This is a genomic window from Psychrobacter sp. TB20-MNA-CIBAN-0197 (genome assembly GCF_040309765.1).
Taxonomy (GTDB): Bacteria; Pseudomonadota; Gammaproteobacteria; order Pseudomonadales; family Moraxellaceae; genus Psychrobacter; species Psychrobacter submarinus.
This window is the reverse complement of the sequence record NZ_JBEOPC010000008.1, coordinates 1-57,671: the sequence shown is the minus strand read 5'-3', so window position 1 is coordinate 57,671 and position 57,671 is coordinate 1. Positions and strand designations below refer to the sequence as shown.

Genomic DNA, 57,671 nt, shown 5'->3' with positions numbered 1-57,671 from the left:
ATGAGCTTCCTCCAAAGGATAATTTAAGTGGATAAAACAAGTCATACCACTTCCTAAGATATGTTAACTACACACCTATCACGAATGTGTCATTATACAACAAAAGTAATTAGGAAGTAGCTTAGCGATTATTAATTCAGTTTACAACTTTTTTTATCAGGCAGCTACACATTATTACACGATAATAGGGTAACTAAAACAAACTTGAGATACATTCCTGATATCAACTGACATAACCACAATCTTTTTGTTTTTGACCTTAGACTTATGGTTACTAAACCTACCTAAATAATATCAACTTCTTTATTTGTTGTATCTAAGTATTCTAATACATCCTTGTAGCTTTCTCTATTCATAAAACGCTCAATTCACTAATTGAAACATTTTTTGACAGTTGGGCTATATTCTGCTTATATATACTAGTAAACATTATTTCACTTGCTAGCACTAACAATCCTATTAGAATTGGACTTATTATTTATCCAATAACAGATAGTGCTATCACTGAAGATAAATACAGCGCGCAAATACAATTTATGTCAGTAGTGCGCTGTAGGCTTTACTCATTTATTTAAGATTTACTTTAGACCGCATTCCCCTATTAATTAGCAATTAGCTCAGGGCGGTAAGAAATCATGTACTCTTTAAATCATCCATTACACATATATTCGTTTATATTAATATTATTATTTATATACTTTATTTTCAGTTATACTATCGAGCGACGCTCATGCCAGATTCAAAGGAATCAGGGTTTTACCTTAGTAGAGCTTATCGTAACTGTCTGTGTTTTAGCGATAATAGCTATTATTGCTGCGCCATCTATATTAACTCAGTTAGCCAATATGGAGTCTAAGCGCATCAGATACGACATAAGCTCTATGTTAGCTACTGCAAAAGCGGAGAGCTATTTAAGACGTCAAAATCTAATTGTTTGTTTATCAGATTCAGCAGGACGTTGTCATAAAAATAGCAATAAAGCGATGTTACTATTCTTTGATCACAACGATAATCAGCACTTCGATATTTCTACAGATGAGTTATTAGAGCAACAGCGCTTGTCTCCTAGGTATGCTCAGCTACATCTGCGAGCAGGTAATCGGCATTATATTAAGTTTTGGGGCGATAGCGGTAGGCCTCGAGGATTTTTTGGTCATATCAAATACTGTCCTACCTCCAGCTACAATCAAAGTAAGTATCAAATATCTTTTAACCAAGGCGGTATTGTGAAATACAAACCTGACGCCGCTCATCCGACTGGCTGTTAATCATTTTTTAAGTTTCTAAACAGAAGAGAAGTTATTGATAACGCTGTTGCTGTTGCCATAACAGACGGCTTTGTAGCGGCTGATAATCGAGTAGCTGATCGATAAGCTGACGATGTATGCGCGACCATGAGTTCAAAGTTGAGCTTTCAATACCGAGCTGAGTCATTGACAGTATTTCTTGACCACGAAACAAAGTTGCTGCTGAGGAAGAAAGGTCTGCTGACTCCTCTGCTACCACTGGTACAAAGCCAGTATCAGCTAAGAATCGATAAGTAGTCTCTGCCTCGATAGCTTCTAAGTTACTATCCTGCGTTAAGCTCAGTGCAAAGCCTAACTCTTTAAACAAGTGCTGCTCGAATTGACGTAGACACAAGCGCAGCTCATCGGCTGTTAATGGCTGTTTGAGTAAATTTAAACTATCTTGATAATGTTGCCATAGCACTGGCATAGGATCTTCGCTAGGAAGTAGCTTCCATAGTATCTCGTTGAGATATAAAGCCGCGTATTGCTGTTGACCGCGGATCTGACCATAGCGTGGGTTATGAGCGGCTGGCGATGTTACTGCTGATGACTGGTTTGTTGCAGGGGTAGGCTCATCGTTTAATAGGCGATCGAGCTGACTGATGGTAATTTGGGTAAAAGTTTTAAGATCACGCTTACCGGTAGCAAACAGCTGTAATGGTGCAAATAGCGGCGCGCCTTTTTTGCCAATACCATGTACGACGCCATGCTGCTGAGAAAAAAGGTAGTAGATCGCACGTTTTTCTTGGTAGGAGCGCTGATGTAATAAATAACCTACTAATGCTTCATTGCGCATCTATTATTACCTCAGCGTTTATTGATATCTAGTTAGAGTATTTGGTTCTACTAGTAGTACCTTAATACCCTAAGCTATTTAGAGCACGTTCATCATCTGACCAACCGCGTTTGACTTTAACCCAAAGCGTGAGCATGACTTTTTTGTCAAACAGCAGCTCCATATCTTTGCGAGCGACTATACCCACTTGTTTAATACGCTGACCTTTCTCGCCAATGACAATGGCTTTTTGACCACTACGCTCGACAAAGATAGTTGCATCAATAAAAGTCATAGCTTTGCGAGGACGCCCGGTTTTAGGGTCTTTATGCGCCGCTTCATCTTTAAAGCCATCAATTTGTACCGTCAGATCATAGGGTACTTCATCTCCGGCGCTACGCATAATTTTTTCGCGGATAATTTCACTGGCTAAGAAACGCTCTGAGCGATCGGTGATTTGCTCTAGATCGTAAATAGGATCTGCAACAGGCAAATGCGAAGCAATAACTTCTTGCAAGCGGTCCAAGTTTTGGCTCTTCAAAGCAGAAACCGGTACGATATCGGCAAAATCGAAGCTTTCATTGAACGTTTCGATTAATGGTAATATCACGCCCTTATCTTTTAGCGTGTCGGCCTTATTGATAATCAAAACAACCTTTAGGTCAGTCTCACCCAGCTTTTGTAGAGTCAATAAATCATCTTCACGCCATTGATCTGAGTCTACTACAAACAGTACCAAATCCACATCGACTAAGGCTGATAATGCCGCTTTATTCATGCGCTCATTGATCGCGCGCACTTCATTGTGATGAATGCCTGGGGTATCCACGAACACCGCCTGCATCTCATTGGTACTCAAAATACCATGAATACGGTGGCGCGTCGTCTGCGGTTTACGTGAGGTAATAGAGAGCTTTTGACCCAAAAGATGGTTCATCAGCGTCGACTTACCTACATTTGGACGTCCGACAATGGCCACATAACCGGCTTTGAAATTCTCTGCAATGTCGTTGTGACTATTCGCTGAAAAGAAACTATCGATTGCGTCGTCATTATCAGTAGTGTTTGGTGTCTCGGCACTGTTGTCAGCAACATTAGCTGTTTGTGATTGCACAGTCGCTAACGACTCGCCTATCTTTCTACTGTTTTTAGGCGTGTTAATTTCGGTGTTTGGCTCAGTTTCGTTATTTTGGCTCATATTATTGGCTTTGTCTTTAAGGTTAAAGTAATGACTTTTATAGTAAAAGAATTGATACTTTAAGGATAGTTATAAAAGGATAAGAGTAAAGAGTAAGGCTTATCTTAAGGGCGTTTTTTTATCGCTTTGGGGAGTTTGTGCAACTGATTGATCATCAGCTCAGCTGCTTTTTGTTCGGCGATACGGCGACTCTCGCCAGACTCAGTCACATCAGGGCACTGACTGATATTTACCTGACAGCGAACAACAAAAATCTGATGCGGAGCGTTACCGCGAGTTTCTATTAATTCATAAACCGGAAGCTCGAACTGCTTAGATTGTAGCCATTCTTGCAGGCGGCTTTTGGCGTCTTTTAGCACTTTTTTTTCATTGACGTTTTCTATCAACTCCCCATACCAATCTAGCACGCAATTACGGGTAATATTAATATCTTGACTATCGAGATATATCGCGCCGATTAACGACTCTACCGCGTCGGCTAAAATAGAAGCACGGTTACGACCGCCGCCCTTACGCTCACCAACACCGAGTATGAGATGATTCGACAGCTCTAGGTTTTGCGCTATGATGACCAGCGACTCTTGGCGAACCAAAGTCGCGCGCATACGTGTCAGGCGTCCTTCGTTTTGCGTAGGATAACGATGGTATAGAGCTTCACCTACGATCATTCCGAGCAGCGCATCCCCTAAGAACTCTAAGCGCTCGTAGTTTGTTTTACTATCAAAAGAGCGATGAGTCAAAGCCAGCTTAGGTAAGCTTGGATCATTAAAAACATATCCAAGCTTGCGCATCAGCACTTCTAAGCCCTGAATAAAACTTGGGGTTAATGTTAGCGCGTCAGTAACGGTGCTTGTTTTATGACTAGCAGGCACGGGCTTTGCTTTATGCTGCGGCGGATTTGATTTCATGCGTGGCTTTTGGCTATCCTTTTATCGTATTAATATAGCAGCTTAATGAGTGCTTATTCTGCTGACGTCCCATCGATATCGCCTTCAAAGCGATTGACGATATCAACGTTTGCAAAAAAGTTATTGGTTTCTTGGTAATTTTTATAAATCGCCAATTGTCCTGCTTTTTTATTCGTAAAGGTAAAAATATCTTGGGCTACAGTATCGTAGTAAGCGTTGATATTCAGTTGTCTATTGACGCGTTCAATATACTGAGTCGATGTCTCGTTATTAGCATTCGCTTCTTTTAACTGAGCCGCTAATAGCTTCGTCAATTGATAATCGCCCACTTGCGCAGGCGCAATAGCTAAGGTTAGCTTACCTGCTATGACGATAATGATTAATAATAAAATTATACTAGTCACACTGCCGCGCTGTGCAGATAAACTGTTTTGCTTCATCCTTACGCTTCCTATATAAAATGGGTAAGCTGAGTAAGCTGGTATCGTTAGTCGATGGAGCCATTGCGATCAAAAGTTGGCATACTTAGACCGGGCGGCTTATGCATCCAAATATAAACAGCTTTTCCGGCTAAGTTCTCATCAGGAACAAACCCCCAAAAACGGCCATCTAAGCTGCGGTCACGATTATCACCCATGACAAAATATTCATTTTCAGGAACCGTGATACGCCACTGATTCCCAGCCGAGCTCACTACCTCTGACGCTTGCTGCTGTAAAAAAGGCGCATATTGTGAGCTGTTCATGCCTTTTAGATAGCGAACCAGATGCTCATGCTCGCCTTGCGTCTCTTTAAAATACTGCGCTTGCTCTTCTTCTAACTGCCCCATTCTCGTCGCTTCGGCGTCAGTTAGCACTTCACCTGGCGCAATCTGACCTGCTGGATACAGCTGTGAGGTCAATTCCGGATTGGCAGCAAAGTCGACGGACTCTGTTTTTACCTCTGTACCATTGATAGCAAGAGTACCATTGTCATAACTGACTGTATCACCCGGCAGGCCAATAACGCGCTTGATATAATGCACACTTGGATTTTCAGGATAACGAAATACAGCGACATCGCCGTGCTCAGGATCACCTGTATCAATAACTTTACTATAAGTTAAAGGCAAGCGCACGCCATAAGCAAACTTATTTACCGCAATAAAATCGCCAGTATATAGCGTCGGCACCATAGAAGAGGATGGAATATTAAAAGGCTCAATCAAAAAAGAGCGTACAATTAAGACCACTGCCAGTACTGGAAAAAAGTCATAAGCCCAGCGCACTAGTAGGTTTTCTTCGCCGGGACCACGCGTTTTTCGTTGCTTCAAAGCCAGTTTATCTAATAGCCAAATCAGCCCTAAACCTAGCGTTAGTGGCACTAAAATTAAGTTAAAATCAAAATCCATCAAAGTGCCCTTCAGCTATCAAAAAATGACTCATTTTGCCACATTCACTTTATCGCTTCGTTTAAAACCGTAACTATTCTGATATCAAACCATCGGTAGTCGTAATGATTTATTAACTATCGACCTGCAATACTGCTAAGAAGGCTTCTTGTGGTATCTCCACACTACCTACTTGCTTCATTCGTTTTTTACCTGCTTTTTGCTTAGATAACAGCTTTTTCTTACGCGAAACATCACCGCCGTAACACTTAGCCAAGACGTCTTTACGCATCGCTTTAACCGTGCTACGACCAATAATCTGACTGCCAATCGCTGCCTGAATTGCGACATCGAACATCTGGCGCGGGATCAGCTCTTTCATCTTACCCACTAGCTGATTACCACGGAAACGCGCTTGATCTTGATGCACAATCATCGCTAGGGCGTCGACTTTATCGCCGTTAATCAGTACATCAACCTTGACCAGTTTATCGACTTGATAGCGCTCAAAGTTATAATCTAAGGATGCAAAGCCGCGTGAGACTGACTTGAGTCGATCAAAGAAATCCATGACCACCTCGGCCATTGGAATATCAAAAATAAGCTGTACTTGCTTACCCATAAAGCGCATATCGACCTGTACACCGCGGCGCTCAATACATAGGGTCATAACGTTACCCAGATAGTCTTGTGGTACTAGTATCTGACAGCGCGCTATCGGTTCACGAAACTCTTCGATATTGTTAGGCTCAGGAAGTTTTGATGGGTTATCAACGTAGATCACCTCGCCATCTTTCTTTTCTATCTCATAGATAACCGAAGGCGCAGTGGTGATTAGATCCAAGTCATATTCGCGCTCAAGACGCTCTTGGATAATCTCCATGTGCAGCATACCCAAAAAGCCACAACGAAAGCCAAACCCTAGCGCATCAGAAGTGTCTGGCTCAAAAAACAGTGACGCATCATTGATTTGCAATTTTTTCAGCGCTTCGCGGAACTTTTCAAAATCGTTAGAATCTACCGGAAACATCCCTGAATAGACCTGCGGAGTGATTTGCTTAAACCCTGGAATACGATCGACGTCAGGCGTTTTTTCGTGAGTGATAGTATCCCCTACTGGCGCGCCAGCGATATCTTTGATCCCAGCGATGATAAAGCCAACTTCACCCGCCTCTAAAATACCAGTATCTAAAGGCTTAGGTGTAAAGACACCAATTGAGCTGACCGGATGCGATTCTTGGGTCGATTTGATATAAATCTTATCGCCCTTACGCACGGTACCTTCACGGACTCTCACTAAAGACACAACACCCAAATAGCTATCAAACCAAGAGTCAATAATGAGCGCTTGTAGCGGGGCGTCGCGATCGCCTGTCGGTGCTGGGATACGCTCAACTAGCGCCTCTAATAACGCCTCCACGCCCAAGCCTGACTTGGCAGAAACGCGAGGGGCATCGATTGCCTCTATGCCGATGATATCTTCAATCTCTTGAATGACGCGCTCAGGCTCCACTTGCGGTAGATCAATCTTGTTAAGGACAGCCATGACTTCTAGGCCCTGATCGACTGCGGTATAACAGTTGGCAACCGACTGCGCCTCAACACCTTGCGCCGCGTCAACGACTAACAGCGCGCCTTCACAAGCCGCTAGTGAGCGCGATACTTCATAAGAAAAATCAACGTGACCTGGCGTATCGATAAAGTTTAGCTGATAACGCTCACCATTAGGATGGTCATAATATAGCGTGACCGACTGCGCTTTAATGGTGATACCGCGCTCACGCTCGATGTCCATAGAGTCAAGCACTTGCGCCTGCATCTCACGATCTTGCAGCGCGCCGCACATCTGAATAAAACGGTCAGCAAGGGTCGACTTGCCATGATCAATGTGGGCAATGATAGAAAAATTACGAATATTGGCTAATGCAGTCACAAAGCGCCTACTAAATAAAGGATGATTGGATCGTAGTTGTTAGTTGCAAAATCGCGTCTCTAGCATTTATTACAACGTACTTATACGTGCAGGTATTCTAGCAGTTTTTAGCTCTAAAGTAAGGCGATTTTATTTGACAAGATTGGTGCATAACAAAAAACGAGCGTTTTTGATGGAGTCATTCTCGATTGAGTATAAACATTGATTATAAATAAAGAAAGGCCTGATACCATTAACAAACGGCGCAACACGATTTGTCGACTCTACGCTTGAGGTAAAACTTCAGGCAAAAAAAAACCAACCGCTAAGGATTGGCTTTTTTGAATATGGTGGCGATGAAGAGACTTGAACTCTTGACCTCACGATTATGAGTCGTGCGCTCTAACCAGCTGAGCTACATCGCCATTTAAGGCTCGGTATAATACCGATAGCATCGACTTGCGTCAACCCCAATCTGACATTTTTTGCAAAAAAACTGCTTTAACTGCTGAAATAAAATAGCAAACCGAATAAGCAAAATAGGTTTGGCAGACCGATAAGCCGGGTTCTGTCGTGGACAATCATTCCTCTAGGCGTATCATCGCTAATACGCTCAAGCAACCTACCCGCATCGAACGCGGGCCGCGCCATACCGATGCCTATTTGGTCTTGCTACGCGTGGAGTTTACCTTGCCGTGAGATGTTGCCATTCACGCGGTGCGCTCTTACCGCACCCTTTCACCCTTACCTCACATGCTGATGCGAGGCGGTCTACTCTCTGCTGCACTGGTCGTCAGATTACTCTGCCCAGCCGTTAGCTGGCACGCTGCCCTATGTAGCCCGGACTTTCCTCCCCTGCAATTCTATCTATTAAAAATAACAAACAGTATGCAGCGGCGATTGCCTAGTCTACCAAGCGCGCTAGTATAGCAAAACTAACGCCTGTATGGGAATGTCTTTTCAGCTTATTTTTAGAATGACTTTAATGACCTTAAAAGCATTTTAAACACTTAGATAAACGCTGTTGGCAAGGCTATGTCAGCATCATCTGAATGTTCATTTGCTTGTTTGGCTAAAACCAGCCAGTGCGCTTTGGGGTAATAGCGCGCCAAATAGGTTTGCAAAAAATCAATGGTACTGTTTGCAATCTCAGCATCCGTTTGCTCAGCATCATCATGGATATGATTGTAAATCACACTATGGATCATTAAGCCGCGCGATTTTATGGCTTCTAAGCTTAGTAACGTATGATTGATGCTGCCCAGTCGGCCAGAGGTGACCAAGACGATAGGATAGCCTTGCTTGGCAATATAATCCAAGGTTAATAGTTGCTCATTTATCGGTACCAGTAGCCCGCCTGCCCCTTCAAGCAACACCATCTCATAATCAGCTTGCAATGCTTTGGTGGCATCAGTAATCACATTGATGTTAAGAGGCTGATTGGCCAATGCTGCGGACAGATGCGGTGACGCAGGCTTCTCATAGCGATAAGGACAGGTGGTAAAGTCCAGATCACATGGCTGTAATGGCATCTGCATCAATTGACGGTGACTTAAAATATCATCCGCAATGCCTAGTTCGCCATCTGCTTGTTTACTGATGCCTGTTTGCACCAATTTTTGCGTGATAACGTTCACACCCTGCTGCATCAACGCTTTGGCAAGTAGACCCGTGGCATAGGTTTTGCCGATATCGGTATCGATGCCGGATACAAATAGCACGCTCATGGTTAACCTCGATGTTCTAAATATTTACGTACTACTTTTAGCAGCGCTTGGCATAAGGTGGTCAGCTCATCATCAGTAATAATGTAAGGCGGCATAATGTACACCAACTTACCAAAGGGTCTGACCCAGATACCATTATCAATTAATAAGGATTGAAAAATGGGCATATCAACAGCGTCTTCTAACTCAATCACTGCCACTGCCCCCAAACAACGCACCTCGGCAACACCTGCCAGCTGCGCAGCTGGCGTCAGGGCTTGCTCCATCGTACGTTGCATATTGGCAGTACACGTTTCGATATCATAAGACAGGATCAAATCAATCGACGCACAGGCGACCGCACATGCGAGCGGATTACCCATAAAAGTCGGGCCATGCATCAGCGCTGGACAGTCACTATTATGAATGGTATCGGCAATATGACGAGTACAGAGCGTTGCGGCAAAAGTCATGTAGCCGCCAGTCAGCGCCTTGCCAATGGTCATGATGTCAGGGGTAATGCTGGCATGCTCACAGGCAAATAACTTTCCACTACGCCCAAACCCAGTAGCAATCTCATCCGCTATCAAGAGTACATCGTACTTATCACAAAGTGTGCGTAATAGCCGCAAATATTCAGGGCTATAAAAACGCATACCACCTGCGCCCTGAATAATTGGCTCAATGATAAAACCTGCCAGCTGCTCACCATACTCTACAAAAAACTGAGCTAATGACTCACGATCATCTGCCGTCAATGCGCGATCAAAGCCAAGTGGCGGTGCTGAGACAAAATGCTGCATCGGTAGCTGCTTGCCATACAGACTGTGCATCCCATTGACAGGATCACAGACACTCATGGCGTGCCACGTATCACCGTAATAGCCTGAATGGGTCGAGGCAAACTGTTGCTTGTTTGGGCGCTTAGCAGCTACTTGATATTGCAGCGCCATTTTTAGTGCCACTTCTACGGCGATACTGCCACTGTCAGCATAAAAAATCGCATCGAGACCAGAGGGCACAATATCGAGTAGCTTTTTGCCCAGATCGATCGCTGGCTGATGGGTTAACCCACCAAACATCACATGCGCCATTTTGCTCAACTGCTGGGTCAGCGCTTCGTTTAGCTTGGGGTGATTGTAGCCATGGACGCTCGCCCACCATGACGACATACCATCGATCAGGCGCTTGCCGTCTTCAGTGATGATATAAATACCTTCAGCGCGATCGATTACGATATTAGAATAAGTGGGTGGTAGGCTGGCATACGGGTGCCATAAGTGCCGTTGATCAAACTCATTCGTTGCTTGGATGGCTGTGGCGGTCGTGTTTTTTTTGGTCATCGTATCATCCCTAAAGCGTTGTAAACCCAAACGTCATCAATCGCTTATCAATATTTATTGACCCGTAATACGCTTGTATTTGGCCAATAAATCGCTTTCGCTCTCGATATGATCGGGGTCTTTTGGAATACAGTCGACAGGACAGATGACCACGCACTGCGGCTCATCAAAGTGACCGACGCATTCGGTGCATAGATCAGGATCAATGACATAAATGTCTTCGCCCTCAGAGATGGCTTCGTTAGGGCAAGCCGGCTCGCAGACATCACAGTTGATGCATTCATCAGTGATTAATAACGCCATGACCTACCCCTTTATGATTTTGTGGTTACCGTTTTAAAAATACGCTTCATTAGTGATAAAAGCCAATACTTGCTGATCTATTTAGTCTGAATCGCCAGCTTATCGATAAAGGCCTGCGAGACGCATTCTGGTACAAACTTTCTGACATCGCCGCCAAGCTTAGCGATTTCGCGAATCATAGTCGATGAGATAAAAGAGTAATTCTGTGACGGCGTCAAAAACACTGCCTCAAAATTTTCATCGAGCTCGCGGTTCATATTGGCCAGTTGAAACTCATATTCAAAATCTGACATCGCGCGCAAGCCGCGCAAAACAGCAGTTGCTCCCTTTTCGCGCATAAAGTCCACCAGCAGACCCTCAAACCCAACGACAGAGACTTGCGGCAGATCCGCAAATACCGTTTCTACTAAGCTGACCCGCTCCTCAAAACTAAATAGCGGCTTTTTGTGGTGGCCTGAAGCCACGGCAATGACCACTTCATCAAATAATTTAGTCGCGCGTTTGACCAAATCGACGTGACCGGTGGTAATGGGATCAAAGGTGCCAGGATAGAGGATTTTGGTATGTAGCTTAGAAGCTTTAGGTGTAGATGATGGGTTCATAGCAAGGCTAATATAATCGTTGATAGTATGCGTATCCTAGCAAATTTAGCAGTGATTGAACACTCAGTTTATTCGCTTTTGCGAGCTTAGACTACAGAGCTTAGACTACAATAGTAACGACTACATTTGTCCTAAGCTCGCTTTACCCTTTTCAACTATCGATTTGTTACAATACTCGCTCGACTCATCCGTTTTATAACCACAAGCTAATGATGACATTAGTGGGTTAGGATGAGGAACAGTAAGACTAAAGCGTTAAGTTCAAGTCAGCACGTTTAAAACAGCAACTTAACGTTTTGAAGGAGAAATTATGTCAAAAAAATCTAAAAAACCGGACAACCAAATTGCCAGTAATAAAAAAGCGCGGCACGAGTATTTTATTGAAGAGACTTTTGAGGCAGGATTGTCACTGCAAGGCTGGGAGGTCAAGTCCATTCGCGCCGGCAAAATGACCATTACCGAAGCTTATATTATCTTTCGTAATAATGAGGCTTTTTTGTTTGGTGCCCATATTCAGCCGTTAATCTCCAGCTCTACGCACGTCAACCCTGACACTACGCGCACGCGTAAGCTACTACTTAATCGCCGCGAGATCGATAAGCTTTACGGCGCAGTTAATCAAAAAGGCTATGCTTGCGTGCCCTTATCCTGCTACTGGAAGCGCTCAATGGTGAAGTGTCAGATCGGACTTGCCGTTGGTAAAAAGCAGCATGATAAACGTAAAACCTTAAAAGATCGCGACTGGGAGCGTGATAAGCAGCGCGGCTTTAAACAGCATTTGGGTTAAAGTTGTTATCTAAATGTATTATAAAAGAGCAGATGTAGGTTGGTGTCGAGCTTGCGACACCCAACGATTAAATCTATGATAAAAAGTTCTATTTAAAGAACTTTTCTTGCGAGCCTAATGAAGCAATGCTTCTTTTTTTCGGCTCTCAGGGTCTCGTACCTCGACACCAACCTACACTGACGATTAAAAGAATTCGTTTTTATATCTACTTTTTCTGAATAGCAATTAATTGTTGCTTACGCGCACCACGCAACTGACGAAAACCATGCATAATTAAAAACGCAATGCCTAACCAGATCAGCCCATAACTATAGAGCATCGCTGACTCAAACGGATTACCCAGCACCGTAATCGCTAAGATAAATAGCAGTGCCGGCTCTAGGTAGCTCATCATGCCGTACACATTGACTGGCAGCATTTGACTGGCATCGACGTTGGTTTTCATCGCCAGCACGCTTAAGATACCTAGTCCTATTAGCATCATAATAAAGAAGCTAGAGCCGCCAACTAAGCTCAAACTACTTGGCGCTATAAAGCATAAATACCCTAAAGCAAACGGTGCAAAAATAGTCAAATCAACCAGTAAGCCCGTTATCGCACCAATGCCTTGCAGACGGCGAATAATATAATACAGCGGATAAGTACCGCACACCCAAAGTGTTGCCCAAGACACGCTTTGGGTCCGTACAATCTCACTGCCAACGCCAAGCGCAGCAAAGCCTACCGCCAACCATTGTAAGCGGCTAAGCTTTTCACCGAATAGTACACAACCGAACACCACCATCATCAATGGAAACAGGAAATAACCCATCGCCGTTTGTACGCCTTGGCCATTGATGGGTGCCCACATAAATAGCCAAAACTGGCTCAAAAATATTGGCGTTGGTAGTAGCAGCCATGCCCACTGCTTGGCTGATCTTAGCTGTTTTAACTTACCGATATGCAAGCTTAGACGCCCGCTAACCACTAAGTAGCCTACGAGTGCCGCCCACATTGCTAGCATGCGCCAGATAAAAACCTGCGTACCCGATAACGGCGCTAAAAAGTGACTATAAGCATAAAGTACACCAAATAATACATTAGACATTACCGCTAATGCCGCGCCTATAATTAACGTGCGGTGCTTAGCGCTACCTGAAGCCCAAATCGCAGGTACAGGCAAGCGTGAGATAGTGCTTGTGAATACCGATGATAAAGTAGTGGTTGACATAGACGCTCCAAAATTGAACTAAATTTTATGACTCAGCATCTTGTTGTTATTAAACTGAGGGAAGCTAGTTTACGCGAGCGCTTTGATATATTATTTCTATATTTAGCTGTTTCTGAATTTATTTATCATAATATCGCAGTATTATTCATTATTTATCACAATTTAGGTTTATTACTGATTATCCTTATTGACTAATGAACCCTGCCTAATTAAGCAGACTACTATTATGACGCACACTCTTGATCAAACCGACAAAGCCATACTAAATCTACTACAAGACGATGCGACTTTACCGCTAAAAACCATTGCCGAAAAAGTACACGTGTCTACTGCAACCGCACAGCGACGCGTACAGGCGCTAATAGATAATGAGGTGATTAGCAAACAGGTTGCTATCGTCAATCCAAACAAGGTGGGATATGGCCTGACAGCAATAGTGATGATCCAGATGCTACGCTCGAATAACTCGATGCAGCACCGATTTGAGCGCCTAATGAGCAGCCAGCCCCGGGTGATGAGCTGTTATGAAGTATCAGGGGATGCGGATTTTATGCTGATGGTCAATGCCAAAAATATGCAAGATTACCATCAATTTACCCGTAATTTGCTGACGCATGATAATAATGTGCGTAGTTTTAGCAGTCAGTTTGTGATGAACTTCACCAAAAGTGGTACGAAGATATTATTGGATTAATCTTACACTATCAATCACTTATCGGTGATTGAATATCACATCCTGAGTACGATTCATGTTAAGATGAGCGCCTTTAAATGAGCGGCTCACTAAAACTGATAGTAGCGGCTACATGCAAAACACATTTTTTTGATTAAGGTCTGTCCATGTCTGCCGATACCATTGCCCATACCGCCTTTAAACAAGGCACTAAACCGTTATATGACTACGATAAGCACTGGGCGAGCTGCTATGAGCCGGCGCCTTATCTGCCGATGAGCCGAGCCGAGATGGACGAGCTAGGCTGGGATGCTTGCGATATTATCATCGTATCGGGCGATGCGTATGTCGATCATCCAAGCTTCGGTATGGCAATTATCGGGCGTTTGCTTGAGTCGCAAGGCTTTCGCGTCGGTATCATCGCCCAGCCTGATTGGAAGAGCAAAGACGCCTTTATGGAGCTTGGCAAACCTGTCTACGCTTATGGTGTCACCGCCGGCAATATGGATAGCATGATCAACCGCTACACTGCTGATCGCAAGATACGTAGCGATGACGCTTACTCGCCGGGCAACGTGGCGAATAAACGCCCGGACCGCGCCGCTATCGTCTATAGTCAGCGCTGCCGTGAAGCTTATCCTGATGTGCCCATTATCTTAGGCGGTATCGAAGGCAGCCTACGCCGTATCGCCCATTATGATTATTGGTCGGATAAAGTACGTCGTAGTATTTTGCTCGATAGCCGCGCTGATGTCTTACTCTACGGGAACGCTGAGCGCGCTATCGTCGACGTGGTGCATGGTTTATCCAAAGGCTATACCTTTGAGCAAATGAGCAGCCTTCGCGGTACAGCTTATCTATTGACTCCAAGCCGTCGCCACTGGCAAGCGCATATGACAGAGGTCGCCAGTAACGATGTCGATACCATCGGCCGTGTCGATCCAATTATCAACCCTTATGTGATGACTGAAGACGTTGATAGCTGCAAAATTGAGCAAGAAAAGCCTAGCGATTCGCCCGTTGGCCAAGCGATGACTGGTATGTCTGCCCAATACGCAGGATTTGTCGCAGAGCCTGTCACTAATAAAGTTCTGAACGCTGAGCAAGTCGATACGGATACGCAAGTGGTGCAAATGCGCGGTATGGAGGCTGAAGATAATAAAGAATATAAGCCAAAAACTGCTCTTAAACATAAGCTAAAAATGCCGCCACGTGAGCAAACTGTCATTCGCTTACCCGACTACGATCATGTCAAATCAGATCCGGTGCTCTACGCGCATGCCAGCCGTATTCTACATCTCGAGACTAACCCGGGTAACGCGCGGGCGCTAGTGCAGCGTCATAGTAGCGGCGCGGGCAATTCCTTCACCTCTATCGATGTCTGGCTCAATCCACCGCCAGTTCCGCTATCGACCGAAGAGATGGACTACGTCTTTGACTTGCCTTATGCACGTTTGCCACATCCAAGCTACGGCGATGCGCGTATCCCTGCTTATGACATGATTAAGTTTTCGGTCAATATCATGCGCGGCTGTTTCGGCGGTTGTACTTTTTGCTCAATCACCGAGCACGAAGGGCGCATTATCCAAAACCGTTCAGAAGACTCAATCTTGCGCGAAGTCGAAGCCATTCGTGATACCGCGCCAAACTTCACAGGCGTCATCTCCGACCTTGGCGGCCCGACGGCCAATATGTATCGCCTTAACTGTAAAGATGAAACCATCGAAAAGCACTGCCGTAAGCCCTCTTGTGTCTATCCAGACGTCTGCGAAAACCTGCTTACTGATCATAGTAATTTGACTCAGCTATACCGTAAAGCGCGTGATATCAAAGGCGTGAAGAAGATCCTGATTGCATCCGGTCTACGTTATGATCTGGCGGTAAAAGATCCAGAATACGTCAAAGAGCTGGTCAGCCATCACGTTGGTGGTTATCTAAAAATTGCCCCAGAGCATTCAGAAGAAGGCGTACTGTCCAAGATGATGAAACCTGGCATGGGTAGCTACGATAAGTTCAAAGCGATGTTTGAGCAATACAGTCAAGAGGCCGGTAAAGAGCAGTATCTAATACCTTATTTTATCGCGGCGCACCCCGGTACTAAAGACGAAGACATGATGAATCTGGCGCTGTGGCTAAAAAGTCATGGCTACCGCGCCGATCAAGTGCAAGCCTTTTATCCAAGCCCTATGGCAACAGCGACGACGATGTATCACACTCACAAAGACCCGCTACACAAAGTCAGCCGCGCGGGCGGTGATATGGATATCGTCAAATCAGGTAAGCAGCGTAAATTGCATAAAGCCTTTTTGCGTTACCATGATCCTAAAAACTGGGCAATACTGCGTAAAGCGCTGCAAGATATGGGCCGTAGCGATCTTATCGGTAAAAACCGTGGCTGCCTTATCCCGCCATATAATGCGCATCTAGAAGGCCGCGATGCGGCGCAGGACAGCTATCAATCGGCGCGTAAGAAAAATAGCCGCGTTGGTAATGACTCAGCTAAGCGTCAGAACCGTAATAAAAATAGTACTAATAAAGCTCAAGCCAACAACCGCTCCAAAAAAAGAGTCAGCAAAGGTAACTTTCAGACTCAGCATACGGGCTTACCGCCGCGTAAGACTAAATAACGTGAGATAGAAAAGTGTAAATAGTACGAAGCACTATAAAAAGGCGCTTGTTGGCTTAAGTCAGCAAGCGCTTTTTTTAGTTAAATTTCATAATTACATTAGTCAATATTTAAGAAATGAAGTTATAAGGTAGTGAACAATTCCTAACACTCTAGAGTAGATGCATTGGTTACCATAAATGTTATGCACCTACAGTGCTAGAACCCCTAATAATAAAGTAATATATTTTGGAGATGTTTATGAATACTATGATGAAACTCACCGCTACCCTACCTGCCGTTGCTCTACTAGCAGCCTGCTCTACCACTACCCCTACCGCTCCTACTACTCCAGCCACTCCGACAAATGGTACGAGTGATATGGCTTACGATCGTATGGCGCCTGCCCCTTATACTTGTACTGATGATAGCCAAATCCTAGCAAAGCAGTCCATTAATAAAAATCAAGCGACTATCAGCGCCACTGTTCCTAAACTGAACTGGTCACAACAAGAAGTGATTTTAGTTGGCGGTGTTGATGGCGACACGGCAAGCTATATTAATGACTCTAACCCAGATATCATCTATGCTTGGCACATGAAAGGTGATGAAGCTATATTGGCTACGAAATGGGCAAATGGTAAAGAGTACCAAGTCAACTGTAAGATGGGTCGTTAATAGTATTGCGTCAATCAAGCAGTGATAGTGATTGAGCTTTAACTAAAACTATATTTGTATTGATTAGCTATACGTTAAACAGTCATCGAGTGATGGCTGTTTTTTTATAGCCGATTAAGTGGTGAACGCTCATAAAAGCTGTCAAAATATTAGCAATGCTAATTGCCTATAATTCATGCTCAAATAAGCTGTTTATAAAAAAGGAAGAGTGATGAGAGTTCATCTATTACGTCTAACGCTAGTCTCTACGCTTAGCATAGCCGCATTAACGGGTTGTGATACTAGTAACCAAGATAGCGTCGCTACTTCTGCTAATACTGAGGGAAATGTCTCTGTAGAGGTCGATAATGCGACTACTGCAAATAAAACCTCGTCAGTAGTTACCGATATTGACTGGTCAAAAGTAGCTAGCGGTGAGCCTGTCGCAGATCTTAGCGACTACGACTACCCTTTCGCTATCGATAGTCAAAACGTCAAAGACTACGCGGACTACTTCAACGTCGATAAGGCGACAGCGCAGCACAGTCTCACCGTCGGCATGGCAAGTAATGAGGCCGTATCAAAAGTCCTTAACCAACTAGAAAGCACATACACCTCGCACGAGCTTACCGATGGCGAAACGGTTGAGCTTATCGTTCATACGACTCCTGAGGTCACTGCTAGCCAATACGAGTATGTGTTCGCCGATGACTTTGCTAAAGGTTTGATATTGCCGATTAGGATTGTTCCGGATGGTAAAAAGAATGAGGCTATGGTTAATCCGCATAAGGAATTGGTGGAGTAGCGATATATATTGGTTATTCATCATCAAACCATTTGATTATAGTAAAGCGCGAATCAGCATATAACCACCCATACCGAACATCATGACGTTTTCGGTTAAAGAGATCGCGCCCAGTGGTACATTGCTATCGCCGCCCACGCAGGCGCATTTTAGCTCGCGCTTATCGATATAGACCGCTTTAATAACCGACACCCCGCCGATCAAACCGATGATAAAGGCGACCAGACCCGCAATCGGATTGAGCCAAGGCTGATCGGCAAGCATAGCGATACCGGCAAACGCTTCTAAAAACGGATACACATAGGCGTAGCGTACCACGCGGCGCGCGAGTAAATCATAGCCCAAAAACCCAGTGGTAAACCCTTCTAAATCCTCAAGCTTTTTAATCGCCAATACACACATGGAGAGCGCGACAAACCACATAAGCGCTTGTATCGAAAAGACACTAACGGCAAATGCCCAGCATAATGCCAGTGTCATGAGTGCGGTAACAGCAAATATCGCAATAATGGGCGTATATGTGGTGTCGTCGTCTGTCTCGGGTTCGTGATTACCCAAAAATACTTGCAGATCATCATTGCCGCCAATGCGCTTGCCATCGATAAAGGTCTGCGGCGTGGTCTTGACCCCAAGCGTGTCTTTGACCAGTGTATTCTCATCTTGGGTCGTGATATGACGATCAATGATGTCATAGCCTGCGTGCTTGAGCGCATCGATTGATTTGAGGCCAAACGGACATAGGTGATCTGGCATCACCATGCGAAAGATGATGGCAGACTGCCCGCCTTCTTTGCCGATATGCTCGCCTTGTAGAGTGTCGATGAGATGCTGTACTTGCGGGCTGTGACTGTCGTCTATAGTGTCGGACTCAGACTGATGAGTGGTATTGTCTGCCATAACGCGCTCCTTACGTTTTGCTTATTCACTGCTTGATCATAGTTTTTTTATATTTGTGACTATTATCTTATAAGCATCGGTAAGGGCGATCTGAATCAGTCTTGTTAACTTTGTTAGGTTTAATGATAAGTGGTAGCGTGTGTTTTGTAGGGGTGGACTGTTGCTGTGTATTGATAAGGAATGTAAGATTTAGGTAAAATAAAAAAGTGCGCTGGCATAGCGCACGTTTTTTTAATGGCTAGTAGGTAAGCGATAAGGATTATTTGAGAGTTCAATTTTGATTTTTTTTCCTAAACTATTCGTACCACATAATAGCTTTGCCAAGTAAGGCTGATATTGCGTTGCGGCTGGTGCGATGTAGACTTTGTCTAAGTTTGCCTTTACCTCTGGCTCGTACTCTACGTATAGAAACTTGCCAAAATCCATTTTAACTTTAGGGTCATCAAGTGAAGTGATATAAATCATTCGACACTCTTGTTCCTCTTGAAAAGCTATATGCTTAATTAGATATTTTATTGGTAGTAAAATTCTATCTAGTAAAATTTTTATTTCTGAAGCTTTCGATTTATCTAGCTCACTTACAATCTTAATAGCTTTTTGATATACACCTTTCAAACACTCAAAGCATACTAAAAACTCATTTGTTTTTTTATCGATATACTTTTTATACTTCATCCATTTTATATCAGCTTCAACACGGTCGCTAAATTCTCTATAAAAAGTAATCTGATTGCGTTGTGCCAAATGTATAAATTGAGAACTAGGATCTATATAAACACAACGTATTACTGGCTGTCGACTAATTTTCTCCTTGGATACTTTTTCATCTAAGATTCTTTCAGTTGCAATAAATGATATTTGATCAGGGTGATCGTTTTCTTTGAAAAAACCTTTATTGAATATCAAGCTAATACCAGAAGCTTCCTTGTAGTCTTGCTTACCGTAAAGTCTGAACTGGTTTAAACTGTCATGATTGAAAGTAAAGCATCCAATAAATGTTTGATATTTACTATCAGACATTACTTCACTATTTATTCTTTTACTATCATTCTTTAAACAACCTTCAAGTAGCTTACCTTCACTAGGGTCATTAACATTATGAATAGTATTTAGTCGAAAAGAGCTAGTACTCGGATTATTTAGTAGAATGTTGGTTACTTCAGTTGAGGTGTAATGTGCAAGTTTACGTTCTGCATGCAACTGTTTCTTTCCTATACTATTGATATCAATCTTTAATATGGATAATATTTTATATACAATATTAGATATTTCAAAAACCTTTCTACCTAACTCTTCAAAACCTCCATCTAAAATTAAATCGCATACATCTATCTTATTTCTTGCTTCGTAAGGAAACTTATTCTTTACAAAAACAAAGCTCCTCTTAGCCTTTTCTATATCTGACAAGTTATTACTTTCCAAAAGAATATCTCCTATAAAGAATTGAGCATTCTCGTAAATACTTTTATTCTCTTCAAGTCTGATACTGTTAAACAACTCTAGTGCTTCTTCCTTATAATCTTTATTCAATAAAATAGTAGCTATGAGAAATTTTGTATTTGCTACACTTATTTTATTTCCGTCACTATTTATTACTATTTTTGCTAATTTATTAGTTATTCCGCGAGTGTATTCATCTGGAATTTCTTTTAACTTCTCAAAAATTTTTCTATCACTTTCTATCATAACCTACTCCCCAACCATCGCCAAAAACTCATCTTCACTCACCACTTTCACACCCAATTTTTCTGCTTTGGTGAGTTTTGAGCCTGCTTTTTCGCCTGCCAGCAGGGCGCTGGTTTTGGCGGAGATGCTGCCTGAGACTTTGGCACCTAGCGCTTGTAGTTTGGCCTTGGCTTCATCACGTGCCATGCTATCGAGCGCTCCGGTGATGACCCACGTTTGCCCATCGAGCGGTAGCCCTTCGGATGCGACCTGCTCGACCTTATCCCAATGCACGCCTGCCTCGCGTAGCGCCGTGATGACTTCGATATTGTGCGGCGCACGGAAGAACTCATAGGTCAGCTCAGCGGTGATTTCGCCAACATCGGGCGTTTTTATCAAGGTCTCAATACTGGCTGCCATGAGATTGTCTAAATCACCAAATTGCTGAGCAAAGTTCTGTGCGGTGCCTTCGCCAACACCGCGAATACCAAGCGCGTAGATAAAGCGCGCAAGCGTGGTGTGTTTGCTCGCTTCAATGGCGGCAAGGATGTTATTAACTGACTTTTCGCCCAGCTTTTCAAAAGTGATCAGCTCGTCGGTATGGTTATGTAAGTCATAGATATCAGCGACGGTTTTGATAAGGCCATGCTCAAAAAAACTCATCAGCCAGCGCTCGCCCAGCCCATCGATATCCATCGCCCGCCGTGAGACAAAGTGGATAAGCGCCTCGACTTGCTGCGCCGGACAAAACAAACCGCCGCTACAGCGCGCCAAGGCTTCGCCCTCGGGTAGCACTACGGGTGAGTCACACACGGGGCAAGCCGATGGTAGCTCGACAGGTTTAGAATCATCTGGGCGTTGCTCGTGCCAAACGCGGGTGACTTTGGGGATGACGTCGCCGGCGCGGTGTACGCTGACCATATCGCCCGCTCGCACATCTAAGCGCTGAATCTCGCCGAAGTTATGCAAAGTGACGTTACTGACGGTGACGCCGCCGACTTTGACCGGCTCTAGTTTGCCGACTGGGGTAATCTGTCCGGTACGCCCGACTTGCCATTCGATAGTATGCAGGCGGGTCATCACGGTTTCAGCAGGGAATTTATAAGCGGTCGCCCAGCGTGGTTCTCTAGATAAAAAGCCTAATTGCTGCTGCAGAGCAAGGCTGTTGACTTTAATCACTGTTCCGTCAATCTCAAACGGTAGTTTTTTGCGTTTTTCAATCACTGACTCATAGTACGCTTGCGCCTCGCGCGGGTTCGCAACCACGCGCACTGCGCTGACGGTAAAGCCAATATCACCAAGCCAAGCCAGTGCACCCGATTGCGTGTCGATACGCTCAGGCAAGCCTTGATTGACCGAATAGCCATAGAACGCTAACGGGCGACTGGCCGCTACCGCAGGGTCGAGCTGACGCAAACTTCCTGCTGCGGCATTGCGTGGATTGGCGAAGGTTTTTTCACCATTTTCCTCTGCTAGACGATTGAGGCGCTCGAAACCGGCTTTTGGCATTAACACCTCACCGCGTACTTCTAGCAATTCGATATCTTTGGCATCTGCCAACCACAGTGGCAGATTGCGAATAGTTTTGACATTTTGGGTGATATCCTCGCCCGTTTGCCCATCGCCGCGAGTGACCGCTTGTACATACTGGCCATACTCGTATTTTAGCGACACGGCCAAGCCATCGAGCTTCATCTCCATCTCATACTCAGGGTTTTGCTGTGCCACGCTTAGACGATCATTGACGCGGCGCATAAAGTCGCTGAGATCATCATAATCAAAGACATTGCCAAGCGATAACATAGCAATGTCATGGGTGACTTGGGTAAAGGCCGATAGCGGCACATCACCGACTTGATTGATCGGGCTATCAGGCTGCACCAAATCTGGATACTCTTCTTCAAGCTCGATAAGGGACAGACGCAGCTGATCGTACTCGCTATCCTCAATCATAGGATTATCAAGGACGTAATAGGCATTATTATGCGTTTTTAGCGCTGCAATCAAGGTGCGCATTTTGCTAATGACATCGCTATCATGGGTCGCATGGGTCGCATGGTTTTTAGAGTTATGAATGTTATTAGAGTTGCCAGAGTCAGTCATAGTCGGTATCTATAGTGGTTATTGAGCGATTGATAATAGCAACTATCATAACAATTTAGGGGGCGCTTTACAGTAAAGACTGGCATAAAAAAACGCCACTTTTACTTAATAAAAATGACGTTAAATGAGAGGTTATTTGGCTATTTTAGCTGTCGTAATCGCGGACTTGATTGCGTAGCTGCTGCTTATAATCTGGCGTAATCGGTTCGTTATTTTCGTCTAGCATTATCGCATCAAGATCGCTTGCCATCATATAGGCAATACTCATCATGCTATCAAAACTACGCACCGCTTGCGGATGTGGCAGCGATAAAAACAACACCACGCCGCTATAGACATTGGTGGCCACGCTATGCGGATCAAAAGGTGCGATACCATTATCAGTGATACCCATCATGCTAAACCAAAGCATACCGGTGCCGTCTTTTTGCTCATAACGATGGAACATATTCATCGCGCCAAAGCGCAAGCCGTACTTATCCACTAAGGTTAATAAATCACTGCCGCGAATAATCGCACTCGGGCGCTCACGGCTTTGCTGCGGCAAAATAGTAATATTGATGTTGTCTTTGGCATTTATCAGCGGTCCGTTTTGCGCCTCATCAATAGGCGTCAATAAGTGCTGGTCGAGCACAGGGCTGTTGTCCGTGAAGCTCGGCTCCTCGGCAGTATCAATCACGGGCATCAGGCTATCGGTCGCTGACATCAGGCTTGAAAAAGCATCCGGCTCGCTTTGAATGTCAGAGTTATTGTCTTGGGCGAATTGCGCAAACTCTTCGTCATCTGCGCGCTGCTGTTCTGCTTGCCAGCGGGCATACTCAGGATTGGTTTCATTATCATTAATATCAGCCGTCGTACCACGATTTTGTGTCAGCTGCGCATCAACCTCAGTATGGTTTTGTGTCAACGGCTCTTCTTCAACCACAGCACTCAGATACTCTCTATTAGGAGCAATCGTTGTCTCACCGGCGATAGTATCATCGAAGTCTGGCTCATCAACGACATTGCGCTCATGACGCGGAATGATAGGGATACCGTTTTTATCATAATTAACGGCGGCCGCATCAGTATCTTGTCGGCGCTTGAAACTACGAATGACCATAAACAGTCCTGCTAGCACAATCAAAGCGGCAATGGCGATCAACACAAACTGGATAGCGGTCATAAGAGAATACATCCTAATAATAATATAGCTAACAATATAGGTAATGATAAAAGTAATCAGAGCATATACAGCAGTTTAAACGCTATCAGTCTAGCACGGCTACATAAAAGCGTCATCACCTTGTAACGGTTTGACACTTGATACTCATCATTGCACGTGCCGTTCAGTAGATGATAGCGGGTAAAAAGCGTGTAGAAAGCGAATAGAAACTTGCCATAAATATAACGGCTTTGATTTTACCCTAAATTATAAAGTTTGTTTATCAAAACTTAACTCGTGATATAGTAAATCCTAAATAAAAAGAGTAAAAGAGTACAGGCATTGTAATGTGCTACTGGTATAAATTTTCCTTGCGTGCTGCGTTCCCAGAGGCTGCGCAAAATTCATTCCAGTAGCACTGCATTTCTTTTATAGTGGATCGACTATAGTTAACTTTCGATGTACTTTTCGGCTTCATCAAGTGAGACGCTCACTAAAGTAGAAACACCTGCGCTAGGCATAGTGATACCTTTTAGCTCGTCGGCAATCTGCATCGAGAGCTTATTATGGCTAATGAAGATAAACTGTAAATCATCCGCCAACTCATGAATCAAGCTAGTAAAACGAGCAACATTAGCATCGTCAAGCGGCGCATCGACTTCATCGAGCACGCAAAACGGCGCCGGATGCTGTTTAAATATGGCAAAAATTAGGCTCAGCGCAGTCAAGGTCTTTTCGCCGCCTGAGAGTACAGCGAGACGGCTATTACGCTTGCCTTTTGGCTGCGCCATTAACGTCAACCCTGCGCGCCAATGTTCAGATTTATCAGCGCTGATATCAGATTGGGTATCCGTAGGCATATCCTGCAAATCTAGCGTTAGACTGGCTTGCCCGCCGCCAAATACTTTGGCGAACAGTTTAGATAACTCACCATTGACCGACTCTAAGGTTTGCATAAATAGCGTCTTAGTCGTCTCATCAATCGAAGCAATAGCATCCGTCAAAGTCTGCATACTAGCGGCAATATCTTCGGTCTGCTGCGCAAGCGGCTCTAAGCGTTCATTAACCTCAGCCAGCTCTGCCACTGCTGCCAGATTGACCGCACCTATTTTACTGATTTGCTGCTCAAGACTGGCCTGCTCAGCTTGTAACTCAGCGATTTTCTCGGGACGGACGCGGCGTTTATGAGTAATAAAATCGGTTAATAAGCTTGAAACACTTATCTGCGGCGGCGCAGCCTTTAACGCCTGCTTACTACTTTTTGCCAAAATATAATGGTACTCATCCAATGCGCTCTGTACGCTATCCTTTGCATCGTTGAGTTTAGACTCGCTCAGCGCCAGCTCTGTCGCCTGTTTGGCATTGCTCTCTTGCTGATCCTGTAAGGTAGTCTGCAAAGTATCTAAGGCAGATTGCTGCTCGTTGTACTCCTCTTTAAGGATGCTCAGCGCGGCTTCACGCGTGGCTAATAAATCTTGCTGCTCATCGCGCTTAGCTTTTATAGTCTGTAATGTGGCCTGCAGCGTTGGCAGTTGTTGTTGGTAGCTGTCACGATTGGCGATCAGTGTCTGCCAGTTTTGTAAAGACTCATCAAGAAATTGCGTCGCCCGCTGTAGACTATTAGCACTATGCTCAAGGTGCATCTCAAGTTTTTGTTGGCGCATCTGCAGGGCTTGCCAATCGGCGTCAACTTTTTGACGATTGCGCTGCAGCTCGTGACGCTCCCCTTGTAGCTGCTGACGTCGATCCTGTGCGGCTTGGACTTTGGGCCTTATGAGTTGTAAGTCTGTTTCGATTTGCACGCGCTCATCATTAAGTGTTTGTTGCTCGGCGGCAAGCTCTTGTTGCTCGTGCTCCAGTGCCAATTTGTCGCTCTGCAAACGTTGGGCATCGGCCTGTCTTTGCTTGAGGGCAGCTTTCTCAGTTGCCAATTGCTGCTGATAATCATACACCTCACGGGTAAGCTGCTCGTTTTGAGCGCGGCTCTCATCTAAGCTGATTCTTAGCGCGTCATACTCGCTTTGGCTTCTCTTTATTTGCTTATGCAAGCAATCAATGTGCTCATCGCTAGTATCAAGCAGCTCTTCCAACTCTATTAAACGCTGCTGCTGTTGCATACGCTGCATCAAAAATTGACTGTTTTGCGCAGCGTCTTGTTGCTTGGCGAATTGATTAAAATTCATAGTGCCACTAGCGCTAATCAACCAACCTTCTGCAGTCACTAATAAAACCGATGACGGCAATACTTTTAGGATTTCGGTCAATTCTGCAGTGGTTTCGCGGTTAGGCTTATCTGCTATATATAAATAGCACTGCTGCCATATCGCTAAAGCAGGCTTAGTAATTAATGCAGATAAAGGCTGTACTTTAGCTTGCAAATTAGCAGGTAGCTTGGCTGTAAAATCCTGATCAGCGCTATCGGCCATCTGTGCAGGCAACCACAAACTATGGCGACTAGCTGACTGTTTATTAGCTTGGTTTTGGGAGTGTTGGCTATGCTGAAAGCTCAGTAAATTTGGCAAATATCTAGAAAGCTCTGGCTCTGAGATTAGACCCACTTGCTCATCAGTAAGCACTTGGCTATCTAGCCATAATGCTAGTACCTTATCAAGGGTTTGCGCATGCTCCTTGCCAAGTGGACTAAGCTTGATTTGCTCGCGCAAAGTAGAAACCGGCAGTAGATTGTCAGTATTAATAACAACGTCATTTGCCAAACCTTTATCCGACTTCTCTTTTTGTGCGGTCGGCTTCTGAGTCGTTTTGGCATGTACGATCTTATGTAGCGTATCGTACTCGCCTGCCAGTAGCGCGTGGCTTTTTTCTTGTGCTGTCACCTCGCGTAGCTGCTCGGTCAAACGCTGCTGCAACGTATGAGCTTGCGGTTGCAAATCCGCTAGCCGTTCAGCGACGCTATCTTGCTGACGCGCACGCTGCTGTAACTGAGCTTCTAGCTCATCGATAACGCTGATGGCGCTTTTGTCTTGCTCATCTATGCTCAAAGAGTCATCATGAGTAGAGCTTTGAGTCTGCGCCTGATCCCACAGCGTTTGCCAACTTTGCTGGCGAGCAGCGAGCTTCTCTTGACTCAGCTGATGACGCTTTTGCGCTTGGCTATTGATGGCTTGCTGCTGCTCGAGGGTACGCACGTTATCTTGCAGACGCGTTAACTGCGATTGTGACTCAGACCATGCGCGTTGTAGTGGCGGCTCTTCCGCTTGATACGTTTGGCGCTTCTTGGTTAGCTTAGTAAGCTCTGGCTGCAGGCGAGCAAGCTCGAGCTTTTGCTGATCCTGCTCATCCTTTATTCTATCAAGCTCGTCAGTCGACTGCTGACGCTGCCGCTCCAAAGCAACCAGCTGCTGCTCAATCACTGTCAGCTTCGCCGTAACATCGTCTAGCTGATGCTTTGCTTGTTGAAGCTCAAGCTGCTGATGATAATGCGCGCTTTGTGCTTCGTCTTTTAGCCATTGCTCTTGGTTAATCTGGGTGCTGAGCTTGTCTTGCTTATGCTTTAACTGCTCATAGTGCGCTTGCCGCTCTTTGAGTGCTAAATCACTACCTTCATACGCATTCTTATGTTGCAGTTGGGCTTGTTTGGCTTGATATAACTGCTGAATCGCCAGTTGTTGCTTAATATCCGCTAAGGTCTCGGCCAGCTTATTGTAGCGCTGAGCGCTGCTCGCTTGACGCGCTAAGCTTTTTTGTTGACGGACTAGCTCGCTTTGCATATCGTGCAGACGCGCTAAATTCTCCTGTGTCTTTTCAAGCTTCTTTTGCGTCTCTATCCGCCGAGCCTGATAACGCGATACACCCGCCGCCTCTTCGATAAACTCGCGCAGCTGCATGGGGCTTGAATCAACGATACGCCCGATCATACCTTGCTCAATCACGGCATAACTACGCGCGCCAAGCCCTGTACCCAAAAACACATCGACCACATCACGGCGACGACAGCGGGTACCATTGATAAAATAATCGGAGCGGCCCTCCATGTTGACTTGCCGACGTACTGATAGCTCCTGATAGAGGTTGAGCTCGTGGCGAATGCCCGTCTGCTCATCTTGAGTATGCTCAAAGGTCAGCTCAACGCTGGCCACGCTTTTGGCCGATTTATCTTGCGTACCGGCAAAGATTACATCACTCATCGCGCCGCCGCGCAACTGCTTGGCGGAGGTCTCGCCTAATACCCAACGGATTGCATCAATGACGTTTGATTTGCCGCAGCCGTTTGGCCCGACGATAGCAGTGATGCCGCGGGGGAAGCTAAAAGTAGTGACATTGGCAAAGGACTTAAAGCCTGCCAGTTTGAGAGATTTTAAACGCATAAACGGTGAGTTTTTCGATAATAAAACAGGCGGCTATTCTACCTGAAATTGGGATGGGTTTTTAGGATCTTTAAAGGTATTGCGTTTGCACGAGATCAGCTTGGCTACAAGTTTGCTTAGCCGCTTTGCTTTGAATATAAAGACTCTTACTACGCAAAAGACATTTAAAAAGAAGATAATTACAACACCCCAATCCCACTCAAAAACAGCTGCCCGCCTGCGAATATCAATAATACTCCAAAAGCTCGTTTCAGCATCAGTGCTGGCAGTTGGTGCGCAAGTCTTGCACCGATTTTAGCCGTAATAAAGCTAGCCACCGATATACAGATAAAGCCAATAATATGCACAAAACCTATCGTGCCTGCGGGTAGAGTAGCCACATCTTGCCCAAACCAAGCAAACCCGAGTGCTCCCGCCACTGCAATAGGCAAACCACAAGCGGCTGAAGTACCAACCGCTTGCTTCATCGGAAGCCCTGCCCAATTCAAAAATGGCACGGTCAGACTACCGCCGCCAATGCCAAATATGGAGGATGCCATACCGATACCTGTCCCTGCTCCGACTTGTATGCCTTTAGAAGGTAGCGGTTTGCCTAACCGTTCTTTATTAGAAAAAAACAGCATCTTCAGCGCGACCAATAAAGCACCGATACCGATGATCGCTTGTAGTGCTTGTCCATTTATCATGTCAGCAATACCTGCGCCAACGACACTACCCACGACAAGGCCGATAGCCATACCGCGCCAAATCTCCCAGCGCACGCCGCCGCGTTTATTGTGTGCGGTCAATGAACTGATAGACGTGACGATAATAGTCGCCAAAGAGGTGCCAACCGCTAAGTGAGTGACGACCTCTGGCGAAAAATTATACGCGGTAAAAATCCAAACGAGAGCTGGCACGATTATCATGCCGCCACCGATGCCGAATAAACCCGCGCAAACGCCAGCAAACGCGCCGGCAATCACAAACCATACATATAGCATTAACGAAATCCTTTATTTGCGCTCTGATTATTCTGCTGTTTTGTTTAGCTATTATGGGTCTGCTATTTAATAAGATAACCTTTTAGCTCATAATAACTTGCCTGACTTGCGCAGTAGCAGGCGCTTAGTATAGCAAACATCTCAGTAATTATTGTCTTACAAGTCATCTGACGTCAGCTCAAACCACTCTATTTTTAGCGAACTCCTTATGCCTTTATCCATTCAAAACAATAGCTTATCCGCGCTCAACCATCGGCACCTCTCTAGTAGCAAATCAACCAATAGCGAGCTGCTAGAGACATTACAAGCAGGTAAGCTTGATAGTAATGATAAACAGCTACTGACCGCTGAGACGCAAACAGCAGGTCGTGGGCAACATACCCGCTCTTGGCAATCGCCGCCGGGCAATGTCTATCTCTCCCTTTATCATCCGATTAACACCCCTATCAGTGGTCTGCTATCGTTAATGATTGGTTTAGAATTAGCAAAAATGCCGATTATCCAAGCGCTGAACACGCAGCTAAAAGCGCAAAACAAAACGCCTATCGGGGTAAAATGGGCCAATGATTTAGGCTTTTATCCACTGCACAAGCAAGATTTAGGTTTTGATTTAAATGACAACAGCCTTATCGCTTTTAATAAATTGGCTGGCATTTTGATTGAGCCGGTATGGATAGCAAGCAAACTAAAAGGCGTAGTCATAGGAGTGGGGTTAAATGTAGCGGCGACGCCTAAGCTCACCGAGCAAACGCTAGAAGGCATGAGTTATCAAGCGATTAGCCTACAAGATATTCATAAGTCGATAAATAAAGATGCCAAGGATAATCTGTTAGAACCTTTGCCAAGCTTAAGCATTATTTATGAGCAAATCAGTCAGGCTTTACTAGACGCTGTCGATTGCTTCAAAGCTATATCGGCCGAAAAGTCTCATGTACAGCCCACCTCTACCCAGTATGCAATGGCTCAGTTTAACCGAGAGTTTACACCGCAAGATGCCCTCAAAGGTTTGAGAGTAAGAATCACACAAAATCTTAACCATAACGAGCACGTTATCGAAGGCCGTGCCTGTGGTATCGATACAAACGGCTGTTTGCAATTGCAGCAAGATAACGGTAATATTTCAGCACTTTTTACCGGTCGCATTGATGTGATAAATGAGACTTAATGAACACTAGATAAAGAGCCAATAAGGAAAAACTATGCTCTGGCTAGATCTAGGTAATACTAGGCTTAAATACTGGCTCACTGATGATATTGGCCAAATTGTCTCGCACAATGCACGCCAGCATTTGCAAGCGCCAGCTGAGCTGCTAATGGGACTGACCGATCGATTTGAGCGTTACGCGCCTGACTTTATCGGTATCTCATCGGTGCTGGGTGATGAGCTCAATGGCAATGTAGCACAGACGCTCAGTCGGCTGGGTATACCCTTTGAGTTTGTCAATGTCGACTCGTCTCACGCGCTGATGAGTAGTCGCTATGATGCCAAACAATTAGGCTGTGATCGCTGGTTACAGATGCTTGGCGCAGTAGATAGGACGAAGCGCCAATGCGTAGTGGGCTGCGGTACCGCGGTCACAATAGATCTGATCGATCATGCCGAGCATTTGGGCGGTTATATTTTTCCGAGCATCTATTTGCAGCGCGAGTCGCTATTTTCGGGTACTAAGCAGATTACGATTTCAAACGGTGCTTTTGATAGTATCGCGCAAGGAGTCACCACGCAGGATGCGGTCCATCACGGCATTTTGTTATCTATCGTTGGTGCTATCAATGAGATCACTCATCGTCATCCTAACTTTGAGCTGATCATGACCGGCGGTGATGCGGCTATGATTGCTGAGCATGTCAATCGTCCGGTACGCTTGCGTGATGACTCACTTCTCAATGGCTTGGCTAGATATTTTGATTACAGCAAAAAGCAGCTAGTAGTTTAAAGCTATATTAAAAGTGTTAAAAATAAAAAAGCAGTCGGTCTTGGACTTACTGCTTTTTTTATTACAAGATCGACTCTAAACTACCTACTTAGTCTCATTAAACAACTCTCGACCAATCAGCATACGGCGAATCTCGCTGGTGCCTGCGCCAATCTCATACAGCTTAGCATCGCGCCATAAGCGCCCAAGCGGATACTCATTGGTATAGCCGTTACCACCAAAGATTTGGATGCCATCGCCTGCCATCAGGGTCGCTTTTTCCGCGCACCATAGAATCACACTAGCGCAGTCTTTACGTACTTGCCGGCTATGACCTGCGCCTTGTGCGTCTAGCATATCGAGATTCTTGCCGACCGTGTATAAAAAGCTGCGACCTGCTTGCAAAATCGTGTACATATCAGCGACTTTACCTTGAATCAGCTGAAACTCGCCAATCGCTTGACCGAACTGCTTACGGTCATGAATGTAGGGCACGACATTGTCCATCACGGCTTGCATAATACCGATAGGACCCGCTGCCAATACTGCGCGCTCATAATCAAGGCCGCTCATCAGTACCTTTACGCCGTTGTTCAGGCCACCTAAGATGTTCTCTTTTGGCACCTCAACATTATTGAAAGTCATCTCGCCGGTGTGGCTACCACGCATCCCAAGTTTATCGAGCTTTTGCGCCGTACCAAAACCGTCCATACCTTTTTCGATAATAAATGCGGTAATCCCTTGCGCGCCAAGCTCAGGATTGGTCTTGGCATAGACCACCATCACATCGGCATCTGGGCCATTGGTAATCCACATTTTGCTACCGTTTAGCACAAAGACGTCACCTTTTTCCTCAGCTTTAAGCTTCATGCTGGTCACATCAGACCCTGCACCCGTCTCACTCATGGCAAGCGCACCGATGAACTCGCCAGTGATTAGCTTAGGTAAAAATTTCTGCTTTTGTGCCTCTGAGCCGTTGCGCTTGATCTGATTGACGCAAAGGTTTGAGTGCGCGCCGTAGCTTAGACCAATAGAGGCGGATGCACGGCTAATCTCTTCCATCGCCACCATATGAGCGACGTAGCCCATGTCAGCGCCGCCGTATTCTTCAGGTACGGTAATGCCATGTAAGCCTAAATCGCCCATTTTTTGCCATAGATCCATCGGGAACTCATCGCTGCTATCAATCTCGCCTGCGCGCGGGATGATTTCTTTAGCGGCGAACTGCGCTACCACATCACGCAGCGCATCAATATCTTCGCCAAGCTGAAAGTCTAAACCGGGTAAACTCATAATAACTCCTTATTTATAATCTTTAACTCTATTAATAAAATTAGATAACTTATATAAAAATATAGCATGTATAAAAATGGTATGGCTGGCATAAATTTTTTGAAGCCTCTGGAGTGACGAAGTCACACAGCAAGCGAATAAAATTTGTGCCAGCTATACGCAGCGGTAGATATTTATATTAATTAAAACAGGATGACTTAAGCTGAACGCTTATTAATCAAAGCTCTTGCAACGTTAGAGTCGTTACGGCGTCCTAAAAATTCGCTGATGCGCTCGCCTGCGAGGACTAATTTATCTAAATCAATACCAGTCTCAATCCCCATGCCATGGAGCATATAGACCACATCTTCGGTCGCGACATTGCCCGTAGCGCCTTTAGCATAAGGACAACCGCCAAGGCCCGCGACTGAGGTGTCAAATTCGTTAATGCCCATCTCGAGCGCCGCTAAAGTATTGCTCAGCGCCTGTCCATAAGTATCGTGAAAATGGCCTGAGATACGTGCAATATCGATATACTCAAGTGCCGCTGCTAACGCTTTTTTTACCTTAATAGGCGTACCGACGCCTATGGTATCAGCGATGCCAATTTGTTCCGCGCCAATCTCAACCAAGCGTTTGGTGACGTAAGCCACTTGACTAGGGTCAATCTCGCCCTCATAAGGACAGCCGACCGTGCAGGAGATTACCCCGCGTACTTTGATGCCTTGCGCTTTGGCCGCGGCAGTGACTGGCGCAAAACGCTCAATGCTCTCATCGATACTGCAGTTGATGTTTTTTTGACTAAAGGTTTCGCTTGCTGAGGCAAAGATAACCACCTCATCAGGACGGTGCAAGATAGCATCATCAAAGCCGCGCATATTGGGCACTAGTACCGAATAGATCACGTCATCTGATCTACTAGCTGCAAGCGCTGTCATTAGCTCATTATTATCACCCATTTGCGGCACCCATTTAGGGGAAACAAAGCTAGTAGTTTCAATCTTCTTAACCCCTGCTTTGATCAAATCTTCGATTAAGGCCTGTTTGATCGCTGTCGGTACGGTCATGGATTCGTTTTGTAAGCCATCACGCGGACTGACATCGACGATGGTGACATGATTTGGGTACGCGTTATTCATAGTTAGTATCCTTAAGCTTCACTCGTCTCGCTATCAATACGCAGTAGCTCATCACCATCGGCGACTAAGTCGCCCGCTGCAAATAGCAATTCTGCGACAACGCCGTCAGTGGGCGCGGTAATCGTATGTTCAATTTTCATCGCTTCAATCACCGCTAATGGCTCGCCTTGCTTGACGCTATCGCCGACCGCGACTTTAAAGGCAATCACCTGTCCTGGCATAGGCGACTTGAGACTACCAGCAGCGGCAGAATCCTCCCCTGCATAAGCCATGGCATCGATAAGTTCAATCTGATCGCGACCCCTATCGGTAAAGACGTAAACTGTCTCGTTATGCGTCCAACTTTGCGCTTTGATACACGTATCATCGAGCCATAAGGTATGATTATGGGCATCATCACTATGGTAGCTGACTTGAGCGTTATATAAAGCCTCATCTGACTTTTCTGAGGAGCTTGCCCCACTCGTATCGTGCTCAATCGTTAAAGAAAAACGATCGGTGCTATCTGTATTTTTTTGACCCGCATTGTTTTGACGTGCAGCATTATTAGCATTGTGCCAATTACTAATATGAGCAAGGTAATTTTCTTCATTATAAATGAGGTTAAAAGTACGCGAGTAGTCGGTATAAGCGCGGAACGCAGAGAGCTGACTAAAGGGATCATTGGCATTATTTCTCACTGTGTCTTTCTCACTAGTCAACTGCTGCACGATAGCAGTGGTTACCAACGCCGATAGCTCTAACGGGTGCTGATTGAATAACTCAGTCGCTTCACGCTCTATTAAAGCCGTATCTAGATTGGCCTGACTAAAAGAGTTGGTATTAATCACATAACGTAGGAACGCGACACTATTGGGTAAGCCAACGATACGAGTGAGTGCTAATGCTTGATCCATTTTCGCTAATGCTTGCGCGCGGGTTGGCGCATGCACGATAAGCTTGGCAATCATAGAGTCATAAAACGGGCTGATGACATCGCCCTCGCGTACCCCATCATCGATACGCACATCATTACCGTTTTTGTTAATAGTAAAAGTACTATGTTCAGGCTTTTGATACGTGAACAGCGTCCCCGTTGCTGGCAAGAAATTATTGTCAGGATTCTCCGCGCAAATACGGGCTTCAATCGCATGACCATTGATAGATAATTCATTTTGCGTTTTCGGTAGTTTCTGACCGGCGGCTACCAGTAATTGCCACTCCACCAAATCGACGCCTGTTATCGCTTCGCTCACGGGATGCTCGACTTGCAGACGGGTGTTCATCTCCATAAAATAAAAACTCATACCCGTCTCGCGCTGCTCAACGATAAACTCGACCGTACCCGCACCGACATAATCGACTGCACGCGCAGCATCGATGGCAGCTTTGCCCATAGCAGCACGCATGGACTCATCGACGTCAGGCGCAGGCGCTTCTTCTAGTAACTTTTGATGGCGGCGCTGTACCGAGCAGTCGCGCTCAAACAGATGTACATAATTACCATGACTATCACCGAAGACTTGGATTTCGATATGGCGCGGTTTGAGGGCGTACTTTTCAATGAGAACTTGATCATCATCGAAGCTGGTGATAGTCTCACGGCGGCAGGACGCTAAAAGATCGTCGAAGTTATTACTATTCTCAACGATTCTCATGCCTTTACCGCCGCCGCCTGCACTGGCTTTGATTAGCACTGGATAGCCAATAGCGTCTGCTTGCGCCTTCAAAAAATCGCTATCTTGATTATCACCGTGATAGCCTGGTATCAGAGGTACACCAGCCGCTTCCATCAAGCGCTTAGACTCCGATTTACCGCCCATCGCGTTTATGGCATTCGCTGAGGGCCCGATAAATACTAAACCTGCATTTTGACATGCTTCAGCAAAATCAGCGTTCTCACTTAAAAACCCATAACCGGGATGAATCGCCTCCGCGCCGCGATCTTTGGCAATGGCAATGAGCGCATCGCCTTTCAAGTAGCTGTCTTTAGGCGCAGAACCGCCGAGATAAACGGCTTCGTCACAAACAGCGACATGCTTGGCATATCGGTCAGCATCTGAATAAACGGCGACCGTACGTACGCCCATACGTTTGGCAGTAGCCGCGACTCGGCAAGCAATTTCACCACGGTTGGCGATGAGTATTTTGGAGAACATAGCAATTCCTGTGCTTTATATTTGATATTTTGCCTTAATTTAAACGGGTTATAGTCAATTCAAAATAAAATCGATATATTTATTTTGTCGTGCTACTGGTACAAATTTTCTTTGCTTGCTGTGCGCTTCGAGCTTTTCGATGCTGCATACAATTTATCCCAGTAGCACTGTATCGGTTTTAAAGTGAATCAACTACACTACTCTTTATCAGCCAACCAATCCGGCTTACGCTTTTGCAAAAAGGCTTGTACGCCTTCCTTTCCTTGCTCTGACGCGCGAATATCAGCAATCTCCTTCACCGTATCAGCGATTAACTCATCATTAATACGCTTACCTTCGATATCATGAAGTAAGCGCTTACAGGTCTTGACCGCATCAGGGCTATTATTGACGATCTTCGCGCATAGCCTAGCGACCGTATCATCTAGGCTCTCTTCACTGACGCGCTCATGTACAAACCCAAGTTGCCGTGCTTTTTTGGCATTGAACACCTCAGCGGTTAAGAAGTAACGCTGTGAGGCACGCGCGCCTAACGCCTTTATCACATAAGGGCTAATCGTTGCAGGCGCTAGACCTAAGCGCACTTCACTGAGACAGAAATTGGCGTTTTTAACCGCGATAGCGATATCACACACTGCCACCAGCCCTATGCCGCCAGCATAAACATCACCTTGGATAGCCGCAATGGTGGGCTTTGAGCAGTCATAAATGGTTTTGAGCATTTGCGCGAGTGTATCAGCATCGGCTAGATTTTCTTGATAATCATAATCTGCCATCGCTCGCATCCAGTTCAGATCCGCGCCGGCACAAAAAGCCTTACCTGCTGCCGCTAAGACAATCACACGAACGTCATCGCTTTGACCCAACTGCTTAAATACAGAGGTTAATTCGCTAATTGTTTTATCATTAAAGGCATTGCGTATTTCAGGACGGTTTAAAGTTACGGTTGCGACGTAGTTTTCTATGGTTACTAATAGGTTTTTATAATTATTCATATAATTTTTTCTCTTAATTTTGTAGCGGCTTTTCTTTCAATACAGTAGTTCTATTTTGAAAAATAAATAGTGGGCTGGTAGAAATTTTTGCAGCCTCTGTCGGCGTAGGCACAGCACGCAAGAAAATTTTTACCAGCCACACGCCAAGTTTCCTATCATACTTGTAGACGAGAATTATCACTTATCAAACTAAATCTACATTCTAAAAATACCAAAGGTCGTCTCTTCAATAGGTGCGTTATGAGCCGCGCTAAGTCCTAACGCTAATACCTGACGGGTATCAGCAGGATCAATGACGCCATCATCCCATAACCTTGCAGTGGCATAATAAGGATGGCCTTGCTCCTCATACATATCGCGTATTGGTGCTTTAAACGCTTCTTCATCGTCAGCGCTCCACGCCTCGCCACTGCGTTCGAAGTTATCACGCTTTACCGTTGCCAGTACCGAAGCGGCTTGCTCGCCGCCCATCACCGAGATGCGCGCGTTCGGCCACATCCATAAAAACCTTGGATCGTAAGCGCGGCCACACATGCCATAGTTACCTGCGCCAAAAGAGCCGCCAACGATGACCGTAAATTTAGGCACTTTGGCATTGGCAACCGCCATCACCATTTTGGCACCATGACGAGCGATGCCTTCGTTCTCATACTTACGTCCGACCATAAAGCCGGTGATATTTTGCAAAAACACCAGCGGGATTTTGCGTTTACAGCACAGCTCAATGAAGTGTGTGCCTTTTTGCGCCGACTCACTAAATAAGATACCGTTATTGGCGATAATACCGACAGGCATGCCTTCGATATGGGCAAAGCCGCAAATGAGCGTATTGGCAAAGCGCGCCTTAAATTCATCAAAGGCGCTATCGTCGACGATACGGGCAATGATCTCTTTAATATCAAACGGTTTACGCTTATCAGTCGGAATAATGCCGTACAGCTCTTTGACATCATAGCGTGGAGGCCGCGGGGTGATTTGATTGGGAATGACTTTCGCATCACGGTTCAAATGCCCAACGATATCGCGGGCAATCGACAACGCATGGGTATCGTTTTGTGCTAGATAATCGACCACCCCTGATAGCCGCGTGTGCACATCACCGCCGCCCAAGTCTTCTGCGCTGACCTCTTCACCCGTTGCCGCTTTGACCAGTGGCGGGCCGCCGAGAAATATCGTCCCTTGGTCTTTGACAATAATAGACTCATCGCTCATTGCCGGCACATAAGCGCCGCCTGCGGTACAGCTGCCCATGACTACGGCGATTTGCGGAATACCTGCCGCGCTCAGATTGGCTTGATTAAAAAAGATACGCCCAAAGTCATCTTTATCAGGGAATACTTCGTCTTGATTCGGCAGATTCGCGCCGCCTGAATCAACGAGATAAACACAAGGCAAATGGTTTTGCTGCGCGATTTCCTGTGCGCGCAAGTGTTTTTTAACCGTCATCGGGTAGTAAGTACCGCCTTTCACCGTAGCATCATTACAGACGATCATGCACTCGATGCCGTTAATACGGCCAATACCGGCAATCACGCCTGCCGCTGGGATATCGGCATCATACATATCATGCGCTGCCATCGGCGCCACTTCCAAAAACGGCGTGCCAACATCGAGTAGACGCTCCACGCGCGCGCGAGGTAACAGCTTACCGCGCGCTAAATGCTTAGCTCGAGCACGCTCTGATCCACCTTGGACAATTTTATGCAGATGCTGATATAAATCATCGACGAGCGCTTGCATCGCGGTACTATTTTGCTGAAACTCGCTCGAGTTGGGGCTTAGTTTACTGGTGATAATGGCGCTCATGGTCTTCCTTGTTATACTTCTATGTCTGAATTTTAACTATAAAACATTTTTGCAAAAATAAGGGGTCATTAAATACTTAGCAGTGTTTTGAATGATAAAGCTTTTATATAAATCAATACTATGCCAAACCTAACTCTGCTGTCATTTGCTCAATGATTTTATATTTTTGAATTTTACCCGTGATGGTCATCGGATATTCTGTGACAAAACGATAGTAAGCCGGGATTTTATAATGGGCGATATTATCGTAGCAGAACTGTTTGACCTCTTCTTCTGTCAGATCAACTCCCTCTTTAGGAATAATCCAAGCCGCCAGCACTTCACCGTAACGCTCATCTGGAATGCCAACGACTTGTACGTCGCGTATTTTTGGATGACGATACAGATAGTTTTCAATCTCAACCGGATAAATATTCTCGCCGCCGCGGATGACCATATCTTTACTACGACCGACGACTTTGACATAGCCATCCTCGTCCATCGTCGCCAAATCGCCAGTATGCATCCAGCCGTCTTGTATCGCCTCGCGAGTCTTAAAGCGGCTACCCCAATAGCCTTTCATCACTGAATAGCCTTTTGTCAGTAGCTCGCCTGTCTCGCCGATAGGTAGAGTCTCGCCAGTACCCGTATCGACAACTTTGACCTCAAGCGCGGGCTGCACCAGTCCAACGGTCGAGACTTGTTTTTCAAGCGGCGTGTGCTCATTAGTTTGACAGGATACAGGGCTCGTCTCAGTCATGCCATAAGCAATGGTGACCTCCTGCATATGCATCTTATCGATGACTCGGCGCATCACTTCAATCGGACAACTAGAGCCTGCCATAATCCCCGTACGCAAACTCGATAAATCAAATTTATCAAAGTCAGGATAATCAAGCTCAGCGATAAACATCGTTGGCACGCCGTGCAGCGCGGTACATTTTTCAGCTTCTACCGTTTGTAGTACCGTTAGTGGTTCAAAGCCATCATTGGGATAAACGATACAACCGCCATGGGTCAAAATCGCTAAATTCCCTAGTACCATGCCGAAACAATGATAGAGCGGCACAGGAATACACAATCTGTCAGCTTCAGTAAGATTCATCGCCTCACCGATAAAATAGCCATTATTTAAGATATTACGGTGGCTGAGTGTAGCGCCTTTGGGCGTCCCTGTGGTACCACTCGTAAACTGCACATTGATAGCGTCAGTGTTTTTAAGCATCGCTTGGCGCTCTTTAACACGCGGATCATTAGCATCACCTTCCGCTATCCAGTCTGAGAACTTTTGCATAAAGCTGATATCATCAGTATCTTCAGGCTCATCGATCCAAATAATACACTCAACCGTCGGTATCTCAACCAAATCGAGCTGATTAAAGGTTTTGTGGTAAATCTCAGGGCAGAGCTCACGAATCATTTGCGTATAATCGCTAGTTTTGAAATGACGCATTAATACCAACGCCGAGCAGCCTAATTTATTCAAGGCGTATTGCAGCTCAAAGGTACGATAGGCGGGATTAATGTTGACTAAAATGACGCCAACTTTAGCCGTCGCAAGCTGCATCAGTAGCCATTCGCTATTATTATGCGACCAGATACCGATGCGATCACCAATCTCAAGCCCCATCTCGATGATGGCGCTGGCGAGCTTATTGACTTGCTCTTGTAGCTGTTTATAAGTCCAACGAATGTTTTGATGACGCACCACTAACGCTTCGCGCTCGGGATATTTGGCCACAATAGCATCAAAAAAATCGCCAATAGTGGCTTCTATAAGCGGGACATCGGGGCCTTTGTCGTAACTTTGAGTGAGAGGTGCATTTGCGGAGCGTGCGCCCATGTTTATTTTTGGAATATTATTTAGAATATCGCTGGAGGCAGTGCTAAGTGGAGAGGGTTGAATCATAACGAATCCTTTCGTTTTACTTTTCCGTTTTGCTAATCAAGCTTATCAATAAATCTATTGTGGCTTGTCCCTTATATCTCTTCACTATAACGTCTGAAATCAAACCCTGTCAATCATATTGATACAAGATGTCTCATTCACATCATCGATAGCCGTTATGATAAATGATATGACTAGCCGTAAAAAAGCCAGCCTCTTATGAATAAAAGACTGGCGACCCAGCTATCACTCCAAGAGCACTTGCATACCCATTAAGCTTTCGCTGCTGGCTTTGCTGGTACTTTAAGAGACACTGTGGCTTTTACCGCTTTATCATCAGTAGCGTCGTCAAATAATTCCATGACCAGCTCATCGGTCGTTTCGGTTTTGACTTGCCAGTTACCTGTCGCTTGTGGCACGCCAACCACCGTTACCGCAATCGCCTTATTCTTCAGACGAATCATCGGCGGTTTATGGTCGTAGCCAGCATGCGCGTGGCCTAAGATATCATCAGCGATAGTCGCGGCTTGCGCTCTTAGCGGTGCCACGTAACGACAAGCCACGCCATCGATAGACATACAATCGCCAATGGCATAGACATTGTTAGCATTGGTGCGTAGCGTTGGCGCATCGACAACAATACCCGTGCGCGGATTGAACTCTATACCTGCCGCTGCGGGCAGCTTATCATCGACGACCAGACCGGTACTAGCAATCACATGATCGACTGTCATAGTATTAGCCTGTCCTTGCACATTCTCTAACGGCTCATAGCTGACTTCTAGTCTGTCATCCTCATTACGTACGACATCAGTCACCCGATAACTGCCCAAAAATTCAATACCTTGCGACTCAATCGCTTGCCTAATACGAGCGGTCGCTTTCGCCGGTAGCATTTGCGCAAGTGGCGCATCATTGAGATCAATTAGGCTGATTTTGTGACCGGCTTTGAGCAAGTCTTCGGCGATTTCGGTACCGACCATCCCTGCGCCCACAATAGCCACGTGCTGGCTACCCGTCGAGAGCTTTTCTTGCAGCTGACCGAAGCGCTCAATATGATTGACATGCCAGACTAAACTCTCAGGCAAGCTCTTAGGAAATATCGGATGTGCGCCCATCGCGAGCACTAGCTTGTCATAATTGATGACCGCGTAATTGGTGTTGGCAGGGTCTGAGCGATTTGCAGAGACCAGCTGCAATGTTTGGCTTGCCGCATCGATATCACTGACCTGCGTATGGGCTAATAAAGTGACATTAGCGGTCTTTGCTGCCTGCTCCCCCGCTGCTCGCACTAAATCGGCCGGTTTTTTATCTTGGCTAATCGCCATCGTCAGCATCGGCTTATGATAGCGATCGGCATTATCGGCCGTGATTAAAGTAATCGGTATCTCTTTATCTTTACTACGGATAGCATCTATCACGTGCCAGCCTGCTAGGCCTGCACCAACGATAACGATGCCAGAATGTTTAGAGGGTTCTTCAATGCCCATAAGAGCTCCAATATGGTCTTATATATTTAAATTTAGGTGTAACTTCATTGTAGCAGCAAATAAGAAACACTTGTACGCTCAGTACTAAGATAATCTAGTAAACATTTTCGCCCATAATGCAAAACCCATAAAAAAGCGCCTTATAAAAAGACGCTTCAAGCTACACACTGATTAAATGAGCCGCTAGTGATTCAGAATCTTCGATAAGAACTGCTGCGCGCGATCACTTTTTGCACCCTCAAAGAACTCATCTTTGCTACAGTTCTCAACGATATAACCCTCATCCATAAAGATAATACGGTTCGCCACTTGACTGGCAAAGCCCATCTCGTGGGTCACGCACATCATCGTCATGCCCTCACGGGTCAGCTCTACCATCACATCGAGCACCTCTTGAATCATCTCAGGATCAAGCGCGGAGGTCGGCTCATCAAACAACATCGCCACAGGATCCATCGCTAGCGCCCGCGCAATCGCTACCCGCTGCTGCTGACCACCGGACAGCTCAGCCGGATATTTTGGTGCCTGCGCGCTTAGTCCCACGCGATCTAGATAAGCCATACCTTTTTGTTTGGCCTCGTCCTCGCGGCGGCCCAAAACTTTAATCTGCGCGACCGTCAGGTTCTCAATGATAGTCAGGTGCGGAAATAACTCAAAATGCTGAAACACCATGCCGACGCGGCTACGTAGCTTTGGCAGATTGGTTTTTGAGTCGCCAACTGAGATACCATTGACCATGATTTGCCCTTTTTGAAAAGGCTCAAGACCATTAACGGTCTTAATCAAAGTAGATTTACCGCTGCCAGATGGGCCACAAACGACCACCACGTCGCCTTTATGGACATGAGCAGTACAGTCAGTGAGTACCTGAAAGTCGCCATACCATTTACTGACGCTATCCATTTCAATGACTATCTCATCGCTAGCATGACCGTTATCTGTCACCAGTCCGCCAAAGTCATTTATAAATGTCTTAGCCTTATTCATCGTCGGCTCCTAGCCTTATGCTTAATATTTTTGTCATGTATGTAAAATAAGTGATAGCGCTATGTCCGTAAGATTTACGCTAGTTTAGTGCGCAAACCTCTACGGTTGAATTATTCAATCAAACGCTAGAACCTAAGCTTTTTTTGCACGTGCTGTACGCCAATAGAAGCGGTCAAACTGATAATAAAGTAAATCGCCCCTGCACCTAATATATAAGGGGTGAGTAACCCCATCAGCTCTCCGCGCACGTAAGCGGCACGGAAAAAATCGGTCAAACCAATCGCAAAAACCAAAGTGGTATCTTGAAACAGAATAATACACTGCTGCAAGATCAGCGGTAGCATCTTACGAAACGCTTGCGGCAAAATAACCAGACGCATGGTCTGCCCATAAGTCATGCCAAGCGCTTTTGCTGCATTGACTTGACCACTACCGATGGATTGAATACCAGCTCGCACGACCTCAGAAAAGTAGGCGGCCTCAAACATCATAAAGGCGACGACACACGAAGCAAAGGCGGCATTGAGCTGCAAGTACTTACCTGCCACCCAAAAATAAATCATCGGTACGGCAAAATAAAACCACAATAGCACCAGTAGCAGTGGCACTGAGCGAAAGTAGTTTACGTACAGCTTAGCCGGTACCTCTAACACTTTGATGCCAGATAGACGCATCAAGGCCAGTACGGTTCCAAGGCTTATACCGCCAAGAATCGCTAAAAACAACACCTTTAAGGTGGTAATCATCCCGCCCATAAGGCCTGGATATGCAGTCGCAAGTTCGGTCATCATACTCATTTCTGACTCCCTGCAATAAGCCCTGGTACGCGAAGTTTACGCTCGATTAGACCCATAATCGCAATCAGCGACAGATTAAACACTAAATAGATAATCGTCGCATAAGTATAGATCTCAAGACTATTTTGGGTGTATTCGCTAATGGTCTTCGTCTGACTGATCAGCTCCATTACCCCAACGAGCGAGGCAACAGAGGCGTTTTTGAAGCAGTTGGTCAGCTCAGAGCTTAAAGGCGGCAAGATGATACGAAAAGCTTGCGGCAGTAGTACTTGCTTATAAGCCTGCGGTATCGTAAAGCCTAGCGCGTAAGCGGCGTTAATCTGGCCTTGCGGCAAGGACTCAATACCCGTGCGCACTTGCTCAACGATACGCGCCGCGGTAAATAGACCCAGACCAATACTCGCTGAGAGCATCGCTGAGGTATTAGGCGTGAGCTCCTTATACCACCACTCTTGTAGCGCCGGTGTCAGCCACCCTGGGGCAATATAGAACCAAAAGAACAATTGCGCCAGTAGCGGAATATTACGAAAAAAGGTCACATAAGCGGTACCGATCGCCCGCGCAGGCTTGCTTGGCAAAGTACGCATAATACCGAAGATAGTACCAACGACCATCGCAATAGCCCAAGCGATACTACCGATTAGTAGCAGCCAGCCAAGGCCAGTAATCATCCAATGGATATACAGCTCGCTACCGACACCAGTCTGCTCAAAGAGCACACCCCAGTTCCAGCTATAATTCATGCTTGTCTCTCCAAGCAGTGGTTGATAGGCTTAACCCCTAAAAGCTTCAATAATGAAGCTTTTGGGAGTACCAGCTAAGTTGAGGAGTGAGGGTTACTGTGCCGCTGCCATTTTTGGCTGAGCGCCATCATGAGGATCGGCGATGAGTGCTTTTAGGTTATCTGACATCTCAAAGTTTAAGTTGACGTTTTTAGGCGGGATTGGGTTTAAGAACCACTTATCGTAAATACTATTGATCTCACCTGAGGCAAAGACATCCGTCAAGGCTTTATCGACTACGGCTTTGAACTCAGGATCGTCTTTACGCAGCATACAGCCATAAATCTCAAACGACTGCGGCTCGCCTACAATGACCCACTTATCTGGATTTTTAGCTTTGGCTTTTTCGCCGGCTAGTAGTACATCATCCATCATAAAGGCATCAGCACGGCCGTTTTCTAGCATCAAGAATGCCTCGCCATGATCTTTGGCGGAGATGACATTAGTATCCATTTGCTTTTCATCGATGTACTGGCGAATATAGCGCTCTGAGGTCGTACCTGCGGTAGTGACTAACGTCTCACCGTCTAAGTCAGCAAAATCATTGATACCTGAGTCTGTCGCAGTCAACAAACGCGTTCCGATCTCGAAAAAGCCGTTTGAGAAGCCCACTTGTTTTTGGCGCTCTTCGTTGTTAGTCGTTGAGCCACACTCAAAGTCGACGGTGCCGTTTTGTACCAACGGGATACGCGTTTGCGAGGTAATCAAGTTATAACGAACATTCAAGTCCGGCATATTGAGCTCTTGCTTCACCGCATCCACAACTTTCATCTCTAAATCGTGCGCATAGCCCATAGGCTGATTTGGATCATCCGCGATGTATGAGAACGGAATAGAAGAGTCGCGATAGCCGACAACGATAGTGCCTGAGTCTTTAATTTTTTGAAGGGTGCCGTTGGCATTTGTAGAGGTTTCAGTAGTGGCAGCATCGTCAGTTGCAGCGTCATCGGTCGCAGTTTGACTGCTGTTATTACAGCCGGCAAGGCCTAGTGCCATAAACGCTGCTAATGTTAGAGGTTTGCTGAGTGCGTAAGCCATAAGGTACATCCTTTTATCACATATTATTAGTTAAAAAATGCTTGATTAGCTATTACTAATAGGCATCCGTGCAGTTACTTTTAGTTATCTTAATGCAACTTAATGTTACTGTACAACACTTTTATAATTATTGTGCAACTTTTTAGCCTACTGTTGCTATTTTCTACAACAAATTCATCTTCGGGTATGCATAAACTGTGGCCACAAGTGCTCTTCTTATGATTGATAAATTCTGAATAATCCCCATAAAGCTAGCACCTTCTTAACTCAATAAGATAAAAATATATGACACAAGATACTTCAGCTATGCAAACAGATCAGTTGCAGCCCTCAGACAAAGCAAGCGGTAATGATGTGCGTCAGCGCTTCTTTATCGAAGACTCGCCGGTGCGCGGTGATGTGGTGCGTTTATCGCGTAGCTACGCTTCCACTATTGCCCAGAAGCCTTATCCTGAAGCCATCAAACGCTTGCTAGGCGAGATGCTCACAGCAGCAAGCTTGCTGATAGGTACCGTCAAGATAGATGGTCGTTTATCCATCCAATTGCAGTCCTCAGATCAGGATAGCTTACTGAACTGGGCGATGGCTGAGTGCGATCAAAACGGCATTATCCGGGCGCTTGCCAGCTGGAAAGCGGATAACGATGAGCAAGTCGCTGCTTGGGAAGACATGACTCAGGCAAACGAGGCTTTTGCAGAGCTAGGCGCGATTGGTCAAGGCGTCTTATTTATTAATATTCAGCCAGATAACGGCGAGCCGTATCAAGGTATCGTCGAGCGTAGCCATGATAATCTAGCGGACTGCCTAGCCCATTACCAAAAGCAGTCCGCTCAGATTCCCACCTTGATTAACTTGGCATCAGATGGTTTACAAGCCGGCGGCGTATTGGTGCAGATGTTACCGCGTACGGCAGCAGAGAATATCGAAGTAGAGCGTAATCAAGACGCTGGTATCGATGATGACTTATGGACGCGATTGACCATGCTGACTAGCACCGTCAAAAGTAAAGAGCTGACCACACTTGCAGCCAGCGAGATTATCTACCGCTTATATAACGAAGAAAACGTCGTTGCGCCTGATCCTGTCAGCTTAGAGTTTGGCTGTACTTGCTCGCGTGAGAAGTGTGAGATGGCGATAGCACAAATCGGTGAAACCGAAGCGCTCGATATCATTGAAGAGCAAAACGGCACTTTTGAGATGGACTGCGGTTTTTGCGGTGAGGTTTATACCTTTGATAAAGACGATGTGACGGCTATTTTTGCACAATAAATTGGCTGGTTATTAGGTAAACTCAAAACCCTTTAGGCGCAAGTTTAAAGGGTTTTTTAGCTCTTAAATATATAGTTTTTTAAACGTCAGTCGTTCAAAATTGGTATAACCCTATTTTTAGAACGCTTCAGCAATCACGCCTAAGCTGCGAGGATAAGAGTGGATACGGTCGCGAGCAGCATAATCGCTTTTGCCGTTATCAAGTAGCCAAGCCACAACTTGTTCGCGCACTCGTCTGCTATGGATGAGACCCATGTGGTTCACGCCATAAAAGATCGCTTTACGGCCTTCTGGTACAAACAGATTGTGCTCACCATCATCTTCGCCCAATGCTGAAGCTACTGACACTAGACTGTCCCCGAGCAGGTTAGTTACCTTTGAGTCGTAATGGGTTTCTATCAAGGCGCTCGCGACAAAATAGGTCTTAATACCGCTTGGCAGACGAGCAGGATGCCGAAAGTCTTGTGGCACGACACTTCGCCCCTCTAAAGACTGCCAATCGGCGTCACGAATACTACCATGACGCAAATCAATGATACCGGCGCTACGCATATCCCCTAAGTGCGCAAGCGAGCTTGCGAAGGGGACTTTGGAGATAATATCTTGCACCAAAAACCCAATGCGCTCAAGGACAGCGCCGTGATGCGGCGAGCCTAAAGTAATCAAATTACCCACGCGCTTCATCCAATCTAGGCGATCTTGCTTAGCATAAAACAGCGCGCTACGAGCCACTAACCCGCCCATACTATGGCCGACCAAATCGATTTGACTGATATTAGGATTATTATCCACCAAGTCTTGTAACAGTTTGGAGAGTTTGCGGCCATTGCGTGAGATACGTCTACCAGTATTATAATCTAAGTAAAGCACTGTCGAGTCAGGCTGGCTGCGGCTGATGGCTTGCCCTAAGCTGTTGTCCTCGTTTGGATGCCAGCTTAAGTAGCTTAAACATAGGCCATGGCACAAGATAATAATACGGCCCGATAGCTCTTCGCGTTGAGGCACGCCCTCTTGGTTGTATAGGGTCATAGGAATCGCAAGCGAGTTACCATTATTGACTAGATGATCGCCCATCACCCCATTAAACACATTGACGAGTTTTTTTAGGCTAGCAGGAAGCGGCTGAGCGCTGGTTTGTCTTGCTACGTTTTTATATAGACGCAGTCCTGAGGAGAGGTTATTGCCTACCATCAGCATTACATGGCGTACGAGTCCGTAAACGCGCCCTGTGACGCCGCCATGCCAGTTTTTTAGGTGGTTTTCGTTAAAGCGCCCTATCGGACGCAGCATAATCTCGCGATGCATAGACTCAACAATCTCTGTCATCTCCACCACACCCATCGTTGCCAACTGGGCTAAACCCTCAAAAAAATCGCCTAGAGAGACTGAGTCTGTAGTGAGCGTATCTTCAGCGTCATCTGCTAATAACCTAGCCATCTCATCCATATCAAGCTGCGAGAGGTGTTCATATAAATCGCCATGAATAGCCATACTAGACTTTGCGACAGGATGCGCGCCCGGACGATAGACCATATCGGCATCGTCTTTATTGCCACTTCCGTAGCTATCATGAGTAATATCGGGTAAGTCTGGACGATTCATAATATTGATAATTTACAAGAAAGAGAGCATTACATACTATCCTTAATAGCAGATAAAAAGAAGAGATGTATTTGTTTTATGGTTGTAACTAGGAGGGATGTTATAGATAAGCCAATAAATTACTAAGATTTTTAATACTTTATAAGAGTAAAAGTTACTTAACTTGGGTTTGCCATTGCTGTTTGCCTAAGACTAGCGTTAAGTTATCTTCTGCCCGCAAAATACCTACTCCGCTTGGCGTACCGGTCATAATGACATCACCTGCCTGTAAGCTAAAAGCGTGGCTAATGTCGGCGAGTAGCTCATAGATAGGAAACAACATCAAGGCACTATCACCATCTTGCTTGAGCTCGCCATTGATATAAAGCTGATACTGAATGTGCGTTAAGTCGCCGAAATTTTGCGGCTCAAGCCAGTCAGCAAGGACGCAAGCGCCATCGAAGCATTTAGCGCGCTCCCAAGGGTGACCTTTGGCTTTAAGCTGACTTTGTAAGTCTCTTAAGGTCAAATCTAATCCTAAAGTGATGCCGCCTATCGCTTGCTTCGCTTGCTCGGCAGTCGCTGCCGATAAACCACAGGCGAGCTGAATACATAATTCCGCCTCATAATGAGTCTCACCATAGACCTTAGGATCTGGACGGATAATGTCATTGTGAATAGAGACGATAGCAGAGGCTGGTTTTATAAACAGTAGCGGTGTGCTTGGTACTGCATTACCGAGCTCATGCGCGTGAGCGGCGTAGTTACGACCGACGCAAACCACTTTGCCAATAGCAGCTTGTACCTTATTATCAAGTTTCTTATCGGTAACTCTCAGCGCTTGGCTCATCACTCACCTATCACTTAATTATGGAATAGTATTGGTCATCACATCAGGCGGCACGTAGCTGGCATGACGGTTCATTCTTTTCTCAAACCGTCCAAAGCTAAATAATATAATCCACGATAATAATAGATAGACAATACCAGCGGCAAAGAACAGCTCCATCAAGGTATAAGTCCGCGCACTAATCGTACGAGCCACGCCGGTGATATCCATTAGCGCAATGGTTGAGGCCAGCGCGCTGCCTTTGAGCATAAAGATCACTTCATTACTATAAGCAGGAATGACAATGCCAAAAGCGCGCGGCAATGTAATACGAGTGAGCTTTTGCCACGGTGACATGCCCACAGCATCTGCCGCTTCTAGCTCCCCTACCGGAATCGCCTGAATCGCACCGCGAATAATCTCTGCAAGATAAGCACTGGTATTGAGCGTAAAAGCGATAATCGCACACCAGTAAGCTTGACTGAGCACCGGCTCCCACAAGAATGACTCACGTACCGCCTCAAACTGACCTAAACCATAGTAGATCAAGAATATCTGTACCAGCAGCGGCGTACCGCGAAAAAAGAAAATATACAAAAACGGTAATATCTGTACCAGCCAGCTTTTAGACAGACGCAGTAACGCCAAAATCAAACCAAAGAACAGTCCAATGATTCCTGAGATCACAACGAGCTGTACAGTCAGTACCGCCCCGCCTAATAGATCCGGAAAGTACTCAAAAATGACCTGCCAATTCCAATCCATAACGTCTCTCCTCTACCCTAAAGTCGATGGCTGATGAGTGGATTGACGGCTGATTTTTTTGGCATAGCGCGCGGCTGGATTGGCGCGCCATTCTAGCCAAAGCATAAAGCCGGTGATAAGCATAGTAAGACCTAAATAGATGATAGCGGCTGCCATATAAAAGGTAAAAGGTTGCTGGGTGGATTGCGCCGCGCGTGAAGATTGATACATAATATCTTTGAGTCCAACGACCGAGACTAAAGCGGTGTCTTTGAGCAGTACTAAAAACAAGTTGCCAAGGCCTGGCAAGGCAATCTGCCAAACTTGCGGCAAAGTAATCCGATAAAAGGTCTGAAAAGGACGCATCCCTATCGCTTGCGCCGCTTCCTTTTGTCCGGCAGGAATCTCTTGAATAGACATCCGAAAGATCTCAGTGGCATAAGCACCAAAAGCAATAGATAAGGCCATCACCCCGCCCCAAAAAGCGCTGATCTCTACATACTCATTGTAGCCGAACTTTTTGAGGATGCTCATCAGCAAAATAGAGCCACCATAATAGATAAATAGCACTAATAATAGCTCAGGGATACCGCGCATCGTTGCGGTATAAATAGTGGCAAGCTTACGCAGTAGCCAAACGTTCGACAGCTTAGCCGTTGCCCCAAGCAGTCCTAATAGCATACCTATTATCAGGCTAGTTATGGCAAGCTTAATGGTGACGGTCGCGCCGCTTAATAGCAGGGCGCCAAATCCTTGTAAATCAAACACAGTTATTCACTCAGTCTCTATATGTTGGTCGCGTCACTGGCGTTTTTGTCAAGCCACAAATAACGCTCGAAATGTCAGCTTACTGTCCTGACGCCAGCGAAAATAAAGCGATAGTTATGGTCTGTAGCAACGAGAAGCGGTTTTGGAATATATAATAAATGACTATCAGTTGACTCAAAGATTCATGCACTGATTACTCAGATAGAAATACGCGCTGATTTTATCATAACTGAGACGCTCGATGTTAACGCTGATAGCAAATACCCAGTCAAAATAGACAGTTAGTGGCAATAAAAAAGGATACCACGAAGCTGTGATATCCTTTTGAGTGCTTACCAGCCTAACTTTCATAAACTCAAGCGACAGCTTTTGACTACTCTACCTCAGCGGCTACTGGCGTGGCAGTGCTGCTAGAGTCACTATCTGTGGTTACTGAGAAGTATTTGTTATGGATAGCATCATAGCTGCCATCTGCTTTAATATTAGCTAATGACTCATTGATTTGAGCTTGCAGCGGATCCCCTGGGCGTACCGCAATAGCAAAATTATCATCGATATCGATCTCATCACCTTTTAGCGTATATTGGCTGCCTGAGGCGGAGCTCAGCCATTCGATAGCTGGCAGCTTATCAGATATCATCGCCTCAACACGCCCTGAGCCTAAGTCTAAAAAGGCATTACTCAAAGTATCGTACAGCTGCATATTGGCTTTTGGATAAGCCTGCTCTAGCCACTGCGATGAAATCGTCGAGCGCTGAGCAGCGATGCTTTTTGAGTTGATATCATCAGGATTACTCGGGTCAAAATCGCTGCCTTCTTCTGCCAAAAACACTAAGGTATTACTAAAATAGGGATCAGTAAAGCTGACCTGCTCAGCGCGCTCTGGGGTAATCGACATCGCAGCGACAATGGCATCGTATTTGCCCGCTTTGAGACCGGGGATAATCCCATCCCAATCCTGCGCGATAATCTCACAACTGACTTGCATATCATCACATAGAGCATTGGCAATCTCGATATCAAAACCGCCAAGCGAGCCATCAGCGTTGGTATAGTTAAAAGGAGCATAAGCGCCTTCAGTGCCGATACGCAAAACCTCGCCAGTGGCTTCAGTGGCAGCCGTATCGGCAGTTTCTGTACTCGCAGTATTGGCCTCTTGACCATTGCTACAGCCTACCAGCATTCCTAAGGCTACTGCTGCAAACAAAGGGTTTTGTAGCGCCTGTCTTGCGCCAAAAATACTAGAGTAATTTATCGTCATCCTTGATTCCTTTTTATGAGTAAGTCGATTTATGAGTAAGTCGATACAAGCGCTATAAACAATAACGGCGCCCTACGCTATGAGAAGCATAAAGCGCCACTATGTAGGCTCAGCATAAAACTATAGCCATATAAAACAACAGTGCTTGTTACTTTATTTCTTGTTACTTTATTTATTGACGGTTAACTACTGACAGCTAATTACTGATAGTTAGTTACTGACAGTCTCTGTCTGCTCTTCGGCTGCGATAGTTGCATTCGCATCGGCATTATCACCTTCAATCACTATCACTTCTTCAACGCTGTCCGCTGCCGCCGCTTTATTTGCCGCTGCAGTAGAGCTGGTGCCAAAGTAGCTGCCCGTGATCTGATCATAAGTGCCATCAGCTTTTAGCTCAGCCAATGCATTGTTAAATTTACCCACTAGCGGATCGCCTTTACGAAAAGCAATACCCATCGCATCTTCGTCAGTGCTGATCTCTTCGCCTTTGACTTCATAGTCTTTACCGGCTTCAGTTTTTAGCCAGTCGATACCAGTGACTTTGTCAGACATCATAGCGCGTACGCGACCTGAAGTTAGATCTAGATAAGCGTTGTCTTGGGTATCATAAAGCTTGATATCAGACTCTGGATGCTCGTCTTGCAGGTACTGCGAAGATACCGTTGAGCGCTGTGAAGCAACTGGTTGGCCCTCAAGATCAGCAACTGTAATATCGTCGCCTTTTTTACCGATAAGAATAATACCAGTATGAAAGTAAGGGTCGCTAAATTCAACGACTTCTTGACGCTCTGGCGTAATCGACATGCCCGCGATAATCGCATCAAACTTTTGCGCATTTAAGCCGGGAATCAAACCATCCCAGTCTTGAGATATCAGCTCACACTCCGCGTTCATCTGCGCGCATAACGCATCGACCAGCTCAACTTCATAACCGATCAGCTTGCCATCGGCATCAGTATAGCTAAAAGGCTTATAGCTCGACTCAGTCGCGATTTTGATGTTCATTGGCGTCTCAGTCGCTGCGCCGTCGTCTGCAACTTGGCTCTCTTCTGGCGCTGAGCCATTACTACAAGCAGCAAGCATGAGCATAGCGGCGCTGAGCGGTGCTAACCAAAGCGCTTTGGTGGGCAAGATTGACTTGTTTTGAGAATATTTAGATAAGCTCATTATGTTTTCCTCAGTTATCGAGCAGCAGATTATTGGTTGAAGTTTGCTTGTTCTAGACGAGCCAACTCACCGTTACTGCGGATCTCGCTCAAAGCTTTATTAAAATCATCTCTCAAAGGATCCCCTTTACGAACCGCGATAGCGATGTTGTCATCGTTATCAATCTCATCACCCACGATACCAAAACCTTCTGGATTGTCTTTTAACCAAGCTTTGGCTGAAACTTTTTCGGCCAATACCGCATCGCTGCGACCAGATTTCAGATCTAAATAAGCATTGTCATAGTTATCATAAAGCTGTACCGTGTTGCCGTCTTTACCTTCATAGTTATCTTGCAGATAGACGCCAGGCGTGGTTGAGCGCTGACCACCTAAATTTAGGTTACTAATAGCGTTAGGATCAAAACTACCATCGGTCTCAGTCAGCCAAACCATAGTATTAGCGAAGTACGGCTCAGTGAAGTCTACTTTTTCTTGGCGCTCTGGAGTGATAGACATACCTGCGACAACGGCGTCATACTTTTGCGCCAAAAGACCTGGAATAATGCCATCCCAATCTTGCGCGACGATCTCACAATCTGCCTGCATCTGCTCACATAAAGCGTTGGCGACATCGACATCAAATCCTGCAATACTGCCATCAGCATTGGTATAGTTAAAAGGAGGATAAGCGCCTTCAGTTGCGATACGAATGGTTTTACCCGCGACATCGGCAGCAGGTGCCTCAGCATTTGTCTCTACCGTATCATCGCTTGGCTGGCTACAGGCGCTCAATGCTAGCGCTGCGGTGATAGTCATTGATGACCATAATAGACGAGAATTCGACATCATATATTCCTTATTTTAATTTAATATCCCTATCTAATCATTGACCAAACAGTCGTAATAATGATAGATATTAGCAGCTTATAAACCCATCGATAATACCTGACAACAGTATCAAAAACAAACGTTTTAGGTATTGACTGTCATTATTGGGTAATAAACGGTGCTGCTGTTATTGGAAATAAGTAAGAAGACACCGCCGTAAAAACGTATGACGCAATGCCTTTCTTTATAGCACATACGCTATAAAAGGAAGGATATTGATAACACTAGGCCAGTTTTAAAATAGCTCAATTGATGCATACAGACTTATCAGCCGACAGGTCAGCTCATAAGTCCGAAATAGTGATTAGTTCTGGCGATGAGAAGCCATAAAGTCTCTGACGCGCTCTGAGTTTGGGTTGTCAAACACTTGCTCAGGCGTGCCCATCTCCTCGATGACACCTTGATGTAAGAATACCACTTGGCTTGATACATCACGAGCGAAGCGCATCTCATGGGTGACAATCAGCATCGTACGGCCCTCTTCTGCCAAGTCTTGCATGACGGCGAGTACTTCGTTAACTAGCTCAGGATCGAGCGCGGAAGTTGGCTCATCGAACAAAAGCACTCTTGGCTGCATAGCCAAAGCGCGCGCGATAGCGACACGCTGACGTTGACCGCCAGAGAGATTGGCAGGATAAGCGTCTTTTTTATCGGATAAGCCTACTTTTTTTAGGAGCTGTTCGGCTTCACTGATGGCTTGATCTTTTTTGATTTTTAGAACCTGAGTCGGTCCTTCGATGATATTTTGCAGTATCGTTTTATGCGGCCATAGATTGAAGTTTTGGAAAACAAAACCAACACGCGCCCGCAGATTTTCAAGCTGTCTATGATCTGCCGCTTGCATCTCGCCAGATTTACTGGCTTTTAGCATCAGCTCATCATCACCGATACTGATACGCCCCTTAGTTGGTTTTTCTAACAAGTTAATACAACGTAATAACGTCGACTTCCCTGAGCCTGATGAGCCCAAAATCGAGATCACATCGCCATCATAGGCGGTGAGTGATACCCCTTTTAGCACCTCTAAAGAGCCGTAGCTTTTGTGTAGATCTTGTATATCTAGAGCGATAGGGCGAGTCGAGTCTTTGGCAATATCAGGCATGGTTCAACAGTTTTCCAATTATTATGAATAAGGCGATACTTATAGGCTTAAGCAGCTCTTGGCAGCTTACTGAAATAAAAAGCAGCGTATTGTCGCTTATCATACAGCAAAAAGGCAAATACTCTCTATTACTAGCCCTTACGCCATAAATAAAGCCCAAATCACTACTGTAATTTGAGCTATATTTTAACACTTTAGGCCGCTTAGCGCTGTATTATCTGTAACGCTAATAACGCGGCGATATACTTAACCGTTAATAAGCTATTAATAAGTTGAGACATGCTCCTCAGACTCAGAACCATCGAGGACATCAGCGTCGTCCACCGTCGCTACAGCCACGTCATCATCGGCGCTCGCTACTGCGACATCATCACCGACCATAGGATCATCTGAGATATCTGCACTGTTGACGCCTTCAGTCACTTGCGCGACATCATCAACGCCAGTCGCTTCTTGCTCTACTTGCGTTTGTGCATCGAGCGTTGGATCGTCTTCAGTAGTCGCCGCGCCTTTATCAGAGCAAGCGCTAAGCGTTACTGCCAAAGCGGCCACTGCGGCTAACCCTAGTTTATAAGTCGTGTTTTTCATAATATCCTCTCTAATTGGTTTTAAATTGCGAATTGATTTTGACGCACTAATTGCTTTTAAACAGTGTTTTCCACATCACTTTGCTTAACACGTCTAGTCTCTTATCTATCATTATAATCAGATCTATAAATGACTACTTTAGTAGTTGCAGCGCAGTTGTGTTAAAGACTCGTAAGACAAAGATATCCATACTCCAGAAGCAACACAAAAACACTTAAAACAAAATTGTAAATAGGCGCTGTTCACAAATTCAACTTTACTCTAATCCCAATCTACTCTATGTTAAATGGCATAACGGTTAAATAACACAATGCTTTACCTTAAGTGAGAGCTGTCGTTAATACGCTTGTCAAAGCTCCAGGTTTAGCCACTATTAACAATGATATCTTTTACCACCTTTTAGTTAGACTTTGCCTGTTTAGGCTTTTTTGCTCGTCTACAACATTTATTGAAAATAACCCTTCATCCGTAATCAAAAGGAAAATAATTTATGAGTCAAGCGAATACCTCAGATATAAAATCTTATATGCAAACAGTCGGTAAGCAAGCGCGCGCCGCCTCTCGCGCTCTTGCCGCGGCCAATACTGGCGATAAAAACTCAGCACTTATGAGCATTCATGATGAGCTAGTCAACGCCAAAGCCGATATTTTAGCAGCGAACAAAATAGACATGGATAAAGGCCATAGCAATGACTTAGAAGCCGCGCTACTCGATCGCCTAGAGCTAAACGATGCTAGATTCGATGGTATGCTACAAGGTCTCAAAGACGTCGCAGCCTTGCCTGATCCAATCGGTGAAGTCACTGATATGACCTTTCGCCCCTCTGGTATTCATCTGGGCAAAATGCGTGTGCCGCTAGGCGTGGTCGGTATGATCTATGAGTCACGCCCCAACGTGACTTTAGAAGCCGCCTCACTAGCACTAAAGTCGGGCAACGCTATTATCTTGCGCGGCGGCTCCGAAGCTTTTGAGTCCAATCAAGCTATTGCTAAGTGCATCCACAAAGGCTTGAGTGCAGCCGGTCTCTCCGAGCATAGCGTACAAGTACTTGAAACCACTGACCGCGCGGCTGTCGGTGAGCTGATCACCATGACCGATTACGTGGATGTCATCGTACCACGCGGCGGTAAAGGCCTGATCTCTCGCATCAGCGAAGACGCTAAAGTGCCCGTCATCAAGCATTTAGACGGTAACTGTCATACTTATATCGATAGTGATGCCAAACCTGAGACGGCAATCGAGGTCAGCGTCAATGCTAAGACGCATCGCTATGGCACTTGTAATACTATGGAGACGCTCTTGGTCGATAAAGCCGTCGCCGATGAGATGCTACCGCAAATTGCTGAAGCTATCATTAAAGCCGATGACGCAATGCAGCTGCGCCTTGATAAGCAAGCACAAAGCATATTAAAGGACAATGCTAAGCTTGATGGTCATCTATCAGCTGCGACTGAGGAAGATTGGGATACCGAATATCTTGCGCCTATCTTAGCGGTGAAAGTCATCGACGGACTTGACGCGGCGATTGAGCACATCAACACGCACGGCAGCCATCATACTGACGTCATTATCACAGATAACTACAGTAAGTCGCAGCGCTTTATCCGCGAAGTCGACTCCGCAAGCGTAATGATTAACGCCTCAAGCCGCTTTGCTGATGGCTTTGAGTATGGTCTTGGCGCTGAGATTGGCATCTCAACCGATAAGATTCACGCTCGTGGCCCAGTCGGGTTAGAAGGTCTAACCTCACAAAAATGGATCGTCTATGGTCATGGCGAGACTCGCGCTTAATGGTTATTGACTAAGCTTATCTATTTAGGGTTTATCAAAACGTCAGCATCCGTGTTGGCGTTTTTTTCTGTTAAAAACGGCTAAACCCTGTTAAAGGTTATAACCAGTACAGGCTTTAGTTGATAAAATATGACAACAATAATAGGGCGTGTTGAACATTCGACCATGGCACTGACAGAGACTATTTTTTAGGCGATTTGCAGATAAAAATGGTA

Annotated in this window: 48 protein-coding genes, 1 tRNA gene and 1 other RNA gene (1 of these 50 running past the window's edge); 10 read left to right on the top strand and 40 right to left on the bottom strand. The window is 45.5% G+C overall.

Going from position 1 to position 57,671, the window contains the following annotated elements:
* Nucleotides 1-2: a 2-nt sliver of an OmpA family protein gene (locus tag AAEY83_RS03995; protein ID WP_025646507.1), read on the bottom strand. It extends 1,183 nt beyond the left edge of the window; only 2 of the gene's 1,185 nt are visible here; its start codon straddles the left edge of the window (only 2 of its three bases are visible, at nucleotides 1-2); its stop codon lies off the left edge, out of view.
* Nucleotides 3-635: 633 nt separating this feature from the next.
* Here AAEY83_RS03995 and AAEY83_RS19130 point away from each other — a divergent pair.
* Complete coding sequence (locus AAEY83_RS19130) at nucleotides 636-1,268, top strand: pilus assembly FimT family protein (protein ID WP_084212645.1); 633 nt, start codon at nucleotides 636-638, stop codon at nucleotides 1,266-1,268.
* 31 nt (nucleotides 1,269-1,299) lie between these two features.
* Here AAEY83_RS19130 and recO read toward each other — a convergent pair whose 3' ends face one another.
* The 12 genes from recO to coaD all read right to left on the bottom strand — a co-directional run bounded on the left by recO (nucleotide 1,300) and on the right by coaD (nucleotide 11,405).
* Entirely contained in the window at nucleotides 1,300-2,085 is a 786-nt protein-coding gene (gene recO / locus AAEY83_RS03980) for a DNA repair protein RecO (protein WP_025646506.1), read from the bottom strand.
* Between the two features lie 61 nt (nucleotides 2,086-2,146).
* A complete protein-coding gene (era, locus tag AAEY83_RS03975) occupies nucleotides 2,147-3,262 on the bottom strand; it encodes a GTPase Era (RefSeq protein ID WP_025646505.1) in 1,116 nt (371 codons plus the stop codon).
* Nucleotides 3,263-3,366: 104 nt separating this feature from the next.
* The gene (gene rnc, locus AAEY83_RS03970) at nucleotides 3,367-4,170 is read right to left on the bottom strand and encodes a ribonuclease III (RefSeq protein WP_025646504.1); all 804 of its coding nucleotides are present in this window, start codon (nucleotides 4,168-4,170) and stop codon (nucleotides 3,367-3,369) included.
* A gap of 53 nt (nucleotides 4,171-4,223) precedes the next feature.
* On the bottom strand, nucleotides 4,224-4,610 hold the full coding sequence (locus AAEY83_RS03965; RefSeq protein WP_025646503.1) for a DUF4845 domain-containing protein: 387 nt from the start codon (nucleotides 4,608-4,610) through the stop codon (nucleotides 4,224-4,226).
* Between the two features lie 47 nt (nucleotides 4,611-4,657).
* Nucleotides 4,658-5,560 carry a signal peptidase I gene (gene lepB, locus AAEY83_RS03960; protein ID WP_025646502.1) on the bottom strand — a complete coding sequence of 301 codons (903 nt, stop codon included), beginning with the start codon at nucleotides 5,558-5,560 and terminating at the stop codon, nucleotides 4,658-4,660.
* Between the two features lie 112 nt (nucleotides 5,561-5,672).
* A complete protein-coding gene (gene lepA / locus AAEY83_RS03955; protein ID WP_025646501.1) occupies nucleotides 5,673-7,472 on the bottom strand; it encodes a translation elongation factor 4 in 1,800 nt (599 codons plus the stop codon).
* Nucleotides 7,473-7,799: 327 nt separating this feature from the next.
* A tRNA-Met gene (locus AAEY83_RS03950) sits at nucleotides 7,800-7,876 on the bottom strand.
* A 116-nt stretch (nucleotides 7,877-7,992) separates the two neighbouring features.
* An RNA gene (rnpB, locus tag AAEY83_RS03945) (RNase P RNA component class A) lies at nucleotides 7,993-8,367 on the bottom strand.
* A 94-nt stretch (nucleotides 8,368-8,461) separates the two neighbouring features.
* Entirely contained in the window at nucleotides 8,462-9,178 is a 717-nt protein-coding gene (gene bioD, locus AAEY83_RS03940) for a dethiobiotin synthase (RefSeq protein ID WP_025646500.1), read from the bottom strand.
* A gap of 2 nt (nucleotides 9,179-9,180) precedes the next feature.
* Nucleotides 9,181-10,500, bottom strand: a complete 1,320-nt coding sequence (gene bioA, locus AAEY83_RS03935; protein ID WP_025646499.1) for an adenosylmethionine--8-amino-7-oxononanoate transaminase — start codon at nucleotides 10,498-10,500, stop codon at nucleotides 9,181-9,183.
* 54 nt (nucleotides 10,501-10,554) lie between these two features.
* Nucleotides 10,555-10,803, bottom strand: a complete 249-nt coding sequence (locus AAEY83_RS03930) for a YfhL family 4Fe-4S dicluster ferredoxin (RefSeq protein WP_025646498.1) — start codon at nucleotides 10,801-10,803, stop codon at nucleotides 10,555-10,557.
* Nucleotides 10,804-10,880: 77 nt separating this feature from the next.
* On the bottom strand, nucleotides 10,881-11,405 hold the full coding sequence (gene coaD, locus AAEY83_RS03925; RefSeq protein WP_025646497.1) for a pantetheine-phosphate adenylyltransferase: 525 nt from the start codon (nucleotides 11,403-11,405) through the stop codon (nucleotides 10,881-10,883).
* A 310-nt stretch (nucleotides 11,406-11,715) separates the two neighbouring features.
* Here coaD and smpB point away from each other — a divergent pair, with 310 nt between their 5' ends.
* Nucleotides 11,716-12,192, top strand: a complete 477-nt coding sequence (gene smpB / locus AAEY83_RS03920; RefSeq protein WP_025646496.1) for an SsrA-binding protein SmpB — start codon at nucleotides 11,716-11,718, stop codon at nucleotides 12,190-12,192.
* Between the two features lie 205 nt (nucleotides 12,193-12,397).
* On the opposite strand, the gene rarD is transcribed toward smpB, so the two are convergent.
* Nucleotides 12,398-13,402 (bottom strand): EamA family transporter RarD, encoded by a 1,005-nt coding sequence (rarD, locus tag AAEY83_RS03915; protein ID WP_025646495.1) that lies wholly within the window; start codon nucleotides 13,400-13,402, stop codon nucleotides 12,398-12,400.
* A gap of 226 nt (nucleotides 13,403-13,628) precedes the next feature.
* Here rarD and AAEY83_RS03910 point away from each other — a divergent pair, with 226 nt between their 5' ends.
* The 4 genes from AAEY83_RS03910 (at nucleotide 13,629) to AAEY83_RS03895 (ending at nucleotide 18,142) form a co-directional block, all read left to right on the top strand.
* Nucleotides 13,629-14,096, top strand: a complete 468-nt coding sequence (locus tag AAEY83_RS03910; protein WP_025646494.1) for an Lrp/AsnC family transcriptional regulator — start codon at nucleotides 13,629-13,631, stop codon at nucleotides 14,094-14,096.
* A gap of 146 nt (nucleotides 14,097-14,242) precedes the next feature.
* The gene (locus tag AAEY83_RS03905) at nucleotides 14,243-16,702 is read left to right on the top strand and encodes a YgiQ family radical SAM protein (RefSeq protein WP_025646493.1); all 2,460 of its coding nucleotides are present in this window, start codon (nucleotides 14,243-14,245) and stop codon (nucleotides 16,700-16,702) included.
* Nucleotides 16,703-16,941: 239 nt separating this feature from the next.
* The gene (locus AAEY83_RS03900; RefSeq protein ID WP_025646492.1) at nucleotides 16,942-17,358 is read left to right on the top strand and encodes a hypothetical protein; all 417 of its coding nucleotides are present in this window, start codon (nucleotides 16,942-16,944) and stop codon (nucleotides 17,356-17,358) included.
* A 211-nt stretch (nucleotides 17,359-17,569) separates the two neighbouring features.
* On the top strand, nucleotides 17,570-18,142 hold the full coding sequence (locus AAEY83_RS03895) for a hypothetical protein (RefSeq protein ID WP_025646491.1): 573 nt from the start codon (nucleotides 17,570-17,572) through the stop codon (nucleotides 18,140-18,142).
* Between the two features lie 36 nt (nucleotides 18,143-18,178).
* Here the strand turns inward: AAEY83_RS03895 and AAEY83_RS03890 are convergent, their stop codons facing one another.
* The 6 genes from AAEY83_RS03890 to AAEY83_RS03865 all read right to left on the bottom strand — a co-directional run bounded on the left by AAEY83_RS03890 (nucleotide 18,179) and on the right by AAEY83_RS03865 (nucleotide 29,259).
* Nucleotides 18,179-19,039, bottom strand: a complete 861-nt coding sequence (locus AAEY83_RS03890; protein ID WP_156923977.1) for a MauE/DoxX family redox-associated membrane protein — start codon at nucleotides 19,037-19,039, stop codon at nucleotides 18,179-18,181.
* Between the two features lie 231 nt (nucleotides 19,040-19,270).
* Nucleotides 19,271-20,725: a DUF2971 domain-containing protein gene (locus AAEY83_RS03885; RefSeq protein WP_025646489.1), complete on the bottom strand. Its 1,455-nt coding sequence runs from the start codon at nucleotides 20,723-20,725 to the stop codon at nucleotides 19,271-19,273.
* Between the two features lie 3 nt (nucleotides 20,726-20,728).
* Nucleotides 20,729-22,720 carry an NAD-dependent DNA ligase LigA gene (gene ligA / locus AAEY83_RS03880; protein ID WP_413771576.1) on the bottom strand — a complete coding sequence of 664 codons (1,992 nt, stop codon included), beginning with the start codon at nucleotides 22,718-22,720 and terminating at the stop codon, nucleotides 20,729-20,731.
* 232 nt (nucleotides 22,721-22,952) lie between these two features.
* A complete protein-coding gene (locus tag AAEY83_RS03875) occupies nucleotides 22,953-23,972 on the bottom strand; it encodes a cell division protein ZipA (protein WP_025646487.1) in 1,020 nt (339 codons plus the stop codon).
* A gap of 428 nt (nucleotides 23,973-24,400) precedes the next feature.
* Nucleotides 24,401-28,276, bottom strand: coding sequence for a chromosome segregation protein SMC (gene smc / locus AAEY83_RS03870; protein WP_025646486.1), 3,876 nt, complete (start codon nucleotides 28,274-28,276; stop codon nucleotides 24,401-24,403).
* Nucleotides 28,277-28,455: 179 nt separating this feature from the next.
* Nucleotides 28,456-29,259 (bottom strand): sulfite exporter TauE/SafE family protein, encoded by an 804-nt coding sequence (locus AAEY83_RS03865; protein WP_025646485.1) that lies wholly within the window; start codon nucleotides 29,257-29,259, stop codon nucleotides 28,456-28,458.
* 208 nt (nucleotides 29,260-29,467) lie between these two features.
* Here AAEY83_RS03865 and AAEY83_RS03860 point away from each other — a divergent pair, with 208 nt between their 5' ends.
* Both AAEY83_RS03860 and AAEY83_RS03855 read left to right on the top strand, forming a co-directional pair.
* Complete coding sequence (locus AAEY83_RS03860) at nucleotides 29,468-30,424, top strand: biotin--[acetyl-CoA-carboxylase] ligase (protein ID WP_025646484.1); 957 nt, start codon at nucleotides 29,468-29,470, stop codon at nucleotides 30,422-30,424.
* A 34-nt stretch (nucleotides 30,425-30,458) separates the two neighbouring features.
* Complete coding sequence (locus AAEY83_RS03855) at nucleotides 30,459-31,196, top strand: pantothenate kinase (protein WP_025646483.1); 738 nt, start codon at nucleotides 30,459-30,461, stop codon at nucleotides 31,194-31,196.
* An 84-nt stretch (nucleotides 31,197-31,280) separates the two neighbouring features.
* Here the strand turns inward: AAEY83_RS03855 and AAEY83_RS03850 are convergent, their stop codons facing one another.
* From AAEY83_RS03850 to AAEY83_RS03800, 11 genes are all read right to left on the bottom strand, one after another.
* On the bottom strand, nucleotides 31,281-32,468 hold the full coding sequence (locus tag AAEY83_RS03850; RefSeq protein WP_025646482.1) for an isovaleryl-CoA dehydrogenase: 1,188 nt from the start codon (nucleotides 32,466-32,468) through the stop codon (nucleotides 31,281-31,283).
* A 197-nt stretch (nucleotides 32,469-32,665) separates the two neighbouring features.
* Entirely contained in the window at nucleotides 32,666-33,586 is a 921-nt protein-coding gene (locus AAEY83_RS03845; protein ID WP_025646481.1) for a hydroxymethylglutaryl-CoA lyase, read from the bottom strand.
* 11 nt (nucleotides 33,587-33,597) lie between these two features.
* Nucleotides 33,598-35,724: an acetyl/propionyl/methylcrotonyl-CoA carboxylase subunit alpha gene (locus AAEY83_RS03840; protein ID WP_025646480.1), complete on the bottom strand. Its 2,127-nt coding sequence runs from the start codon at nucleotides 35,722-35,724 to the stop codon at nucleotides 33,598-33,600.
* 197 nt (nucleotides 35,725-35,921) lie between these two features.
* The gene (locus AAEY83_RS03835) at nucleotides 35,922-36,719 is read right to left on the bottom strand and encodes an enoyl-CoA hydratase/isomerase family protein (RefSeq protein ID WP_025646479.1); all 798 of its coding nucleotides are present in this window, start codon (nucleotides 36,717-36,719) and stop codon (nucleotides 35,922-35,924) included.
* Nucleotides 36,720-36,914: 195 nt separating this feature from the next.
* Nucleotides 36,915-38,525 carry a carboxyl transferase domain-containing protein gene (locus AAEY83_RS03830; RefSeq protein WP_025646478.1) on the bottom strand — a complete coding sequence of 537 codons (1,611 nt, stop codon included), beginning with the start codon at nucleotides 38,523-38,525 and terminating at the stop codon, nucleotides 36,915-36,917.
* Nucleotides 38,526-38,643: 118 nt separating this feature from the next.
* Nucleotides 38,644-40,413, bottom strand: a complete 1,770-nt coding sequence (locus AAEY83_RS03825; RefSeq protein ID WP_037059461.1) for an AMP-binding protein — start codon at nucleotides 40,411-40,413, stop codon at nucleotides 38,644-38,646.
* A 251-nt stretch (nucleotides 40,414-40,664) separates the two neighbouring features.
* Complete coding sequence (locus tag AAEY83_RS03820; RefSeq protein ID WP_025646476.1) at nucleotides 40,665-41,882, bottom strand: FAD-dependent oxidoreductase; 1,218 nt, start codon at nucleotides 41,880-41,882, stop codon at nucleotides 40,665-40,667.
* A 183-nt stretch (nucleotides 41,883-42,065) separates the two neighbouring features.
* The gene (locus AAEY83_RS03815; RefSeq protein WP_037059487.1) at nucleotides 42,066-42,785 is read right to left on the bottom strand and encodes an amino acid ABC transporter ATP-binding protein; all 720 of its coding nucleotides are present in this window, start codon (nucleotides 42,783-42,785) and stop codon (nucleotides 42,066-42,068) included.
* 209 nt (nucleotides 42,786-42,994) lie between these two features.
* A complete protein-coding gene (locus AAEY83_RS03810; RefSeq protein WP_025646474.1) occupies nucleotides 42,995-43,666 on the bottom strand; it encodes an ABC transporter permease subunit in 672 nt (223 codons plus the stop codon).
* The gene (locus tag AAEY83_RS03805) at nucleotides 43,663-44,409 is read right to left on the bottom strand and encodes an amino acid ABC transporter permease (RefSeq protein ID WP_025646473.1); all 747 of its coding nucleotides are present in this window, start codon (nucleotides 44,407-44,409) and stop codon (nucleotides 43,663-43,665) included. Before AAEY83_RS03805 ends, AAEY83_RS03810 begins: the two co-directional genes overlap by 4 nt.
* A gap of 93 nt (nucleotides 44,410-44,502) precedes the next feature.
* Nucleotides 44,503-45,486 (bottom strand): glutamate/aspartate ABC transporter substrate-binding protein, encoded by a 984-nt coding sequence (locus AAEY83_RS03800; protein ID WP_037074312.1) that lies wholly within the window; start codon nucleotides 45,484-45,486, stop codon nucleotides 44,503-44,505.
* A 285-nt stretch (nucleotides 45,487-45,771) separates the two neighbouring features.
* Between AAEY83_RS03800 and hslO the strand changes: the two genes are divergently transcribed.
* A complete protein-coding gene (gene hslO, locus AAEY83_RS03795) occupies nucleotides 45,772-46,755 on the top strand; it encodes an Hsp33 family molecular chaperone HslO (RefSeq protein ID WP_025646471.1) in 984 nt (327 codons plus the stop codon).
* A gap of 117 nt (nucleotides 46,756-46,872) precedes the next feature.
* On the opposite strand, the gene AAEY83_RS03790 is transcribed toward hslO, so the two are convergent.
* The 9 genes from AAEY83_RS03790 to AAEY83_RS03750 all read right to left on the bottom strand — a co-directional run bounded on the left by AAEY83_RS03790 (nucleotide 46,873) and on the right by AAEY83_RS03750 (nucleotide 55,664).
* Nucleotides 46,873-48,357, bottom strand: a complete 1,485-nt coding sequence (locus AAEY83_RS03790; protein ID WP_025646470.1) for a PGAP1-like alpha/beta domain-containing protein — start codon at nucleotides 48,355-48,357, stop codon at nucleotides 46,873-46,875.
* A 154-nt stretch (nucleotides 48,358-48,511) separates the two neighbouring features.
* Entirely contained in the window at nucleotides 48,512-49,186 is a 675-nt protein-coding gene (locus tag AAEY83_RS03785) for a fumarylacetoacetate hydrolase family protein (protein WP_025646469.1), read from the bottom strand.
* An 18-nt stretch (nucleotides 49,187-49,204) separates the two neighbouring features.
* The gene (locus AAEY83_RS03780; protein ID WP_025646468.1) at nucleotides 49,205-49,930 is read right to left on the bottom strand and encodes an ABC transporter permease; all 726 of its coding nucleotides are present in this window, start codon (nucleotides 49,928-49,930) and stop codon (nucleotides 49,205-49,207) included.
* 12 nt (nucleotides 49,931-49,942) lie between these two features.
* Nucleotides 49,943-50,677, bottom strand: a complete 735-nt coding sequence (locus tag AAEY83_RS03775) for an ABC transporter permease (RefSeq protein ID WP_025646467.1) — start codon at nucleotides 50,675-50,677, stop codon at nucleotides 49,943-49,945.
* Nucleotides 50,678-51,050: 373 nt separating this feature from the next.
* Entirely contained in the window at nucleotides 51,051-51,938 is an 888-nt protein-coding gene (locus AAEY83_RS03770; protein WP_025646466.1) for an ABC transporter substrate-binding protein, read from the bottom strand.
* A gap of 210 nt (nucleotides 51,939-52,148) precedes the next feature.
* A complete protein-coding gene (locus AAEY83_RS03765) occupies nucleotides 52,149-53,105 on the bottom strand; it encodes a transporter substrate-binding domain-containing protein (protein WP_037059455.1) in 957 nt (318 codons plus the stop codon).
* A 29-nt stretch (nucleotides 53,106-53,134) separates the two neighbouring features.
* Nucleotides 53,135-53,935 carry a transporter substrate-binding domain-containing protein gene (locus AAEY83_RS03760; protein WP_025646464.1) on the bottom strand — a complete coding sequence of 267 codons (801 nt, stop codon included), beginning with the start codon at nucleotides 53,933-53,935 and terminating at the stop codon, nucleotides 53,135-53,137.
* A 343-nt stretch (nucleotides 53,936-54,278) separates the two neighbouring features.
* On the bottom strand, nucleotides 54,279-55,076 hold the full coding sequence (locus AAEY83_RS03755) for an ABC transporter ATP-binding protein (protein ID WP_025646463.1): 798 nt from the start codon (nucleotides 55,074-55,076) through the stop codon (nucleotides 54,279-54,281).
* 264 nt (nucleotides 55,077-55,340) lie between these two features.
* Nucleotides 55,341-55,664, bottom strand: coding sequence for a hypothetical protein (locus AAEY83_RS03750; RefSeq protein ID WP_025646462.1), 324 nt, complete (start codon nucleotides 55,662-55,664; stop codon nucleotides 55,341-55,343).
* 490 nt (nucleotides 55,665-56,154) lie between these two features.
* Between AAEY83_RS03750 and AAEY83_RS03745 the strand changes: the two genes are divergently transcribed.
* Nucleotides 56,155-57,456, top strand: a complete 1,302-nt coding sequence (locus tag AAEY83_RS03745) for a glutamate-5-semialdehyde dehydrogenase (protein ID WP_025646461.1) — start codon at nucleotides 56,155-56,157, stop codon at nucleotides 57,454-57,456.
* The last annotated feature ends 215 nt before the right edge of the window (nucleotides 57,457-57,671 follow it).

What these genes read in the sequence shown, in the direction of transcription:
- AAEY83_RS19130 (WP_084212645.1), top strand. Translation starts at nt 636, where the DNA reads ATGTACTCTTTAAATCATCCATTACACATATATTCGTTTATATTAATA.
- recO (WP_025646506.1), bottom strand. Translation starts at nt 2,085, where the DNA reads ATGCGCAATGAAGCATTAGTAGGTTATTTATTACATCAGCGCTCCTAC.
- era (WP_025646505.1), bottom strand. Translation starts at nt 3,262, where the DNA reads ATGAGCCAAAATAACGAAACTGAGCCAAACACCGAAATTAACACGCCT.
- rnc (WP_025646504.1), bottom strand. Translation starts at nt 4,170, where the DNA reads ATGAAATCAAATCCGCCGCAGCATAAAGCAAAGCCCGTGCCTGCTAGT.
- AAEY83_RS03965 (WP_025646503.1), bottom strand. Translation starts at nt 4,610, where the DNA reads ATGAAGCAAAACAGTTTATCTGCACAGCGCGGCAGTGTGACTAGTATA.
- lepB (WP_025646502.1), bottom strand. Translation starts at nt 5,560, where the DNA reads ATGGATTTTGATTTTAACTTAATTTTAGTGCCACTAACGCTAGGTTTA.
- bioD (WP_025646500.1), bottom strand. Translation starts at nt 9,178, where the DNA reads ATGAGCGTGCTATTTGTATCCGGCATCGATACCGATATCGGCAAAACC.
- bioA (WP_025646499.1), bottom strand. Translation starts at nt 10,500, where the DNA reads ATGACCAAAAAAAACACGACCGCCACAGCCATCCAAGCAACGAATGAG.
- AAEY83_RS03930 (WP_025646498.1), bottom strand. Translation starts at nt 10,803, where the DNA reads ATGGCGTTATTAATCACTGATGAATGCATCAACTGTGATGTCTGCGAG.
- coaD (WP_025646497.1), bottom strand. Translation starts at nt 11,405, where the DNA reads ATGAACCCATCATCTACACCTAAAGCTTCTAAGCTACATACCAAAATC.
- smpB (WP_025646496.1), top strand. Translation starts at nt 11,716, where the DNA reads ATGTCAAAAAAATCTAAAAAACCGGACAACCAAATTGCCAGTAATAAA.
- rarD (WP_025646495.1), bottom strand. Translation starts at nt 13,402, where the DNA reads ATGTCAACCACTACTTTATCATCGGTATTCACAAGCACTATCTCACGC.
- AAEY83_RS03910 (WP_025646494.1), top strand. Translation starts at nt 13,629, where the DNA reads ATGACGCACACTCTTGATCAAACCGACAAAGCCATACTAAATCTACTA.
- AAEY83_RS03905 (WP_025646493.1), top strand. Translation starts at nt 14,243, where the DNA reads ATGTCTGCCGATACCATTGCCCATACCGCCTTTAAACAAGGCACTAAA.
- AAEY83_RS03900 (WP_025646492.1), top strand. Translation starts at nt 16,942, where the DNA reads ATGAATACTATGATGAAACTCACCGCTACCCTACCTGCCGTTGCTCTA.
- AAEY83_RS03895 (WP_025646491.1), top strand. Translation starts at nt 17,570, where the DNA reads ATGAGAGTTCATCTATTACGTCTAACGCTAGTCTCTACGCTTAGCATA.
- AAEY83_RS03890 (WP_156923977.1), bottom strand. Translation starts at nt 19,039, where the DNA reads ATGGCAGACAATACCACTCATCAGTCTGAGTCCGACACTATAGACGAC.
- AAEY83_RS03885 (WP_025646489.1), bottom strand. Translation starts at nt 20,725, where the DNA reads ATGATAGAAAGTGATAGAAAAATTTTTGAGAAGTTAAAAGAAATTCCA.
- ligA (WP_413771576.1), bottom strand. Translation starts at nt 22,720, where the DNA reads ATGCGCACCTTGATTGCAGCGCTAAAAACGCATAATAATGCCTATTAC.
- AAEY83_RS03875 (WP_025646487.1), bottom strand. Translation starts at nt 23,972, where the DNA reads ATGACCGCTATCCAGTTTGTGTTGATCGCCATTGCCGCTTTGATTGTG.
- smc (WP_025646486.1), bottom strand. Translation starts at nt 28,276, where the DNA reads ATGCGTTTAAAATCTCTCAAACTGGCAGGCTTTAAGTCCTTTGCCAAT.
- AAEY83_RS03865 (WP_025646485.1), bottom strand. Translation starts at nt 29,259, where the DNA reads ATGCTATATGTATGGTTTGTGATTGCCGGCGCGTTTGCTGGCGTTTGC.
- AAEY83_RS03860 (WP_025646484.1), top strand. Translation starts at nt 29,468, where the DNA reads ATGCCTTTATCCATTCAAAACAATAGCTTATCCGCGCTCAACCATCGG.
- AAEY83_RS03855 (WP_025646483.1), top strand. Translation starts at nt 30,459, where the DNA reads ATGCTCTGGCTAGATCTAGGTAATACTAGGCTTAAATACTGGCTCACT.
- AAEY83_RS03850 (WP_025646482.1), bottom strand. Translation starts at nt 32,468, where the DNA reads ATGAGTTTACCCGGTTTAGACTTTCAGCTTGGCGAAGATATTGATGCG.
- AAEY83_RS03845 (WP_025646481.1), bottom strand. Translation starts at nt 33,586, where the DNA reads ATGAATAACGCGTACCCAAATCATGTCACCATCGTCGATGTCAGTCCG.
- AAEY83_RS03840 (WP_025646480.1), bottom strand. Translation starts at nt 35,724, where the DNA reads ATGTTCTCCAAAATACTCATCGCCAACCGTGGTGAAATTGCTTGCCGA.
- AAEY83_RS03835 (WP_025646479.1), bottom strand. Translation starts at nt 36,719, where the DNA reads ATGAATAATTATAAAAACCTATTAGTAACCATAGAAAACTACGTCGCA.
- AAEY83_RS03830 (WP_025646478.1), bottom strand. Translation starts at nt 38,525, where the DNA reads ATGAGCGCCATTATCACCAGTAAACTAAGCCCCAACTCGAGCGAGTTT.
- AAEY83_RS03825 (WP_037059461.1), bottom strand. Translation starts at nt 40,413, where the DNA reads ATGATTCAACCCTCTCCACTTAGCACTGCCTCCAGCGATATTCTAAAT.
- AAEY83_RS03820 (WP_025646476.1), bottom strand. Translation starts at nt 41,882, where the DNA reads ATGGGCATTGAAGAACCCTCTAAACATTCTGGCATCGTTATCGTTGGT.
- AAEY83_RS03815 (WP_037059487.1), bottom strand. Translation starts at nt 42,785, where the DNA reads ATGGATAGCGTCAGTAAATGGTATGGCGACTTTCAGGTACTCACTGAC.
- AAEY83_RS03810 (WP_025646474.1), bottom strand. Translation starts at nt 43,666, where the DNA reads ATGAGTATGATGACCGAACTTGCGACTGCATATCCAGGCCTTATGGGC.
- AAEY83_RS03805 (WP_025646473.1), bottom strand. Translation starts at nt 44,409, where the DNA reads ATGAATTATAGCTGGAACTGGGGTGTGCTCTTTGAGCAGACTGGTGTC.
- AAEY83_RS03800 (WP_037074312.1), bottom strand. Translation starts at nt 45,486, where the DNA reads ATGGCTTACGCACTCAGCAAACCTCTAACATTAGCAGCGTTTATGGCA.
- hslO (WP_025646471.1), top strand. Translation starts at nt 45,772, where the DNA reads ATGACACAAGATACTTCAGCTATGCAAACAGATCAGTTGCAGCCCTCA.
- AAEY83_RS03790 (WP_025646470.1), bottom strand. Translation starts at nt 48,357, where the DNA reads ATGAATCGTCCAGACTTACCCGATATTACTCATGATAGCTACGGAAGT.
- AAEY83_RS03785 (WP_025646469.1), bottom strand. Translation starts at nt 49,186, where the DNA reads ATGAGCCAAGCGCTGAGAGTTACCGATAAGAAACTTGATAATAAGGTA.
- AAEY83_RS03780 (WP_025646468.1), bottom strand. Translation starts at nt 49,930, where the DNA reads ATGGATTGGAATTGGCAGGTCATTTTTGAGTACTTTCCGGATCTATTA.
- AAEY83_RS03770 (WP_025646466.1), bottom strand. Translation starts at nt 51,938, where the DNA reads ATGACGATAAATTACTCTAGTATTTTTGGCGCAAGACAGGCGCTACAA.
- AAEY83_RS03765 (WP_037059455.1), bottom strand. Translation starts at nt 53,105, where the DNA reads ATGAGCTTATCTAAATATTCTCAAAACAAGTCAATCTTGCCCACCAAA.
- AAEY83_RS03760 (WP_025646464.1), bottom strand. Translation starts at nt 53,935, where the DNA reads ATGATGTCGAATTCTCGTCTATTATGGTCATCAATGACTATCACCGCA.
- AAEY83_RS03755 (WP_025646463.1), bottom strand. Translation starts at nt 55,076, where the DNA reads ATGCCTGATATTGCCAAAGACTCGACTCGCCCTATCGCTCTAGATATA.
- AAEY83_RS03750 (WP_025646462.1), bottom strand. Translation starts at nt 55,664, where the DNA reads ATGAAAAACACGACTTATAAACTAGGGTTAGCCGCAGTGGCCGCTTTG.
- AAEY83_RS03745 (WP_025646461.1), top strand. Translation starts at nt 56,155, where the DNA reads ATGAGTCAAGCGAATACCTCAGATATAAAATCTTATATGCAAACAGTC.